The following is a 57,671-nucleotide window of genomic DNA, read 5'->3' on the forward strand; positions in this document are numbered from 1 at the left end:
TTTCTTGAAGAGCATCCTTCTTAGTACGGATTTCATTAAGATCATTTTTCTCAATTGCTTGTTTTAAAGCATCCTTTGCTTCGTTAGCTTTCGCCACTTCAGCAGCATCTACCTTGCCTTCAAGATCTTTTAACGTCTTTTCAGTTGTGAAAACAAGTTGGTCTGCTTCATTGCGAAGCTCTACTTCTTCTTTACGTTGTTTGTCAGCATCTGCGTTTTCTTCTGCTTCTCTGACCATCTTTTGAATTTCTTCATCAGATAGACCAGTTGATGATTTTATAGTAATTTGTTGTTCTTTATTTGTGCCTAGGTCTTTCGCACGAACGTTTACAATACCGTTTTTATCAATATCAAAAGTAACTTCGATTTGTGGAATTCCACGTGGCGCTGGTGGAATATCTGACAACTGGAAGCGTCCTAATGTTTTGTTATTTGCAGCCATTGGACGTTCCCCTTGAAGAACATGGATATCAACAGCAGTTTGATTGTCTGCAGCGGTAGAGAATACTTGCGACTTTGATGTAGGTATAGTTGTATTACGATCAATTAGTTTTGTAAAGACTCCACCCATGGTTTCAATACCAAGTGATAATGGAGTTACGTCTAGTAAAACAACATCCTTCACATCACCAGTGATAACGCCGCCTTGAATGGCAGCACCCATCGCAACCACTTCGTCAGGGTTTACACCGCGGTGTGGTTCTTGACCGGTAGCTTTTTTAATTGCTTCTTGAACAGCAGGAATACGTGTTGAACCACCAACAAGGATTACTTTATCAATCTGTGAAGGAGTTAAACCTGCATCACTTAAAGCTTGACGTGTAGGGCCCATTGTACGCTCCACAAGATGAGCTGATAGTTCTTCAAATTTAGCGCGGGACATGCTGACTTCAAGGTGAAGCGGGCCAGCAGGTCCAGCCGTGATAAATGGCAATGAAATTTGCGTTGAAGTTACACCTGAAAGGTCTTTTTTCGCTTTTTCAGCTGCATCCTTTAAGCGCTGCAACGCCATTTTATCTTGAGAAAGGTCGATACCATTTTCTTTCTTGAATTGCTCTACTAAGTAATCGATAATAACTTGGTCAAAATCATCTCCGCCAAGACGATTATCCCCAGCAGTTGCTTTTACTTCAAAAACACCGTCACCTAGCTCAAGAATTGAAACGTCAAATGTACCGCCGCCAAGGTCATAAACTAGAATTGTTTGGTCTTGGTCGGTTTTATCTAAACCGTATGCCAGTGCAGCAGCAGTTGGCTCGTTGATAATCCGTTCAACTTCAAGACCAGCGATTCTGCCAGCATCCTTTGTTGCTTGACGCTCAGCATCATTGAAATAAGCAGGAACAGTTATAACCGCTTTTGTAACCGGTTCGCCAAGATAGTCTTCTGCATAAGACTTTAAATATTGTAGTATTACAGCAGAAAGTTCTTGAGGAGTATAGTTTTTCCCTTCAACCTCCACTTTGTAATCAGTACCCATATGGCGTTTAATAGAAATAATCGTATTTGGATTTGTAATAGCTTGGCGTTTTGCCACTTCCCCTACCTGACGTTCGCCATTTTTAAAGGCAACAACAGAAGGAGTTGTGCGGTTTCCTTCTGGATTAGGGATAACTTTTGGTTCTCCGCCTTCAAGTACAGAAACACATGAGTTTGTTGTACCAAGGTCAATACCGATAATTTTACTCATTACCTTTTCCTCCTAGATAAAATATGTAAACTTTTATTGATTGACTTTAACCATAGATGGCCGGATGACTCTATCTTTTAATAGATAGCCCTTTTGAAACTCCTCAATGACAATGTTTGAACCATAATTTTCATCTTCCCCCTGCATGACTGCCTGGTGCTGATGTGGATCAAATTCCTTGCCAACCGCTTCAATTGGTTCAAGACCTTCTTTTTTCAAAGCATCTACCAAACTGCGGAATACCATGTTCATTCCTTGCAAAAGAGATTTTGTTTGCTCATTGTCGGCTTCCACTTTCAATGCTCTTTCAAAATTATCTAAAGCAGGAAGTAAATCCATAATTAATTTTTGTGCCCTATATTTTTCACTCGCTTCTAGATCGAGTCTAGTACGGCGACGGAAATTATCAAAATCTGCTTGAAGACGAAGATAACGATTATCTGCTGCATCTAACTTTTCCTGAAGCAATTGAATTTCTTTAAGTTGTTCATCAAGAGGGTTCACCGCTTCTTGTTCAACATTTTCCTCTTCAGCAAAAACTGGCTCAGCCACTTCTTCTTCAGTAAGTTCAACTTTTTCTTTTAATGTTTCTACTTCTTCATTTATGGTATTGTTCTTTTCATTGGTCAACTTACTCACCTCCCTTAAAGAATTACTCGCTAGCTAAATTAAAATACATTTCCATAGTAAAGGGGGTGAAATAAACAGGCATTTCACCCTTACTCAATATTACCAGTGCTAATTATTTTGATACAGCTTAGTTAAGACTTCAGTTAAATCATGGCTTAATAATTGGAGCAGACTAATGACTCGGGAATATTCCATTCTGGTAGGCCCAAGAATCGCTATTGTACCTAAATTTTCTGCTCCAACAGAATAAGAAGCCGTAATTAAGCTGCAATTATCCATGGCACTCACATTATTTTCTTTGCCTATTTTCACATTGATTCCAGAGGAGTTTTTCCTTATTAAATTATAAATCCACTCTTCCTGATCAATCATCGTTAAAAGACTTCGAATTTTTGTAATATCGTGGAATTCCGGCTGACTTAACATATTGGTTTTTCCGCCAAAGAATAACTTTTCATTAATTGGCATTTTAAAGGTTTCACCAATGGTATGCAGCATTAAATCATAATTATGGATATGCTGCCTTAGGAGAACAGCTACCTCTTTATAAATCTTATCGTTCAAATCTTCGAGAGAAACTCCTGATAAACGATCATTTAATATATTCACCGTTTTTTCCAAATCACTTATATCTATAGACGGTGGTAATGAAAAAGAGCGGTTCTCAACATGCCCTGTATCCGTAACAAAAATAGCGACCGCTGTTTCTTTGTTTAACGGAATGATTTGTATCCTTTTTAACTTATTAATACTAACAGCCGGTCCTAGAACGATTGATGTATAATTAGTTAAATCCGATAAGATTTTAGCAGATCTTTGAATGATTTTTTCAAACTCAAAAATTTTCTCAGCAAAAATCGATTGAATTATTGATATATCCTGCTGATTTAAAACCTGAGGCGAAAGCAAATGATCTACATAATATCGATACCCTTTTTCAGAAGGCACACGACCTGATGAGGTATGCGTCTTTTCAATAAACCCCATTTCTTCAAGGTCAGACATTTCATTACGAATAGTCGCTGAACTAAAGGAGATTTCCTCTTTTTTCGACAGACTTCTTGAGCCGACAGGTTGTGCAGATCGAATAAAGTCATCAACAATAACCTGAAGAATTAACAATTGACGATCTGTTAACAACATTCATCACCTCTGTTAGCACTCCTTGTTACCGAGTGCTAATTATATTAATAAATTATCAAAAAAGGGGGGATGGTGTCAATCATTACACATCACATACTCCTAAAAAGGTTTGAAAAACTTCATTTCCCAATAGACGTCCCTTTTTAGTTAAATATATATGGTCGTCAGAGACTTCAATCCAATGTTTCGCGGCAAGCTCATCAAGCTGATGTTTAAATATTTCTAAAGGATTCCGGTCAAATTTTCCGGTGAAATGAGAGATCGAAACTCCGGCTGTTTTACGCAGCCCTAGGAACATCTCCTCTTCCATTTGTTCCGAAATGTTTACTTGATTTTCCTCCAAAACAGGCATTTCACCTTTAGTGATAAGATCCATATATCTTTTCAAAGGACCCACGTTTGAACGCCTTACTCCATTTAGATAACTATGTGCTCCAGCACCAAAACCATAATACTGTTCATTATTCCAATAGGTAAGATTGTGCCTGCTTTCATAGCCAGGCTTTGAAAAATTACTAATTTCATACTGGACAAATCCATGTTTATCCATTTCTTCCATTAATAATTCATACATTGCTGCTTCAGCATCCTCACCGGGGGTTGGGAGACTCCCTTTTTTCAATAAATTATAAAAAACCGTTTTTGGTTCAATAATTAACGAATAGGCGGAATAATGGGTAATATCGAGCGTGAAGGCCTCAGTTAAAGATTCCTTAAAGTCTGCAATTGTTTGAGTTGGCAGGCTGAAAATAAGATCAATGCTGATATTCTCGAAGCCCACGGATTTTGCATTTTCAACCGATTGATATACGTCTTTGGCACGATGAACTCGGCCGATTTTTTTTAGTAATTCTTCATTAAAAGTTTGGACACCGAGACTAATTCGGTTTACACCTGCATCCTTTAAAATTTGCAGTTTTTCCTTTGATAAATCTCCCGGATTCGCTTCAAAAGTAAACTCCAAATCTGTACTTTTGGGTAATCGTTCATTGATGCTTTCACAAAATCGCTGCAGCTGCTGCTCATTTAAGGAAGTGGGAGTGCCGCCGCCAACAAAAATGGTTTGAAGTTCATGTGTTGGATATCTTTGAAGTGTTAACTCCATTTCGCGATCAAGTGCGCGTAAATATTCATCAACCGGCTGTCCTTTCAAAAACACTTTATTAAAATCACAATAATGGCAGATATGCTCACAGAAAGGGATATGAAGATAAGCTGCTTTAATCAAGTTTTTTCACTTCCTAATAAAAAGAGGCAGGTACCACCAAATTCGGCTAGTCCTTACCCCTCTTTCAAGTTTATTTTTTTGTATTATTATCGTCCATTTTTAAGACGGCCATGAAGGCTTCCTGCGGTACTTCAACAGAGCCAACTTGTTTCATCCGCTTTTTACCTTCTTTTTGCTTTTCTAACAGCTTCCGTTTACGAGAGATATCTCCCCCATAACATTTAGCCAATACGTTTTTCCGCATTGCTTTAATCGTTGAACGAGCCACAATTTTTTGGCCAATTGCAGCCTGAACAGGGACCTCAAATTGCTGCCTTGGAATTAATTCCTTTAGTTTTTCAACAATTACTTTTCCTCGTTCATAAGCAAAATCCTTATGCACAATGAAGCTTAAGGCATCTACTTTTTCATTATTTAACAATATATCCATTTTAACCAGACTAGATGGTTTATAACCAATTAATTCATAGTCAAAAGAAGCGTATCCCCTCGTGCCAGATTTCAATTGATCAAAGAAATCATAAACTATTTCTGCCAATGGAATTTCATAAATAATGCTTACGCGATTTTCACCTTGGTATTGCATATCAATAAAGATTCCGCGTTTTAATTGGCAAAGCTCCATAATCGGCCCTACATATTCATTAGGAGCCATCATGGTTGCTTTTACATAAGGCTCTTCTACACGATCTATTTTCTGAGGATCCGGCAAATTAGACGGGTTATCTACCTTTAATTCAGTGCCATCTGTCATGTGTACGTGATAAATAACACTTGGTGCCGTGGTAATTAAGTCTATTTTGAATTCGCGCTCAATTCGCTCTTGAATGATTTCCATATGAAGAAGACCTAAGAAACCACAGCGGAAACCAAATCCAAGTGCTTGGGATGTTTCCGGTTCAAATTGAAGGGCGGAATCATTTAACTGAAGCTTTTCAAGGGCTTCACGAAGGTCATTAAATCTAGCTGTATCAATTGGATAAAGTCCGCAATACACCATTGGATTTAATTTCCGGTAACCTGGAAGGGGATCTGTCGTTCCATTTTTCGCATTCGTAATTGTATCACCAACACGAGTATCCCCGACATTTTTAATCGAAGCTGTTAAAAAACCAACATCACCAACGGTTAATTCATCAAGTAACGTTGCTTTAGGAGTAAATACTCCAACTTCATTTACTTCGAATTCTTTTCCAGTGGCCATCATTTTAATCTTATCGCCGACTTTTACTGATCCTTCAACGACACGGATATAGGCAACAACACCACGATATGCATCGTATAATGAATCGAAAATGAGTGCCTTTAATGGTGCTTCAGGGTCTCCAGTTGGAGCCGGAACGGTCTTTACTACTTGTTCAAGAATCTCTTCAATACCAATTCCTGCTTTAGCAGATGCTAAAACTGCTTCAGAGGCATCTAAGCCAATTACTTCTTCAATTTCATTTCGAACCCTTTCAGGTTCTGCACTTGGCAGGTCTATTTTATTTATAACAGGTAGAATTTCAAGGTTGTTATCGAGGGCAAGGTAAACGTTCGCTAGTGTCTGTGCTTCTATTCCTTGTGCTGCATCTACGACTAAAATCGCCCCTTCGCAGGCAGCAAGGCTCCTTGATACCTCATACGTAAAATCGACGTGTCCCGGTGTATCAATTAAATGAAAAATATATTCTTCTCCATCTTTTGCTTTATATTTAAGCTGGACAGCATTTAACTTAATCGTAATGCCTCGTTCTCGTTCAAGATCCATTGAATCGAGCAGCTGGTCTTTCATTTCACGTGATGAAAGAGCGTTGGTTTTCTCTAAAATCCGATCTGCCAATGTTGATTTACCATGGTCAATATGGGCAATAATCGAAAAATTTCTAATTTTTGATTGTCGTTTGAGTTTTTCTTCTTTGTTCATGTCGTTCACTCCTACTATACTCGCACATGTACACTATTTTTGATTATATCAGCAGGTAAATCAAGATTCAATGAAAAAAAGAAAAGCTGAAGCGCCTTGCCCAGAGGCTTATGACCTCGAGCCCCTAGGCGCTGGAGCTGGACAATTCTAAAAGCGGCCTGTGTAATGGGCCGCTTTCAAAATTTTTCATTCGGTAATTTTCTTTATCAGTTTTCCAGATGCGCCTGAGAGCCCGTCCGATAATTTCTTTCCCATTGAGGAGAAGAAATTAAAGGCACTTATTTCCTCTAGCTTCTTCTTTTTTGCTTCTATATCATGACTGGAAATATCCTTCCCAAGAAAGATTGCATTTAAGTCTTTGTCGGTTTCATTGATGGAAACAGCATTTTGAAAATTCGGATCCTCATAGCCTTTCATTTTATGAATTCCATCATTAGCTAATTGCATTCCTGCTAAAACTGAGATAAACATTAGCGCTGCAACCCCTAAGCTTTTTAGCATGAACATCTTCATAAGCGTACTCCCAACTTCTATTGTTTATTTGTTGATTGTTCAACATCCTGATTAACCTTTTCGGCCTGCCAGAAATATTCACTAAACACGTCAGCCAGTGCATCGGCCGATCGATTTAATTCATCAAAGGTATTATCTACACCGCCAAATTCAATTAAGATCGCATTATCTGAAAGGTTTTGATTATAGACAGCATTTCCACCCATCTTCACGATCACACCCCTGCTCAGACCTTTATATTTTTTTTGCATAAGGTTATGGAGTTCAGTTGCTAATTTTTCATTTTTTTCATGATTCGCGTTTTTGCCGCCAATGATAAAAGCAAGCTTGGCATAGGACTTTCCATTAATGTTAACTGTTGTTTGAGGTTTCCGTTTAGAATCCCTATGAATATCGATAAAATAATGTAAATCACGATCTGACGCCATTGCCGTTTGTACAATAGAGCGGGATTCTTGGTAAGAATTCGCATAATTTAAGCCTTTTTTATTTAAGTTCGCCTGTACATCAGTCTTATCTATAAAGGTTCCAATTCCTCTATCCTCTAAACTTGTTTTTAAATGATCGCCAATTTTTGTCACGTTGATTTGCGAATGATAGGCTAAGTCCGGGTTGGTGACTCCTTTAAGATAAGGTAAATAGGATTCCCGATTATGTGTAAAGTAAAGATATACGACCTTTCTATCGCCTGTTGTCTGCCCAGGTGTTGGACGAGGATTCTCATCATCCGGCTTGTCCAAACCTTCTATATTTTGCAAGGCTGCTTCACGTTCCGCCTTCATTATTTCGATTGGCGGCGAGGATTCTATTGGCATATTGGTATAATTCGTTCCCTCACCTGCCACGACAATTTGTCCATCAAATTGAAAAAATCCGGGCAATTCTCGGCCAAGCAAGCTTCGTGGGTCATTCAAATTAATATTGCTAGACAGTTTAAATACTAAATTGGTCAATTTGGGGGCGGTTGTCCAATTATTATCTACCTTTAAAAAATGATGATTTTCCCATCCCATCAATTGATACAGCAGTTCGCCGTTCACATTCATGGTCGCTTGGTTAACGGAAGTCGACATTAATCGATATTGTGGTTTTAACGAGGTTAACAACCCACTAATAGAGAAAATCAATAGCAAAAACAAAAAAAGTGCTGCACCGGCTTTCAATAGACTTGTCCCTTGCACCATCACAAACGTTCCTGAAGATTTAGATTTCATGGTTCCACCTCGCAAAACGGATTCTAGTAAATCCTATGACATTGCTAGAGTTGGTAGAACCACATTTTTATAAATAAGAGATTTTCTCGAGGGGCCAATAGGGCCCCCAAAAAAATTTGCTATCTCGTATAGTATCCAGCATTCTCCTGATCAACCGCACTGTGGAGCGAGGAATTCAGACCATTGGCAATTAAATTTGCCATATCTTCAATAAAAACATCGACTTCCTTAGGTGTTACCATTAAATTATGGCCAAGCGGGGACAAAACTTCATAAATTAACTTTCTTTTCTCCTCATCAGGGAGTGTCCCAATCATTCCAAGAAAGGTTTTCCGATGCTTTTCTTCAGGCATATCTTCTTCTGTCAATTTGCGTCGTTCACCAAAGCTCATTCCTGCCGGAGCAAGCGCCCGTGATGGACGATTTCCTTCCTTCATCTCTTTACCAAAATGTTTTAGAATGTAGTCAATCGTGTCACTTGTAATGGATACTGCATCCACTACTGTTGGTACACCAATAGCGATTACAGGAATTCCTAATGTTTCCTTACTTAATTCCTTTCGCTTGTTCCCTACACCTGAACCAGGATGAATACCTGTATCGGAAATTTGAATCGTAGAATTAACCCTTTCGATTGAACGCGATGCCAAGGCATCTATCGCAATTACAAAATCGGGTTTTGTTTTTTCTACCACCCCAAAAATAATATCGCTCGTTTCAATTCCTGTTAACCCCATTACACCAGGTGAGAGAGCGCTGACAGAGCGATATCCTTCCTCTACATTTTCCGGCTGGAGTTGAAAAAGGTGACGTGTTACCAAGAGATTTTCACAAACCATTGGTCCCAGCGCATCAGGCGTTACATTCCAGTTCCCTAACCCAACAACAAGACATGAATCTGTCTTTTTAATTCCGGAACCTTCTAAAAAATGAGAGAATTCTTTTGCAAAAATCTCCTCGACCTTTTGCTGCACCTCTGTGTTCTGCTGTCGAATTCCCTGAACTTCCAACGTTAAATACCTGCCAGCTTTTTTTCCAAGCTGATTTTCACCTTGTTTTGTAACTTCTACTAATGAGATTTTTATATCATCAACATCTTTTTCTTTGATGATGACGCCTTCAATTTGTGAAAGATTTTCCTCCTGCTGAACAGATGCACCCTTGCCAGCAAGGACCATTTCCCTTGCTTCAATTGCCAAATCTGTTCGAACAGAATACTGACTTAAGTCGACAGACTCACCCATTTGAAATCACTCCTATCGAAAAATCGCCTTAAAATAGAAACTATTTCCTATTTTTACCCCTTTTCGATAAAAACATGCAGGGTAAACTAAGTAAGAAGGTAATTTCTATATTGCAATATAGGGTACCATTTGATAAAATAGCTCTTGTTGCGAATTATGAATAATGAATGTTAAGTCGAGTTCATATAGTCTCGATTCTTTGTAGGAGGTGAAAGTAATGCCTAACATTAAATCTGCTATTAAGCGTGTAAAAACAAGCGAAGCTCGTAATGCTCAAAATACAACTGCTAAATCTGCAATGCGTACTGCTGTTAAGAAAGCAGAAGCTGCTATTTCAACTAACGATGCAGCTGCTGCAAAAGAAACATTAGTAACTGCTGCTAGTAAATTAGACAAGGCTGCTGCAAAAGGTCTTATCCATAAGAATGCTGCTGCTCGTAAAAAATCTCGTCTAATGAAAAAAGCTAACTCTCTATAATAAAAAAAACGATTCCTTATTAAAGGAATCGTTTTTTTTATTTCTTTAAACGAAACAATAGCATTTCGATTAATAATGATTTATTCATCCCGCCCGTTTTCATCTGATAGTCCGCATCGGCTATGAGACCCATTAAATGAGATAAGTCTTCATCAGTAAAGCTGGCTGCCTGTCCGAGAGCAAGCTTTACACGGAACGGGTGAGTTTTTAAATATCCAGCAATTTGCTGTTGCCCATATCCTCTTCTTGAGAGCTCTTTTACCTGATAAATTAATCTAAATTGCCCTGCCAGGAGAGCCAGTATTTTAATAGGTTCTTCATTTTGTTTTAACAAATCAAAATAAATTCTCAATGCTTCATCAAGTTTCCGCTGAACTACCTTTTCAACTAAGGTAAAAATGTTTTGCTCTAGTGATCTTGCCACTAATTGCTCAACAATCGATACATCAATTCTTTTTTTCTCCGCAGCATATAAAGCCAGTTTTTCTATTTCACTTGAAAGCATAAACATATTGGTTCCGCTAAGTGCCAGCAATTGGTCAATCGCGTCTTGCTCAAATTCAATTCCACAGGATTTCGCCCTTGATTTCACCCAGTTTTTTAATTCAAACTCATTTAATTTTTTTGCTTCGACTATTTCAGCGTTCCTTTTTAATTCCTTTGTGATTTTCTTTCGTTCATCCAATTTCTCATAGGGAGCAGAAATAACCATAATCGTGTATGGTGCTGGCTCCTTTAGATATGCTTCAAATCGTGTTATATTATGGTCCACTTTTTCTTTTGTTTTTTCGGCAGTTAAAAAAGCAGGATTATGTAAAAAAATAACCTTTCTATCACCAAGAAAAGGGAAGGTTTCTGCATCTTCCAAGGCTAATTCGATTGGTGTTTCCTCTAAATCATACGCAGCGAAATTAAATTCCTTCTCCTCTTCCCCTAAAACGGTGTTTAAAAGGAGTTGTTTTGTTTCATTGATTAAAAATGCCTCTGTTCCATATAATAAATAAATAGGGGCAAATTCCCTTTGCTTTATTTTCTTCCAAACATCTAATACCATTTGCCCAGCGCTCCCCTTCATTTCACTCACATATTATCGTAAAGAAGCTTGGACGATTTGACAAGTATTTAAAGGGAATTAGCGCTTTTCTAAAAAGTGCCAATTCCCGATCTATAATGAACGCCAGCATCAAGGCCCTAGGAACTTCTTCATGCTTGCGGAATTTCTTTGTAATCATAGTGTAGCCCGCGCCTAATTAAACTATTTTGACAACACTTGTCAGTTATTGAAAGCAATTTGAGGCAGGCTGGATTTTTTCAGGCGAATGGCTTATACTATATCTTGAAATAGGAGGGGTAAATCGTGAACGAATTTGAAAAAAACATAGTAAGTAAACGTAACGATGCAATTGATTCAGGAGTTGGTTTTGGGGTTTCTTTTGGTTTTTTTGCGATTATGTTTATTATTGCAACAGTTATTAAGCTAATTGGTTCTTAATAAATGGCTACATATGAGTAACTAAAAAGGGCTGCAATAAATGCAGTCTTTTTTAGTTCTGTGATAATTGCTATATCCTATGGCAAATAGGTTGAAAAGGTTCCTTTTCCCTGGTAAAAACGATATGTAATTGCTCCCTGTATATCAGTCCGATAAATCTTAACTTTAGCCGTCCTTAAACGTTCGAGCACTTCCTGATGGGGATGGCCAAATCGATTATGCTCACCTGCAGAAATTAACGCAACACTCGGCTTTATTTGATCTATGAAGGCTTCCGCGCTCGATGTTCTGCTTCCATGATGGCCTGCTTTAAGCACATTTATTTTTAAATGAGGATAGTTTTTGATGATTGCTTCCTCTCCTTCCTGGTCCAAATCTCCGCCCAAAAACCAGCTGACTCCCCCTATTTGAGCAATCATGGCAATCGAACCACGATTCCGTTCACCTACAAAATTTTTTTCCGGCGAAAGAATATAAAATTCATTTTCCCCACTGCCCCAATGACTTCCCTTTGAAATTTTAATTACAGAAATCCCTTTCTTTTTTGCCATTTTAATAATGGCGCGTTCTGTATCCGAAGGATCGTGAACAGACGGCATTAGGATTTGATTTACTTTTATCTCCTTTAGAATGGAAAATGTCCCTCCTATATGATCCATATCACCATGAGTAAGAATAAGTTTATCAATCTTAGTAATTCCTTTTCCCTTTAAGAACGGAACCACCACATCCCGTCCCACTTCATACGGTTTTTCCTTCTCCTTCCAACTTTCCTCCGTAAATTGCATCGTCCCGCCGGTATCAATAAGGTAGGTGCCATTATCGTGAGGGAAATGAAGCAAAATACTGTCACCTTGTCCGACATCAATCAATGTCACTTCGCCAAATGGATTTAGAAAGTTCCAACTCGGCTGGAAAATAAATAACACAAACGTAATTGATATTAGATGCGCATTTCTTTTTAAAGTGGACCTTGATTCCCAAATATAAAAAATCCTGAAAATAATGAGAATATAAATTATAAGGAGAAATTTGTTTGGTCTTCCTGGAACAAACGAAGTAATCGAAAAATCAGCTAGAACGCCAATAAGATGATTAAAAAAATTTATTATCAATAAAAATAGTGAGTTTAGGAAGGACGGTGTATGATGAAAAACGATTTGGATGAAAAACAATAAATATAAACCCGGCATGTAAACAAAAGAGAAAAGCGGTATGTATAACATATTGGCGAATATCCCAATCATGGACATTCCAAAGTAATGATAAAGTATAAAGGGAAGTGCCGCCAATTGGGAAATGATCGAAGTAAACAGCATCTTTTCCCCATTTGAGTGATATCCATTAAGAATTGAACTTGATGACAAAATAATGACAAAGCTTACGGAAAAGGAAAGCTGAAAACCGATATCAAAAAGAACCAGCGGACTAAAAAATATATATAACATACATGCCAAACTAATAGCATCAATGGGCAAAAGTTTGAGAATTCTTTTCCACTTACCCGTAATTAAAAAAAGCATAATCATAAGCGCTGACCGTATTACCGACGGGGACGCTCCAGTTAAGATTACATAAATTGGAATAACTATAAGCAAGAAATTCAACATGAACTGCCGGGTTAAACCCATTCGGATGCCGATAAAAAAAACCATTGCGATAAGCAAGGAGACATGAAGGCCTGAAATAGCTAATAAATGGACAATTCCCGTTTGTTGATAATCCCCAAGGAGTTGACTGTCAAGCATACTTCTATCACCAAAAATTAACGCTGCTGAAAGTGAGGCGATTTCCGGCGGAAAATGATTTTCAAGGTAGCGTACACCCATAAAACGAAGCTGTTTAATTATGACTGTCGCAGACTGATGAACTGGAGCGCAATTCTGAAGGGGGCTTCCTTGGATTTCAACAATCCAGAAGATTTCATTAGAGGATAAATAATTACGGTAATTAAAGCCATTAGGATTTTTGGCAACTTTCGGTTTTTCCAAAGTGCCAGCTGCCCTGCATAAATACCCATAAAAACTTCGACTATGTAACAGGTTTTTTTCATGTCCGGATTGGACGGAATAGCGGATTAATACTTTCTCTTTGTACTTGTGATCGATAGCCTGAACCTGCAACAAATCCCCATCAATTTTGGGATCTTGGATATATTCAAGAAGAAAGCCCGTTTCTGTTCCTGGTATTTTTGTTTTATTTTTAATAACAGCAGAATGTCCAGTTAAGAAAAATACGAATACAATTGCAAAAATAAGCAATAGTTGTTGATTGTTAAATCTCTTGTATTTATATAAAACATAAAGATAGGTCACGGTTAAAAGAAAAAAGGGAAGAAATTTACTAAGTACGCATAACTCCGCTAATAAGGCAGCGATTGCAAAATACACAAATTTTCCGTACATTTTTTCCTCCAATTTTGTAGTAATTTTTGAGGGATAAGAATCGCCGGCGTTTAAACCGGCGATTTTTGAGGATTATTGATTAACCTTTCGAAAATCGATAATTGGTTCAGTTAGCTCTACTTTTTCTATCTTAACATGTGCTTGGTCAAATAATTCGATGGCATGAGGGTGATTTTTATAATCCTCAGCATAATAGACCGTTTTAATGCCCGCCTGGATAATGGCCTTACAGCATTGTAAGCATGGAAAATGGGTAACATATATTTCAGAATCGGCTGTAGGAACACCAAACTTAGCGCACTGCAAGAGTGCATTCATTTCCGCATGTATGGTTCTTACACAATGGTTATCAATTACATAGCAGCCTTTATCAATACAATGGTCACCACCAGCAATCGATCCGTTGTAGCCTCCTGCAATTATTCGCTTATCTCTGACAATTGTCGCTCCCACTGTAAGTCGGGTACATGTGCTTCTTAGTGCGAGCAAATGACTTTGTGCCATAAAATATTGATCCCAGGAAATCCGCTTCATTTTCTCCCACTCCCTATAAAAAATCTTTTTATTTAAAGTGTAAACGGCTTGGACAAATTGGTCAAATGAAGTATTTAATGAACAACGACCAAATCCTTTAACTTTTCGAAGGTTTTATCGCCGATTCCGCTTATGTTCTTTAAATCCTCAACTTCTTTAAAAGGACCGCTCGTGTTCCGGTATTCGATGATTGCAGCTGCCTTTGAAGGTCCGATTCCCGGAAGGTTTTGCAATTCGTTTTCTTCGGCTTTATTAAGATTAATTTTCCCCTCATTTTGAGCCGCACTACCAGATAATACTGTACCTCCAGAAGATCCTAGTACAGCACCTGCCTCCCCCTTCGCTGGAATAAAGATAACCATTTCGTCCTGGACATGCTCAGCAAAATTCACCTGGCCTTGATCAGCTTGGTCCGTTAACCCGCCAGCCCGGCTAATAACATCAATTACCCTTTCATCTGTGTTGGCTTGATAAACCCCTGGCTGCTTAATCTGTCCCTTAACATCCACCATAATTTTATCAGTTACTTTCGTTTGTTTTTCCTGCTGATTATTTACCTCTTCTTTTTCTTTTGTTTGAGGGGTGGTGTTTTCCATACTCACGGTTTGGTTTGATGTGGACGGGGCATCATTACCCATATAGAAATAATAAAGTCCGCCAAAAGCTACCATTGAAGCAAGGATAACATATAACTTGTGCTCAATTAACCATTCTTTCAATTGGATTCATCCTTTCTAAAGGTATATTTCATTAACGGTTTTCATATTGTTATAAGAGAATCTTTCATGTGAAGGAGGGTCGTATCAATGAATATAGGCATCATCGGCACCGGAAATATGGGGACGATTTTAGTCGAGGCTTTGATTGATGGAAAAGCAATCTCCCCTTCTTCAGTAATGATTACAAATAGAACAAAGGCAAAAGCGATACTGCTTAAAGATAAATATAATAATATAAAAATTGCGGCGAATGCAGTGGAAGTTGCGGCTGAGTCCGATTTAATATTTATTTGCGTGAAACCATTACAGATTTTTAAAATACTTGATGAGATAAATCCCTATTTAGGCAAGGAAAAATGCCTCGTTTCCATAACAAGCCCAGTCAGTACAAGCCAAATTGAAAAAAAAGTTTCTTGTTCCGTAGTCCGGGTAATCCCTAGTATCACAAATCGTGCATTAGCTGGAGTTTCATTAACTACCTTTGGAGAAAATTGCAGCGACCATTGGAGAGTAGAAGTTGAAAAATTAATTACGAAGATATCTGTGCCAGTTTCTATCAATGAAAAAATTACGAGAGTTGCCTCTGATATTGTTAGCTGCGGACCTGCATTCTTCAGCTATTTACTTCAGGGTTTTATAAATGCAGCAGTGAAAGAAACGGAAATTGATGAAGAAACTGCAACAATATTTGCCAGTGAGATGGTCGTGGGACTTGGTGAATTGTTAAAACAAGGTCATTATACCTTACCGTCACTTCAGGAAAAGGTTTGTGTAAAGGGCGGGATAACAGGTGAAGGAATTAAAGTATTGGAGAATGAGGTTGGCGATATGTTTGAACACCTATTTCAAGCCACACACGCTAAATTTAAAGAGGACCTTTCTAAGGTAGAGGGACAATTCTCTAATCATTAATTCGCTAAATTAAGACAAATTCCTCCTATATTTTTATAAAAAAGCCATCTTTTTAAAAAAAGATGGCTTTGATTATTTTTTTCTAGCGGCGAAAAAGATTCTTTCGGAATGATCTTTTGGTGCAGTGTTTTCAAAATCCCCACTAATTTCTAACAAGTCAAATCCGGCATCGCTTAACCAATTCGAGTATTGTTGAATAGAATAGGTCTGTTGTAAATGAAGTTCATCATAGCGGTCATATTTTCCCGATTTTTCATCCAATACAAAAAAGCTCAGCTCATGTTCCACACTATTAGGCTTTTCACCAGGGAAGCTATTCCATATATAGGACACATGATCATCACTATGAGCAAAAGTCTGATTGATGAAAACCTCGGTCATTTTGTAGATTGAGTGCACATCAAAAATAAAAATTCCTGTTTGACTTAAATGCTGGTAAACATTAAAAAAGGTATTCTTTACTTCTTCCTCAGATTCAAGATAGTTCAATGAGTCACAAAAAATACCGATAACATCAAATTCTCCATGGCCTTCCAAATCAGCCATGTTTTGTTGAAAAAAAGGAATCTTTAATCCAGCTTTCTCTCCTTTTGTATGAGCTACAGCCAGCATATCGGCAGACAAATCGACGCCCGTTACTTGATAGCCCTCCTCAGCAAAACGGACCGAAAGCTCTCCTGTGCCGCAAGCTAAATCAAGTAATCGTATTGGTCCTTCGCCAATACCAAATCTTACAAGTCTATCTTTGACAAACTGGACCCACTCTTCATACGGTGCATCCTTCATCAGTTCATCGTAAAGATAAGCAAACTGTTCATAACTCATGAATTTAGCTCACTGCGGATATCCTCTAACGGAGCATCTCCCCATAACCGTTCTAAATTATAATAGCTTCGTTCATCACGATGAAAAACATGGGCCACAACATCCCCTAAATCAATCAATACCCATCTAGCTTCATCAAAACCTTCAATCCTTTTTACATCATAGCCATTTTCCTGTGCCTTTTCTTTCATCTCTCTGGCAATAGCCTGGACTTGTTTATCCGAATTACCATGGCAAATAATAAAGTAATCCGCAATTAAGGAAATTCCCTTCATATTTAATGCCATTATATCTTCTGCCCGCTTATCATCAGCTGCTTTTACGGTAATTTTTAGTAACTCATGTTTATCCATTAATCAATCCTCCAAATTTTTTATTAGGTCATTATACGTATGAAAAGTATCCGGGTATACCCTTTGATTCTTTTTCATTAAGAATACAATCGTATTTTGAACCGCTTTAATTAATGCTTTATCCAAGCTTTCCTTTGCCATTTCCCTTACCTCATCGACCCCTGGGAAATGTCTTCCTGGTTCAATATAGTCTGCCAAATAAATAATTTTTTCAAGAAGTGTCATTCCCGGCCTGCCGGATGTATGGTAGCGGATTGCATCCAATACATCACGGTCAGATATTCCAGCTTCCTTCTCAACTAAATATGTACCTACAGGTGCATGCCATAGCTCAGCATTATATTCGAGCAAATCCTGTGGAAAACTCTTTGTAGCAATAATTTCTTTCATTTCATCCTTTGGACGAAATTTTGCATAATCATGAAAAATCGCCGCTAGTTCGGCTTTTTTTTCATCTGCACCATATTGGTTAGCTAAGGTAATGGCGGTTTTCATTACCCCTAAGGTATGCTGGTAGCGATGTTCGGTTAATTGTATCTTTACTAACTGTAAGGCCCTTTCACGTTCCATATAGCTGTTTCTCCTCGATATAAGAAATAACGGAATCTGGCAGTAAATAACGGACCGTCTTCCTGCTTTTTACTCTCTCTCTGATCATACTTGAAGAGATATCCAATGCTGGTACGTCAACATAGTGGACAGGGTAATTGGTTTGATGGCTATAATGCGGCCGATCAACACCAACAAATTGAACGAGCTTTACGAGCTCGTCAATTTTATGCCAGTTTGGTAAATACTCAATCATATCTGCCCCAATAATAAAGAAGAATTGATGGTCAGGAAATTCGTCATTGATTAACTTCATTGTCTCAACTGTATAGGATGGTCCCTCCCTTTCAAGTTCAATGGACTGAATTTGAAAAGCATGATTATCCCCTATCGCTAACTGAAGCATATGAAGCCGATCTTCATTATTTACTTTATCAGTTTTTTTCTTGTGCGGAGGCTCCTGATTTGGCATAAACCAAATCTCATCAAGCTGAAGAGCGAAAAGAACCTCATTTGCAATCAAAAGATGTCCGAAATGCGGCGGATCAAAGGTACCGCCCAAAATTCCAACTTTCTTCATGCTCCACCGCCTCAATTTTATGGAAGAGTAATTTGCTTCTTCTCTACTGATTCTTTATAAAGGACAATTGTATTTCCGATAATTTGTACGATTTCCGCACCTGCACCCTCTGCCAGCTGCTCGGCAACTACGTTTTTGTCTTCTTCACAGTTTTGCAAAACGCTCACTTTAAAAAGCTCTCTCGCTTCAAGAGCATCCGCTACTTGTTTAATCATATTTTCATTCACGCCGCCTTTTCCTACTTGAAAAATAGGGTCGAGGTGGTGTGCCTTTGAACGTAAGAATCTTTTTTGTTTACCTGTTAACATGTTTTTCCTCCTAGTTGATTTAACACATTTTCCCGCATTCTCTCTGCATCAGGAAAAATTCCGGTCCATTTTTCAAAAGCAAGTGCTCCCTGATAAACAAACATATCGATGCCGTTTTGGATGCTTGCTCCTTTTGCTTTCGCTTCCTGCAAAAATAGTGTCTCAATCGGGTTGTATATTATATCACATACTAATGCTTGTTTCTTTATATTTGTTACGTTTAGCGGCAGTTCCGCAATTTTTGGTGACATGCCACTTGTCGTGGTTTGAATGATTAAATCATATTCCTCTAAGTTTCTGCTTGCCTCATCTAATGAATATGCGTTCGATGAAATACGGTATGGGCAAGCTTCAATAAGCCCAGAAGCCTTTTCCACCGTACGATTTGCAATGTCTATTGCCAGCGCCTTTTCCTTAGCTAAAGTAAAATAAATCCCTCTTGCAGCTCCACCTGCTCCAATGAGTAACACTTTCTTTCCTTCTATTGAAAGCATGTGAGACGTTAATCCCCTTAAGAATCCAGGGCCATCGGTATTATAACCGATTAATTTGCCCCCAACATTGACAACAGTATTAACTGCTCCAATATTTAACGCTAACTCCTCTACTTCATCGAGGAAGGGTATAATGGCGCTTTTATGTGGAACCGTTATATTAAATCCACCCACGCCAAGTGCTTTCAATCCTTTAACAGCATCCTCCAAGTCATCATTCTTGACATGAAAAGGCAGATATTGACCATCAATCTGATAATACGAAAATAAATCATTATGCATAATGGGAGACATGGAATGTCCAATTGGATCCCCTAGTACTGCAAATAATTTTTTCATTGGTATCTCCTCATCCCAAATTCTATTCTTTAAATTAAAGATTTTCGAATTAGCGTTTGAACTCCTTTAGGTACGTAAGCAACAACTTTTGCCCCAGGCTCATTCACCGTTATCCAGCCAAGCCCCGAAAATACAATATCTGTCTTTGCTTCTTTAATGATAAATTCCTGTTTAACGAGTTCAGGGAACGAATCTAGTTGTTCCATCCGAGGAGGGGTCAGCATTTCTCCTACATGCTTTTCATAAACCTCAGTAGCATTTTCCGTTTTTGTTCTGTGAATATTAATTTCATTTGAAACATAACAAACAAAGGATCTTCTTCCTCCGCTTACATAATCAAAGCGGGCAAGTCCGCCAAAAAACAAGGTCTGGCCCTCATTTAATTGAAAAACCTTCGGCTTTATTTCCTTTTTCGGTGTAATCACTTTTAAATCTTTTTTATCAACAAAATGAGCCATTTGATGATGGTTGATGATGCCTGGTGTATCAATTATTGCTTTTTCATCATCCAAAGGAATTTCAATAATATCTAAAGTAGTTCCAGGAAAATGAGAAGTGGTAATAACATCTGCCTCCCCTGTTACCTCTTTAATAATTCTATTAATAAACGTCGATTTTCCAACATTTGTACATCCAACAATATAAACGTCCTTACCCATTCGAATTTCATCGATTGCTGCTGCCGTTTCTTTAATATTCAAGCCCTTTGCAGCACTAACAAGGAATACCTCCTCTGCCCTCAGGCCAAGTTCGCGGGCTTCTTGTTTCATCCAATGAATTAATTTATTATGATTAACCGATTTAGGTAATAAATCGACCTTATTTCCTACAAGCAGAACTTTGTTTCTACCTACAAAACGATGCAAACCAGGCAGCCAGCTGCCATTAAAATCAAAAATGTCGACAATCATGACGATTAATGCATCAGATTTACCAATTTCATTTAATATTTTTAAAAAGTCATCGTCGGTTAGGTCCACATCTTGAACTTCATTATAATGCTTTAAACGAAAGCAACGCTGACATATAATTGTTTCCTTTTCCAAGGCGGAAGCAGGTGCAAATCCTATTTTGGCAGGATCTTCTGTTTGAACCTTTACACCGCAGCCCATACATACATATTGTTGGTCAATCACAGCCTATTCCTCCCACTGAAGCATGCCTTTTTTGCGGAACCAATTCAAAATTCTTCGTTCTGCAAAGCGGTTAAATTTTGTAAAAAAGCCGTCTGTCTGCGCTACAGGAACAACAAGTATCGTATGGAACCCGCTTCGGTTTCCTCCCAGTACATCCGTTAATAATTGGTCGCCAATAACAACTGTCTCTTCTTTCTTTAGACCCATTTGTTGCAGGGCTTTGTGAAAAGCAGGTCCCATTGGCTTTTTAGCGCGAAAAATAAACGGGATATTGAGCGGATCGGAAAAAGCCTTTACTCTTTCTTCATTGTTATTAGAAACAATTGTGACAAGGATATTGTGTTTTTTAATTTCATCAAACCATCTTATCAAAGCAGGAGTCGCATTAGGGCGGTCCCATTCGACTAATGTATTATCCAAATCTGTGATAATCCCTTTAACTCCGCGTCCCTTTAATTGTTGCGGTGATATATCAAGAATGCTCTTCACATGTTCATCCGGTAAAAATTGTTTTAACACTAAGCTTACACCTCGTTGATTTTTAAATAGACTTCATAGCACTTCTCATCATAACCAATTTTAACCTTTGATACAAAGAATAAATGTCATGTTCTTATTGTTCATCAAAACATGACAATACATGAGATTCAAAAATATGGCGAATTGATAAATAATAAAAAAATATTTTTCGACAAATTTCAGCAATCTCAGACTCTGTGGATAACGTTATTAACATTATACCCATTGAATCAGTCAGTTTTCCTCCCTTTATAAACAAATTAATCACAAGTTATCCACTGGATTATGTGGATAATTAGAACGATTGTTCTATAGGAATAAATTTGGTAGATTTAGGGTACACCAATTGAACGTACTATTTTATGTTTGCTAATCGGCAAATAGAACCTTTAATATCCAAATCGGAGGTGGATTCTGACGTGCGGAAACTGTCAGATGAATTATTAATCGAATCCTATTTTAAAGCAAGAGAACTAAAATTAAGTCCAGAATTTATTAATCTTATTGAATCCGAAATTCACCGACGTTCCTTATTCAATAAAATCAAAATGACATCATAATTATCAAAACTGCCCTTTGAGGGCTTTTTTTTTATGTAAACAACGGCACAGTATACGTGCCGTTATTTTAAGAACCAAGTTGCTTTAAAGATCCTATTCTTTCCCCCACCTTAATTTCCTTAGGAGTTTGAAGATTAGCTTCAACCTGGAAAATATCCTTTTCAAAAAGCAGAACAACCGTGGATCCAAATGTGAAATAGGCCATTTCAGCACCCTTTTCTAACTCAGAGCCCTTATGTGTGGTTTCGATGGAATTAACAAACATTGCGCCAACCTTTACAATTGCCACATGACCAAATTCTGTTTTCACTTCCGTAATGACGCGGTAGTTTTTTGCAAGCGTTCGGACTCCGTATTTTAACCCCAATTTATTAACTGGATATGATTTTGCACCAAGTGTCCATTGGTTTGTTACCGTTCCATTTACAGGACTATGGATACGGTGATAATGACTTGGACTTAGATAAAGAATCATATATGTACCGTTTAAATATTTTGAAAGCAGTTCACGGTTCCCAAGCATCTCATCAATGGAATAGGTCTTCCCTTTTACGATAATGTCACTTTTATCATTGATGGAACCAACATCTTCAATGACAGCATCCACTGGGCTCGTTACGGAGTCATAATCTTTATTAATAATCCTCGCTTCACTTTTCAAGGTTCTAATAAACAGATCATGAAGGGTTGGATATTCTGACAAGCCTTTCTCCATTTCTTCTTGATTCAATTGATAGATTCTAGCGAAGGATGGTACGATAAACCGACTCGCACGCGAACGGGCAAAGCTCTTTAATATGCTGGATGTCCACCTTCCATTCGTTAATTCAATCAAGAGACGATAAATAGTTTGCAACATTAAATGACCCCCAAATAGTGTAAAAATACTCTTTACGAAAAAGCATAAAACGCTTAGAATTAAATAATATAGAATAAACTCAAGAAATGGAATTCCCTTCTGTCTTTTAAAAAAGGAGTGATGAGGAGAAATGTTTTTGTTGGACTTTTTGGATCAAACCATCAAAAAGCTTAAATCCCAAACAGCAAATGTTATTACGTTAACAAATTTATCATTGGGCGGGTTTGCAATCATTTTCGCACTTCATGCCAATAATCTTAGATTAAGCTTATTGCTTATTTTTATTGCAGCCTTGGCAGATCGTTTTGACGGCTTGATTGCAAGAAAGTTTCATATCGAATCAGAACTCGGTAAACAATTGGATTCCATGAGTGATATTATATCATTTGGAGTGGCTCCTGCACTATTGCTATACCAGGGAGTTTTGCATGAATTCGGCGGACCGGGCACATTTTTCACTGTATTTTACATTGGTTGCGGTGCATTTAGACTTGCACGTTTTAACATTACAGAAAGCAATGGATATTTCACTGGTTTACCGATCACTGCAGCAGGCTGCTTAGCCACCTTAAGCTTTTTGGCCATTAACTACGTACCATCCCAAACGTTCTTATTTATTATTATTATTCTATCCTTCCTAATGGTCAGCTCCTTTAAGCTTAAAAAAGTTTAATAATTCAGAAATTCAAAAATAACTTGCTTGGACAATAGCCAAGCAGGTTATTTTTTTTTAAACAATAAAATTTTCTGGACAGACACAATTTCCCGTTTTCTTCATAGGAATTAGTAATAGGCAGAAGCCCAAAAAAGATACGGGGGTGGAAGTAGATGTCTGGAATCTTGACAGCTCTTGGCTACTTAGTTAAAGAGTTTTTGTTTCTTGTATCCTATGTTAAAAATAATGCCTTTCCTCAACCCCTATCTGCTGCAGAAGAAAGGAAATATCTACGATTAATGGCAGAAGGGGATTCGCATGCACGCAATATGTTAATTGAACATAATTTACGCTTAGTTGCCCACATTGTCAAAAAGTTCGAAAATACCGGCGAAGATTCGGAAGATTTAATCTCCATCGGAACCATCGGATTAATAAAAGCGATTGAAAGCTACTCAGAGGGTAAAGGGACAAAACTCGCTACCTACGCTGCACGATGTATTGAAAATGAAATACTGATGCATTTGCGGGCGTTGAAGAAAACGAAAAAAGACGTTTCCCTGCATGACCCCATTGGTCAAGACAAAGAGGGGAATGAAATTTCCTTAATTGATGTTTTAAAGTCGGAATCAGAAGATGTCATAGATACAATCCAGTTAAATATGGAGCTTGAGAAAATAAAGAAATATATTGAGGTACTTGATGATCGGGAAAAGGAAGTGATTATCGGACGCTTTGGCCTTGATTTGCAGAAAGAAAAAACACAGCGCGAGATAGCCAAAGAACTTGGAATTTCCCGCAGCTATGTCTCCAGAATCGAAAAGCGTGCACTAATGAAAATGTTTCATGAATTCTACCGCGCCGAAAAGGAAAAAAAGAAGAAAAATTAAAGACAAAGTTCAAAAAAGAGCTGGATTACTCCAGCTCTTTTTTACCGTCTTTCAATAGCATATTCCATGTTTTTCCACCGTCTATAGATTGGTATAAATCATTTCTATACGTAGTAAAAGCCATTTGATTTTGATTTTTTGGATTAACCGCTAAATAAGTAATTGGATTGTCATAATCAAGAAAAGGAATCGTGATATTCGTTAGCCCGCCAGAAGCAGCGTTCCAAGTTTTCAAGAAAATTGTATTGTTTTCAACACTTGAAAATAATATTGAATCGCCGTTAAACGTGAGGGCTGTAACCATAAAAGGATCTGTTATTCGCTTCATCGTATTTCCATTGTCAGTAGAATAATAAATTCCTGATCTAGTTGACATCGCCATGATATCCCCGTTTGTTGGGTGAACCGCCATCATTCCCAATGAATCTGCATCAAAATTTGTGAACGCACTTTTTTTCCAAGTTCGGCCGTTGTCTTTCGTATAATTGACACCTTGACTTAACTTATCATGTGGCTGTTCACTTATTACATAGATGGTATCACCTGAAAAGCTTGCCGCTATAAAATAAAAATCCGTATCACCATAGAAGGCTAATTTTTTGAGGGATTTTCCATTGTCATTACTTTGTACCAAACCAAGCGGGTCTTTAAAGCCTGTCCCTTTTTGCGGAATCCCACTTGATACAAACCCTTTTTTAATTGCTTGAAAGCCAATATATTCATGGTTATTTGTGGTTGTTTTGTACCATGCTGAATCTTTTAACATTTTTAAACCATCATTAGAAGCAACATAAAGACTATTATCATTTCCTGGAAAGCCAATTCCTCGTATATTTTCTAATTTGAATGATTTCGCTTCTACAATTTCAAATTTCGTTTTATTTACAGCCTCATCCTTTGGTGCTGCATTTTTTTGCTCGTTCCCGCTGCAGCCGGAAACAATCAATAAAATACCTGTTAAAATAACTTGTAATACTTTCTTTTGAATCTTCACTTTTTTCCTCCTGAATTCTAATCCCTATCCATCCACTTATACCCCAGTCCCCAGACAGTTGTCAAATATTCATCAACAGGAAAACCTGTTTTTCTTAATTTATCTCTTAGATTTCGGACATGGGAATCAACCGTCCGATCTTCTGTCGGTGCCGCATATCCCCAAATGGTTGTTAACAGGTGCTCACGGGTAAATACTTTATTTCGATTCTGCAGGAAAAGCCCCAATATCGAAAATTCTTTAGGGGTAACCGGAACATTCTTATCATGAAAAGAAACTTCATAGGAATCTTCATTTAAGGAAAGACCATTGAAGGCAACGACCCCTTTTTTACCATTCTTTCTTCTTAAAATGGCTTCAATCCTAGCGATTAGCTCCTCTTCATCAAATGGTTTAGAAATATAATCATCCGCACCCATTTTTAGGCCTTTTACAACATCTATTTTATCACTGCGAGCGGTTAACATGATAATGGGGATATCCCAATTTTTTCGTATCTCCAGGCATGCCTCCCAGCCATCCATTTCGGGCATCATTACATCCAATAAGATGAGATCTGCCTTTTCCTCCTCTAAATAATGAATTGCCTTAATTGCAGATGTCATTTTTATACACGTATATCCCTTTGGTGACAAATAGAGGGAAAGTAAATCTAACATCCTCGCTTCATCATCTATCACTAGAATTTTTTTCAAGTGCTACCTCTCCCCGATTAAATCTAGAATAAATTATACTACAATTGGTTAAAACAGATGTGAATTTCGTTTGGACAAAAACGGACATACACGTCCGCCTATACAAGCAAGGGCTAGGGCACATACCCTATTGTAAAAGGATAAAGGGGGGAATTTTATGCCATATGGTTATCCATACCCGCCAGCCTTTTACCCCGTACCATATCCTGTGCCATATCCTAGCGGCGCTGGAGGATGGTATGCACTCTTTATCGTCATCTTTATTCTATTTTTAATTCTCGGCGGCTGGTGGTATTTTTCTCGGTTTTGTTAAAATTATTGGGCTTATGCAATTTTTGTATAAGCCATTTTTATTTCGGGAGCCTCCAAATATAGAATCTTTCGAAAAATATATATTATAATGAAGTAGTACATATTTAAAGGGGGACAAATAATGACAGCTGCTACATATTTAGATGTTTGGGATCTTGATGTATTTTTTAAAGGGGGTAGTGGGTCTCCTGAATTCGCAGACCACTTAAACCAAACTGCTGAATTAATTGAAATTTTCCAATCTAAAGTAAATAACTGGACACCGCTTAATACTACGGAAGATCAAAAATATTTGCAGGAACTGTTGGAGGACTTCGAAAAGGCTGCTAAAAAACTCCGCCAGGCTGGCGCGTTTGTTGGATGCCTTCAAGCACAAAATACCGAAGATAAAAAAGCCTATAACCTTGAATCAAAAGTAACCAGTTTAAGCGCTGCCTTTCAAACAGCGCTAAGTGCTTTTGATAGTCTGCTTACATCCATAAAGGATGAAGTTTGGTCACAGCTGCTTTCAGAGGAGACATTAAACGAACTTTCCTTTGTATTAACGGAAAGACGCGAACGTGCCAAAGATAGACTTTCTAAGGAAGAGGAAGCGTTAATCAGCACTCTTGGTGTTGACGGATATCACAGCTGGGGACAATTGTATGATTTAATCGTAGGAAAAATAAAAATTCCGGTTCAGGAGAATGGTCATGAGGAGCTTCTGTCTGTCGGCCAGGCGTTTAACAAATTTGCAAGCCCCAACCGCGGTCTCCGAACATCTGTCTTTAAAAATTGGGAAAAAGCATGGGGAGATCAGGCAGACTTTTTAGCGAAAACCCTCAATCACCTCTCTGGTTTCCGTTTAAATGTTTATCAAAAAAGAGGCTGGGAAGAAGTCTTAAAAGAACCGCTTAGCATTAACCGAATGGAAAAGGAAACTCTTGAGGCGATGTGGTCGGTCATTTCTGAAAATAAACAAAAGCTTGTAACCTATTTAGAAAGAAAGGCAAAGCTTTTAGGTCTTAATAAATTAAGCTGGTATGATTTAGATGCTCCTTTCGGGAAAACTGCCTCAAAGCTTTCTTATCAAGATGGAGCTGAATTTATTGAACAGAATTTCGCACTTTTTGGCGAGAAAATGGCCGCATTTGCGAAAAAGGCATTCGAGGATCAGTGGATTGAAGCAGAAGATCGACCTGGAAAGGCACCTGGAGGATTCTGTACCTTCTTCCCCGAAAGCGGTCAATCAAGAATATTCATGACGTATTCGGGAACGCCTTCCAATGTTTCCACACTCGCACACGAGCTGGGACACGGCTTCCATACTTTTGCTATGAAAGGTGTTCAGCATCTTAACCGCAACTATGCCATGAACGTCGCAGAAACAGCGTCAACCTTTGCCGAGATGATTGTGGCCGATGCTGCGGTGAAGAACGCAAAGGATCCAGAGGAGAAACTCGTCCTGTTAGATGATAAAATTCAAAGAACGGTTGCGCTATTAATGAATATCCATGCCCGCTTCCTGTTTGAAACACGTTTTTATGAAGAAAGAAAACAAGGTCCAGTTGCGGTCGAAAGATTAAATGAATTAATGCTTGAAGCTCAAAAGGAAGCCTATTGTGAAGCGCTGGAAGAATATCATCCATTATTCTGGGCTTCGAAACTTCATTTCTTCATTACGGGTGTCCCGTTCTACAACTTCCCGTATACCTTTGGTTACCTATTCTCACTCGGTATTTATGCACAGGCAATTGAGGAAGGAAAAGGTTATGAAGAAAAGTATATTGCATTATTAAGAGATACAGCTTCGATGTCAGTAGAAGATCTGGCAAAGAAACATTTACAGGTCGACTTAACAGAAAAGGACTTCTGGGAAAAGGCAGTCCGAATTTGTATGGATGATGTGGATGAGTTTTTAGAGCTAACCAAATAAATTTGCCTAAAAAAGCATCGGCCGTGAATAAATGCGGCCGATGCTTTTACTATTATTCAACACTTAATTCTGCTGAGATTACGCAACCAATCGCCCCAGTAATGACCAAAGCCATCACAACCATGAACATTTTCTCCACCCCTTAAAATAGCTCTGCTCTTCCTAACTTGAATTTATCATATTTTCACAGTAACTATCGTAATGAGATGTGAACATTCTGTTAATTAACATATCCTGCTTTTAGCATAATGAAGGAACTATGATATCATTTTTTCTTTGATTTAAAAATTAGCGATATGAATAAAATATGCAGCGGCATTATTGTTACCTCCTATTGTAATCACTAAGCTAGGTGGTATCTTTCATACCCCATAAGCTTGCTCCTCTTCCCTGCATTAGAAAAAACATCTTTAAAACCACCTTTCTTTTCATGGATTTTTTAGTTCTTACATAAGACGGTGCATAGAGATTTGACGATCTTTATTTTGTTCATACAGTTTTTCAACTAGTTCCTGTTGAACTGCTTCTTCAAGAGTCACGTTTCGTTTCTTTATCGTTATCGAGAAAAATAAGATATTTAAGGTCATTTCATATCACTTCCTTTCATTTTTAATTAGGTATTTCATTCAATTACATTTCATGGTACATAGATATTTGACGATCTTTATTTTGTTCATAAAGCTTTTCAACCATTTCCTGGTGGACAGCTTCTTTTAGATTTACTACACGTTTTTTGATTGTTAATGAAAAAAATACTAAGTTAAGGGTCATCGCAGGAACACCTCCTTTAAAAAAATTTTGATTCAACAACATTCTTAATTTATGCAGCACATATCCAAACGGCGAGTAAAAAGGGCACAAAAAGGCCGCAAGAAGTCATCTCCCCTGCGGCCGGTCTTTTTAGGCACAAAAATACCGCAAGGCATCATTCTCCCTGCGGCATGGATATGTATTGTAACAAAATGCTAAGCAATCCATTCCAATCTGGTCGAATGTGTGTTATTCAAATATTTAGTTGCTTTTGAGCCAATATACGTTAACATCATTTTATTCGACCTCCTTTGGAATTTTTTACTTACTACGGTAATTATATCCACACACCTATACTTTGTAAACCATTTTGAACAAATTTTTCTAAAAATAATGAAATGGCCCTTATAACGCAAAAAAAATAGTGCCCCCAATTTGGGAACACTTACTTTTTCCTAAAATCATCCTGCCCGTCTTCCACTTCTAGAAGTTTTATTTGATATCTCTTCACTTGAATAAAGAATAAAATAGACGCTGCTAAGAATGAAATAGCAGAATTGATCATAATATTTAAATCCGTCACAGTTTTTTCTGTATATGGAATAATCGCACCTAAATAGAAAAATACTCCGAAAGCAAATAAAGTCAGCGCAAACCGTTTGAAATCAGCTATCTTCTCAAAAAGTCTTTTCGTTTGCTGTTCCACTACCATCACCTGCTTCTCTTAAATTCTACTAACCTACTTTAACACAGAAAACAGCGTTAATCAGTATGTAAATATTAGAAAAGGTGTCAGGCACCATGTGAAAATTTCACATGGTGCCTGACACCCATTGTAACATTAACACTATTCTAATGCTTGTGACAGGTCCTCGATTAGGTCTTCTACGTCTTCGAGGCCGACTGAGATGCGGACTAGGCCATCGGTGATTCCTAATTCTGCTCTCCGTTCTGCCGGAATGGATGCATGTGTCATTCTTGCTGGAACGGAAATTAAACTTTCAACAGCACCTAGACTTTCAGCTAGTGTAAAGTATTTTATTTTGCTTAACAGTTGATCCGCATTTTCCGCACTTCCGACATCAAATGAAACCATACCGCCAAAACCTCTGGATTGTTTTTTCGCTATGTCATGATTCGGATGTGTTTCAATGCCTGGATAGAATACCTTTTTCACTTTAGAATGCCCTTGTAAAAACTCCACAATTGCATTTGTATTGGATTCAGTTTCTTCCATGCGGATACCTAATGTTTTAATCCCTCTGATTAGCAGCCATGAATCCTGAGGCCCCAATACACCGCCAGTTGAGTTTTGAACAAAATGAAGGTCTTCAGCCAGCTTATCACTATTGACAACCACTAACCCTGCAACAACATCACTGTGTCCGCCAATATATTTCGTGGCACTATGCAGGACAATGTCCGCTCCAAGCTCAAGTGGATTTTGCCAGTAAGGTGTAGAAAATGTATTATCGACAATAGTTAAAAGGTTATGTTCTTTAGCAAGCTTGGCTGCTGCTTCAATATCCGTGACTTTTAGTAGTGGGTTTGTCGGTGTTTCTAAATATACTGCTTTTGTGTTTGGACGAATTTCTCTCTTAATATTTTCTAAACTACTTGTATCAACAAAAGTGGAATCGATTCCGAAGCGGTTCAAAACCTTAGTCATAACTCGGAAGGTTCCACCGTACACATCATCTGTAAGAATGACATGGTCACCGCTGTTAAACAGCATGATTACGGCAGTAATTGCTGCCATACCAGAGCCAAAAGCAAATCCTGCTTTTCCACCTTCAATATCTTTAATCAATTCTTCAAGAGCATTTCTCGTTGGATTGCCGGTTCTTGAGTACTCAAAGCCTTTGTGTCCGCCGACACCTTCTTGCTTATACGTACTTACTTGGTAGATTGGAAAAGATACAGCACCTGTTGCCGGGTCTTCGCTAATACCGCCATGAATTAACTTCGTTTTTCTTTTCAAACTAAATGCCTCCCTCAAAAATCTTTTTACTTAAATATCGTTCGCTGCCATCAGGGAATATCACAACAATATTTGTTCCTTGCTTTGCTGATTCCGCTTCTTTAAGTGCTGCATATAAAGCCGCACCGGAAGAACTGCCGACCAGCAGGCCCTCTTTTGCAGCCAGTTCTTTTACAAGCTCAAAGGAATTGACATCCATTACTGTATAAATGGCATCAAAATATTCTGTGTCCATGAACGGAGGCAAAAATTCCATTCCAATGCCCTCCGCTTTATGGGGTCCGGGTTTTCCGCCGTTTAAAATTGAGCCTTCTGGTTCAACGATGACGGTCTTGATTTCTTTCTTCTTTTCTTTTAAATAACGTGACGTCCCCATGAAGGTACCGCCAGAGCCCGCTCCAGAAACAAAGATATTAATCTGTCCGTTCAATTGCTCCCACAATTCCGGGCCAAGTGTTTTATAGTAAGTATCAGGATTCGCTGGATTAGCAAATTGCTGCGGACAAAAGGATCCTGGAATTTCCTCTAGAAGTTCCTGTGCCTTGGCTATGGCACCTTTTATCCCAAGTTCTGTTGGAGTATTTATAATCTTGGCACCAAGCGCCTTCATGATTTCCTGCTTTTCCATACTGAACTTTTCCGGAACACAAAAAATAACCTGTACACCTTTATTTATCGCCGCAAGTGCCACGCCAATACCTGTATTGCCGGCAGTTGGCTCGATAACTGTTCCGCCTTCCTCCAGCTTACCGGATTCGAAAGCATCTCTTAAAAGCTCTAGACCAAGTCTATCTTTAACACTCCCGCCGGGGTTCATGAATTCCAGCTTCGCAAAAATGCGAACGCCTTCAGGCAATGGAAATTGAGTAATCTCGACAACTGGTGTGTGCCCAATTAATTCATGTACGTTCTTATAAACCTTCATTTTTACACCCCTGATTTCTATCTTAAAGCGGCCACCATCTTCATAACCAGCGTAGCAGAATTGGTTGCTGCTTTATCAATAAATTGATCAAATGAGATTTCCGACTCTTTACCAGCGATATCGGAAAGGGAACGAATGATCACAAAAGGAACACCAAAGCGATGAGCTACTTGAGCTATCGCCGCTGCTTCCATTTCAACGGCTTGAAGATCAGTAAACTTCTCTCGTATAAAATCTACACGTGCCGGATTCTCCATGAAAGAGTCACCCGTAGCAATTAAACCTCTCACGATTTGAAATCTGTCTAGTTCCTTTGCGGCAGTTTCTGCTACCCCGATTAATTTATCATCAGCTTTAAAGGCAGCTGGAAGCTGAGGAACCTGGCCATACTCATATCCAAACGCTGTTACATCGACGTCATGATGGCGCACCTCCGTAGAGATGACGGCATCACCTACATTTAAAGAAGGATTAAGTCCTCCTGCTGAACCTGTATTGATGATATAATCAGGCTTATATTTATCAAGCAGGATAGTTGCCGACATCGCTGCGTTCACCTTACCAATCCCTGAACGCAAAAGAATTACGTCTGCACCATGCATTTTTCCAAACGTAAATTCACAGCCGGCAACAGTTTCCTGAGTTTGATCCTCAATATTGTCTCTTAACAGAGTCACTTCTTCTTCCATTGCACCGATGATGGCAATTTTCATTTTTTTACCTCTTTCTTATTGTTTTACGCCTTCCATTACCCAGACAAAATCGTTGAAGCGCGTAAAAGTAACGCTAAAACCGTTTTTCTGTAAAATATGTTTTAAAAAGGGAATTGTTGTATAATACTCCGTTTCCAAATCTTTTGCTAGGTTATGAAAGCCATTATTTTTAGCTTCTACGATTGCATTATTATAATCTTCCTCAGTTTCATACAACGTATCCGCGAACACTATTTTACCACCAATAGAAAGAAGTCTGCCATATTTAGCTATTGCTTCCGCTTTTTCATCATCAGTTAGATGATGGAAGGCATACGAACTGACAAAGGTATCAATGATGATTTGCTCCGGAAATTGAAGAAAATCACCATCAAGGAGCAATGCTTCCCCATTAAGTTTATCTTCTGCAATTTTTCTCATCGACTGGGAAGGTTCGATACCTGTAACCTTTAAACCTTTTGCCAGCAGCTTTTTGGTCAGATTTCCTGTCCCGACGCCGAATTCAACTACATGACCGTAGGAACGATTAGCGACTCCCTCTAATATTTCCTCATATTTTGAAAATACTTCTTTATATTGAATATCATTGCCAACGACTGTCTCATCATATGTGTCAGCCCACTGTTCGAATACTTCAAGAAATTCTCTACCCATTAAAGTCACTCCTAAGATGTCGATAATTCCTATAGGTATACTATGAATTTTTGAAAAAGCTGTTCTCAATTTACCATATTCCGAACTATTATTCAACAAATTCGTTGTTTCTTAGAAAAGAAATGTCTAAAATATATTCTGACAGAAAGGAGGATTTGAATTGATGAATTTTCAGTTTGACCTGATTGAGGATAAAGTTGAATTTTATGAGGCCAATAACCTTAAAACATTACAAAAAAAGATTGAAGCGCAAATAGAGGAAAATAAAGCAATTATGCTGGGAGTTCATTCCGTTTCCCATCAAATGCATGTAAATGAAAATGGACAAACCTATTTTACTGCTGTCGTTCATTTTAAAAAGAAATAGGATGGTGCCAATAATTGGCCCATCCTTTCGTTGTCTCTTACTTATTCTGACAGTTGTTCTACCTTTGTTGGCATCCAGCCTTGGCCATCCACCCATTTAATATAAACTCTATACTTCTGCTTTGTGTCTTTGGATTCAATCGTACCTATTGAGGCATTTTGCGTTGATTTATCTCTGCCTAGCCAATATACCGTCATATTACTTTGATCAATTCCAGTTGCATAAGACATTGCTGCTAGCATTTCCTGCCAATCTGCAGAATTCTGATCATATACCGGGGTATGTTCACCTGATTGGGTTGTGCCGACAGGCTTCCATGAAGGATTTTCAACTGATTGTGAGACATCCGATGAACTTCCGCCTTCAGAAACGACTGCTTGGGAATCGTCTGCCTGTTCAGGTGCTACACTATCCTCACTATTTCCATCATCATTATTGGCAACATCCTCGGATGATTTCTCTTCCTCTTTAGATACGTTCTTATCTTTTTTCTCTTGAACTGCCTTTTGTTTCTGTTCTGTTTTTGGAGTGTCCTTTTTCGGCGCCGCTGCATTATCATCGCCTGATGAAAAAATATTGTAGGCCACGAAAATGATTAAAAGTAACACAATGATAATTAAACTATTTAAGACGAGGTTCGTCTTTTTTCTTTTTGCTCGGTGGCCAAAACGTGAACTTTGATTAAGATCGTTACTCAACTGATATCACTCTCCCCAAAAATAAGGCTCTCAATATTCTAACATGAATTGATTAGATATTTAAAGGAAAAACCTGCCTCTACTCAGAACCATTATCATTTTCATACAACACCTTTACCATATCAGCAAATAACAAATTAACCCCGCCCGCATTGTCTGGCACATCTAAATTAACCGCAACTAACGCATATTTGGGAGTTTGATATGGAAAATAGCCGGCAAACCATTTATTATGCAATTGCTGACCGTTTACAAACTTTCCAGTTTCCGCAGTCCCAGATTTCCCAGCAACCTCGTATGGAAGCTCTTTAAACCATCTACCTGTCCCATTTTGGTTTAAGACGACCTCGCGCAGCAATTTTTGCAGCTTCATCGCTGTATAGGGTGAAATGGTATCTCCCTTTAAGTCTTTTTGATCAAAATTCACCATGGTTGTACCATTTTTATATTCAATTTTTGATGCTGCACGGACCATTTCCTTTTGGCCGCCTCTAGCAATCGTAGCCATCATATTAGCAACAGCTAAAGGGGTGGCGCGAACCTCATGCTGGCCAATTCCTGACATTGCCGCGAAGTTAGCATCTTTTCTTGCCTCATCTGACATAAACACTCTGCCCTTGTCCTCAGCGGGAAGCTGTTTGAAATCACTGGTATGATAAATATCCCCCTGCCAGCCGACAGAACCAATCAAAGATAATTTTGCCGCATAGTCTTCCAGTAAGTTGGGATTCTTTTTTTGTAATTCTCTCGCTAACTCACCAAATGTCCGATTACAACTTCTGGCAAAGCTATCAGTAAAATTCAGCATTCCATAATTATATTTCAGCTCAGGCTTGCCATTAATCTTTTTACTGCAATCAAACATTCGCGTCGGGTCATCAAGATTATGGTCGATGGATGCTGCTGCCACAACGGTTTTAAAGACAGAGCCCATGATTTGCTGCTTTAACATTACATTCGTAATTCCCGCTCCATTGTATGGGTCTTTTTTATTAATCGTCGGGCGTGATACCATCGCCAGCACACTATTGTCCTGTATGTCTAGTAGAACTATTCCGCCTTTTTTTATTTGATACTTATCAACCAGTTCCTCTGCTTTTTGCTGCAGATTTTTATCAATGGTCGTTCGAACATTGACAGGATAAAAGGGATTAGCTGGGTCGACATACTTCACATTGATACCAAATAAAGGGGCACCGCCTCCGTCAACATGGTAAACGAGCTTTGATTTTCCTTCAGGCAGAAGAAATTCATCAAAGCTTTCCTCAAGACCTGATACACCAATTAAGGTTTTCTCCGATAAGTCTTTGTTTGGATAACGTTTCTGTAATTCTTTCGCATTTTCTCCTGTTAACCCAATTAATTGTTCAGCTGGCACATCTCTCCGCTCAAACTTTTTTTCAATCGCAAATACACCAGGAATCTTTAATGAATTAATTTTTTCCATTTGCGAACTCGACAGTTCTACTGGTTCAGGGTCGCCATACGCAAATGGCTTCTTTGCGCCTTCTACTGCACTTTTTAACAAATTAACAGGAATCGCTGTTATATCCGCAACTTTATCCACCTCCCAGTCCATCTTTTTTAAAAATGGAAATAGGACAAGCACCGACACCTTTTTATATGTCAGCATTGTTCCATTCCGATCAAGAAAATTACCCCTGCCGTTATCTATCACTAATTCTTGTGTTCGTTGCTTTACGCTTTCCTCTAATAAATTAACGTTATGTTTTGAAAAAGTTTCTGTTTCAACTAATTGTATTTGCATTAAACGTGCTAAAAGAAGCACTAATCCGGTTAAACTTATAAAAAGCCAGCCAACTGCGCGTTTTCTCCACATAAAAAACACCTCGTCAAAAGTTTTGACGAGGTTTACTTTTTTCAAACATTATTTAATTGAAACAATACGGACGCTCATTTCGCCGCCAGGTGTTTGAACAGATACTTGATCGCCAACCTTTTTACCTAAAAGGCTTTTAGCAATCGGTGAATCGTTAGAAATTTTACCTTCAAACGGATCAGCTTCTGCACTACCAACAATAGTATAGGTTTCTTCTTCACCATCTGGAAGTTCCACAAAGGTAACGGAGCTGCCAAGAGTTACAGAGTCGCTCGCTAGTTCCCCTTCTTCGATGATCTTAGCATTGCGCACCATATTTTCTAAAGTGGTAATTCTGCCTTCAACAAAAGCTTGCTCTTCCTTCGCGGAATCGTACTCAGAGTTTTCAGATAAATCCCCAAAGCTGCGCGCGATTTTAATTCTTTCTACCACTTCTTTACGTTTAACGGATTTTAAGTATTCAAGTTCTTGTACAAGTTTGTCCTTACCTGCCTGTGTCATTGGAAATACTTTCTCAGTAGCCAAAACCCTCACTCCTTCTAGTCTTCACAATACCCCATTAGAATTGTGTTTGTAATGTATGTAGATATTATGCCAATCGGCATAATACATTCAGCGCGTCCTTGTAAAATAAAGGGCGCGCATTTATCCATTTTGGATTTTATAGATAGTTCTTTTGCTATTGTTTCATAAAAATGACTTTTGTTCAAGAATTGTTTGAATTTTTGTTACCATTAAATCAATCGCCACGTGATTATGTCCGCCTTCAGGGATGATAACATCCGCATAACGCTTGGTCGGCTCAATAAATTGATTATGCATTGGACGAACCACATTCACATATTGATCGATAACAGAATCAAGTGTTCTCCCTCGTTCTTGAATATCACGCTGCAGTCTGCGGATAATCCGTAAATCTGCATCGGTATCCACGTACAGTTTAATGTCCATCAAATTGCGTAGACGTTCATCTTCAAGAACCAAGATTCCCTCTAAAATAATGACATCCTTTGGTTCTACAGGAATGACTTTTTCTGAACGTGTATGCTGTGAATAATCATACACAGGCTTTTCGATCAGTTCAAAGCGTAATAGCTTTTCTATGTGAGCTATTAATAAATCGTTATCGAAAGCGAGCGGATGGTCATAGTTTGTTTTTAACCGTTCTTCAAATGGCAAATCACTCTGATCCTTATAATAATAATCTTGTTCAAGCATCAAAATAGAATGCCCCTTAAAGCTTTCATAAATCGCTTTGGTAACACTGGTTTTTCCGGAGCCGGAGCCGCCGGTTACACCAATAACAACGGGCTTGCGCATTATACTAGTTCTCCTTTCGCATCATGTTGTTAGGGTACACCGGTTTGTCCAATTTGAATTGTACAATCTGAAGTGGATGTCTAGCTGCATCCAGTTCATTACCTTTTTCATCCCAAATTTTATCAATTACATGAGTAAAGTTATTAATTTCCGGTCCGAAGAACTCTACCTCATCACCCGGTCTAAAATGGTTTCTCTGTTGAAGAGTTACCACTTGTGTCTCTTCATTATAATCTAACACAAGACCAACAAATTCAAACTTTGTCTTCTTGCTATGATTACCAAACATTTGCTCTTTATACCCCGGAACCCCTTCAAAAAACGCTGGAGCCGTTTCACGATTGGCACATTTGTCGAGTTCCTCTAACCATTCTCGCTTAATCACAAAATTCTCTGGGTCTGCACAGTAAGCGTCAATAACCTTGCGATAAACACTGACAACTGTGGCCACGTAATGAATGGATTTCATCCGGCCTTCAATTTTCAAACTATCGATCCCCATCTCAATCATTTGCGGAATCGACTGAATTAAATTAAGATCCTTCGGGCTCATCGCAAACGGAGCATCACCTTCGGCATAAAGTGGTGCTTCGTTACCTTCACCTTCAAGCTGATAAAGATCATAATCCCAGCGGCAGGATTGGCAGCAGCCACCGCGGTTGGAATCTCTAGCGGTCATGTGGTTACTTAACGTACAACGGCCTGAATAAGCAATACACATCGCACCATGAATAAAGGTTTCAATTTCGATATCCACCTTTTCTTTCATTTCTCGAATCTCTTCTGCGCTTGTTTCACGAGCTAAAACAACACGCTCCAAGCCTTCTTCCTTCCAGAATTGGACAGCCTTCCAGTTTGAAAGGGATTGCTGAGTACTTAAATGCACTTCAATCTCCGGTGCAATACGGCGGCATGTTTCAATGATTAACGGGTCGGCCACAATGATTCCTGCGACGCCAGCTTCTTTTAAACCCTGTAAATACTCTTCTAACCCATCGATATTTTCATTGTGGGCATAGATATTGGTGGTAACATAAATTTTCGCACCATACTTTTTAGCGAACTCCACGCCTTCTTTCATTTCTTCAAAGGTAAAGTTATCCGCATTGGAACGCAGACCATATTCCTGACCTCCAATAAATACGGCATCCGCACCATATTGAACGGCAATTTTCAACTTTTCAAGATTTCCTGCTGGTGCAAGGAGTTCCGGCTTCTTCACAATGACACGCTTTCCATCGATAATTTCAGAAATCTTGTCTTTAACTGTATTCACGATTGAAACTCCTCCTAATTTGTCTAGCTGCAGCGCCCCTGACCAAGGCGCTTTCGCTTTTCTGTTTAGTAAACTGTCTCTTTAAAATAGAATCCTGTATCTAACGGACGATTGGATGGCTGAATTTCTTCGATTGCTGCTAATAACTCGTCCTTTTTATCCTCGTATGCATCTGGATCTTCAAAATATAAATTAATCGCCTCACGGTAAGCTTTTGTTACAGCAAGAATATATTCCGGGCTCTTTAGGATTCCGTCGATTTTGAAAGAATCTACTCCTGCTTCTAACATTTCTCCAAGCTCATCGATGATACAAATATCATTCGGGCTCATAATATGGGTTCCATTTTCATCCTCAAAAATCGGATATTTATTACCTCGTTCCTTATCGTGCAAGAACATATCTTTTTGCATTTTACGATTTTCAATTTCCATTGCTTTGCCCTGGTATTCATAATAATTACCCAGCAATGAACGCTTGGATTGGAACATACAGCTCATGCCGTGTACCTGTACTTCAATTTCCACTTCGGCATTTTCCTTGATTTCAACAATGGCATCCATATTGATTTCACGGGCAAGAACGGCTCTTTTCGCGCCCTTTCTTCCCCAGTAGTTGCATGTATACCAATTCGTGCCTGTCGTTTCTGTGCTCCAATGAAGCTTCATTTCAGGTGCGGCTTCTTTAGCTGCCATTAATACAGCTGGGTCTCCAAAAATGACGGCATCTGCTCGATTCTCGGCCGCAAATTGGATATACTCGCCAAGCTCGTCAATTTTATCGTTATGAAAAATAGCATTCATTGCCACATAAACTTTTTTTCCTTTAGAATGTGCCAATTCTATCGCTTTTTTAACATCTTCTCTATTAAATTCACCTGCAAGACGCAGCCCATATCGTTGTTCTCCAACAACAAAAGCATCTGCTCCCGCCTCAGCTAAAGGCAAAATATCATTTACAGATGTTGGTGTTACAAGTAATTCAGGCTTTTTCATACCTCTCACCTCTTCTTTTGCTAATTGCGACTCCATCCCCTACTGGAAGAATAACCGAATCATAATCTGGATGGCGCATTAACCAATGGTTAAACTCATCAATTTTCTTAACTAAATTTCGAATTCTTTTAGATTCTATCTCGGGCTCCGCTACTAATCCTTTGAACAAAACATTATCAGTAATAATCATTCCGTCATCAGAAAGATATTTTGAATAGATTTCAAAAAACTTTTTATATTGTCCTTTAGCGGCATCAATAAAAATGGTATCGTAAGGAGCAAACTTGCTGACGGCCTCCTCCACTTCTAATGCATCACCTTCAACCAGGATAATTTGCTTAGCATGCTCTGATCGGTTAATGAACTCTTTAGCTGCTTGAATTCGTTCCTCATCCCGTTCAATCGTAACAATTTGAGCTTTAGGAAGGGCATTTGCCATTCTTAAGGCAGAGTAGCCAATTGCCGTCCCTACTTCAAGAATCTTTTTTGAATTTTGGATGCGCAATAATTGGAGCAGCGCTTCGATTCCAGAAATTTCCATAATCGGGACTTTATGAACCTGAGCGTAGTTCTCCATTTCCGAAAACAACGGATTTCGTCCAAAAATCAATTCTTCTATATAAAAATGCAGCTTTTCATTTAACAAGCTGCCGTCACCTCAATCCTTTAAAATGCCTTAAATGCATTTTTGCCAATTTAATGGTCTTTAGACATGAAAAAATAGCGTTCACAGAAAATGACATCACGAGTTCGACCCGATCCGTTTTTTTCGGACAAAATCGTCCCAAATTCCCTTACTGTGAGTTACGCTATGGATTACCTATTCAACACTGAACTATTCTACCATAAAAAAAAGGGGAATGCGAACATTTCCCCAAATGTGTTCATTATTTTTTACTGGAAATATACTTTGCTTTTAATTTATTATGTTCTTCAAGCGTTTTGCTAAAATAGATTTCGCCATTTGCTGCAATGAAATAATAATAATCGGTTTTCTCGGGATTCAAGGCAGCCTCGATGGAAGTTCTTCCAGCATTGGCAATTGGACCCGGTGGCAGACCTTTATTTTGATAGGTATTGTATGGAGAACTCACTTCTAAATCCTTATAAAAAACCTTTTCTTTGTGTTTCCCTTGGGCATATAGGACAGTTGGGTCCGTTTGCAGCGGCATCCCTTTTTTCATTCGATTATAGAAAACACTTGCAATCGTTTTACGATCCGCTTTTTCAGTTGCTTCTTCTTCTACTAAAGACGCCATCGTTAACAGCTGATGTACGGATACCTTTTTATCCTTACTTTCACCCGTATAATCGGATAATACGGTACGCGTCTTATCAAGCATAGCTGTGACCATTTCCTCAACGGTAGGGTTAGGCTTGTAAAATGGATAAGTGGCCGGATATAAATAACCCTCAAGTGGATATTTTATAGATGCATTCATGATTTCATCGGTTAAAATATCAGGATATTTAGCCATAAGTGATTTAATAAACTCTTTATCATTTAATTTATTGAAAACATCCGCTTCATTTTGCTTAGTAGCGGCAGCCATTATTCCCGCAATTTCCTTCAGCTGCTTACCTTCTGGAATGGCGATTTTAAAGCTTGCCTGTGCCAGCACTTTCCCCGTTTTTAAGCGTCCTACGATTTCTTGGACATCCATTGAAGGACTTAATTGATATTCTCCAGCCATAAAGCCGCCTTCGTTTTTAAGTTTTACATAATACTTAAATACCTTAGCGTCCTTAATAATTCCGTTTGATTCCAATGTTTCAGCAATCCCTGTCACAGAAGAGCCAATTGGAATGTCGACTTTTTTCTGAACCTTACTTTTTGGATCCACCGGTTTCATGGCTGATTTTATGTAGAGATAGCCTCCGCCACCTACTAACAAAATTAATAATATTAATAAAATTGAAATAATCAAAACAATTTTTCGAACAACCTTTGCTTCGCTTTGGTGTTCAAGCATTTTTTGACGAATAACATCTTTTTTTGTGTCTTTATTGTCAGTCGTCATCTTCTTCCCCCTTTCCACGGTGTCTTACTTTTGTAAAATAACTATAGTTAACGAATTTTTACAGATAATGCTCCTATTTTATTTCAGCATATAGCAAGAAAAATGTCAATTTAACAATTAATTTGTCGGATAGGAAGTGAAAATTCCAAAGAAAAAACCAGCTATTAAATAGCTGGTTCCTTCAATCTTATTCTTCGTCTTCTTGTTCTTCATAGAAGGTATTTAACATTTCTTCAACCATATCCCATTCCTCTTCGGTTTCAATCGGGATTAATTCGCCATCGCCGCCCTCATCTGTAGGATTAAAGGCATAGGCATGAATTTCGGGACCTTCTTCATCCTCTTCGTCCATTGCACCAACTGGAGTAAATAAGACATAGGACTTTCTGAATTCTTCTGATTCAAATGTAAAGAGCACTTCAAATAATTGCTCATTTCCTTCTTCATCAACGATTGTAATTTGGTTTTCTCCGTGTTCCATTTCTTCACCTCATTAATTTTTGCTATCAAGATAGCCTTGCAGAATCATTACGGCTGCCATTTTATCAATGACTTTTTTGCGCTTTTTCCGGCTAAGATCCGCTTCAAGCAATACGCGTTCAGCCGCCATCGTTGTCAGGCGTTCGTCCCATAAAATAGTCGGAACAGAAAATTGTTTTTCTATTTCCTCAGCATATTGTTTGCTTGCCTCACCGCGCGGTCCAATTGTACCGTTCATATTTTTTGGCAAACCAATGACCACTTTATCTACTTGATACTCTTTTATTAATTGACCAATTTCCTCAAAACCAAACGCCTGTCTTTCTTCATTGATTTTGAGGGTTTTAAGGCCCTGCGCTGTCCACCCCAGTTCATCACTCAGAGCAATTCCAACAGTTTTTGAGCCGACATCTAAACCCATTACTCGCATTCATTAACCCTCTCGTTGCTGTTTTAGATAGGATTTGACTAATTCCTCAATAATTTCGTCCCGTTCTAGCTTCCGAATGATATTACGGGCATCGCGATGACGTGGAATGTAGGCAGGGTCTCCAGATAAAAGGTAACCGACTATTTGATTGATAGGGTTATACCCTTTTTCCTTTAGAGCCTCATAGACTTGAAAAAGTACATCGTTTACATCATGTTCAAAAGGCTCTTCCGGAAAATTAAATCTCATCGTTTTGTCAAATGAGCTCATATCATGCACCTCGTTCCTATAAAGGAGAGAATTGTAATAGTTACCTACATTTTACACTACTTTGTCCCAATATCAAATGGATTTTACCCATTCATCAACGAAATGTAAAGCGGATTCAAGTTTTTCAGGGTCTTTCCCGCCTGCTTGGGCCATGTCAGGACGACCACCGCCTCCGCCTCCGCATCTCGTTGCTACTTCTTTGATCAGCTTGCCGGCATGGTAACCTTTTTCAATTAAATCCTTCGTGACTGCTGCAATTAAATTAACTTTTCCTTCATGAGCACTGCCTAATAGGATAACCGCTGAGCCTAATTTTTGCTTTAAATCATCTGCCATATTTCTTAAGTTGTTCATATCAGCAGCCTGAACTTTAGCCGCTAACACTTTAACTCCATCTATTTCTTTCACATTGGAAACGAGATTGCCTGCTTCAATATTTCCGAGCTTTGCAGCAAGTGATTCGTTTTCACGTTGAAGCTGTTTGATTTCTGTCAATAAACCTTCAATTCTTACAGCAATATCTTTTGGATTGGTTTTAAGCTTTTCTGCTGCTTCCTTTAATAATCCAACTTGTTCATTTAAGGCTTTATAAGCTGATTCACCTGTAACAGCTTCAATCCGTCTAGTTCCAGCCCCAATTCCGCCTTCTGAAACAATTTTAAATAAGCCAATCACAGAAGTATTAGGAACATGACAGCCTCCGCAAAGCTCTAGGCTGTAATCGCCAACTTTTACAACACGGACAATATCGCCATATTTTTCGCCGAATAGGGCCATTGCACCCATTGCTTTCGCTTCAGCAATTGGCTTTAAGCTGATATCGACTTCAATATTACTCCAGACTTTTTCATTCACGATTTTTTCAATTTGCTCCAGTTCCTCCGGTTTAATTTGACCAAAATGCGAAAAGTCAAAGCGAAGGCGGTCCGGTTCAACAAGGGAACCTGCCTGGTTCACATGCTCGCCAAGGACATCTTTTAATGCTTGATGCAGCAAATGAGTAGCTGTATGGTTTTTAATAATTTTTACGCGGTTATCCGCATCAACAGCAGCCATAACTTGATGATTTGTTTTTAATGTACCTGATTTAATGACAACTTGATGAAGGTTTTGACCGTTTGGTGCTTTTTGAACATCTTTAACAAAAACACTTACACCATCACCCTCAATCTGGCCGCGGTCAGCGATTTGTCCGCCGCTTTCTGCATAAAAAGGTGTCACATCTAAAATAATCTGGACTTCCTCGTCTTTAGATGCTTCATTTGCAAGTTCACCATTTTTAATAATGGCTAATACAGAAGAGGTTGTTTGCAGTTGGTCATAGCCAACAAACTTGCTTTCAACTGTCACATCGCGCAGTACTCCGCCTTGAACCTGCATCGAATCAACATCCGCACGGGCTTTTCTTGCACGTTCACGCTGCTGCTCCATTTCCACTTCGAAGCCTGCATGATCAACCTTCATACCTTCTTCTTCTGCATATTCCTCTGTTAATTCAACAGGGAAGCCGTAAGTATCATAAAGACGGAAAATGTCTTCACCTGGAATCGTATCGCTTCCTTTTGCTTTTTCCTTTTTAATAACACTTGATAAAATAGCTAAACCTTCATGAAGTGTTTCATGGAAGCGCTCTTCTTCGTTCTTAATGACTTTCTGAATAAATTCTTCCTTGTCTTTTACTTCCGGATAAAAATCCTGCATGATTTCTCCGACGACTGGAACCAATTCAAACATAAATGGACGATTAATATTAATTTGCTTTGCGTAACGGACAGCACGGCGGAGCAAACGTCTTAATACATAGCCTCGGCCTTCATTTGATGGCAAGGCCCCGTCCCCAATTGCGAAAGCAACGGTACGAATATGGTCTGCGATAACTTTGAAAGCGACGTCACGCTCTTTGTCTACTCCGTATTTATCACCAGAAATTTCCTCTGTAGCACGGATAATTGGGATAAATAAATCAGTATCAAAATTGGTTGGAACATTCTGAACAACAGACGCCATCCGTTCTAATCCCATTCCAGTATCGATGTTTTTCTTTGGTAGCGGAGTATAACGGCCATCAGGATTATGGTTAAATTGAGAAAATACTAGATTCCAAACCTCAAGGTAGCGTTCATTTTCCCCGCCTGGATATAACTCAGGGTCGCTCGGATCATTCCCATACTCAGGACCGCGATCATAGAAAATTTCCGTGTTCGGACCGCTTGGGCCCTCCCCAATATCCCAGAAGTTTCCTTCAAGTCGAATAATGCGCTCCTCCGGTATTCCGATAGTTTTATTCCAAATCTCATATGCTTCATTGTCTTCTGGATGAATAGTTACAGATAAAAGCTCTGGGTCAAAGGCAATCCATTTTTCAGAGGTTAAAAACTCCCATGCCCACTCTATGGCTTCCTTTTTAAAATACTCACCGATAGAAAAATTGCCAAGCATTTCAAAGAAGGTATGGTGACGGGCTGTTTTTCCGACATTTTCAATGTCGTTTGTACGAATTGATTTTTGCGCATTTGTAATTCTTGGATTATCCGGCACAACACGGCCATCGAAATATTTCTTTAAGGTTGCCACACCGCTGTTAATCCACAATAGTGATGGATCGTCATGCGGGACAAGTGAAGCACTTGGTTCAACTTGATGTCCTTTTTCTTTGCTAAAAAAATCAAGAAACATTTGGCGGATCTGTGATCCTGTTAAGTTTTTCATAATATAGACCTCCTTATATATGTAAAAAAGAATACAAAAAAGCCCTCATCCCTATAGCAGGGACGAGAGCTATGTCTCGCGGTACCACCCTGATTATGAATACAAAAACACGTATCCATCTCTCAATAAAGCCTTAACGCGGCTAAAACGGCAGTGGTTAGCTGCACTCAGGACTAGCGTTCTGTCATCCTTCATCTAGAGCTCCTTTCAGCCGGGGAAGCTCCTCTCTTCTGCACAATTTGCGCTACAGATGGTCTACAACATACTAAGGTCCTTCAACATTTTCATCCAAATATTCTATAACGAATTATATCCACCCAGAAAACGTTTGTCAATTTCTTATGTCTGCGAATCAGGCGTTTCCCGCTGCATAAAATGATTTTTAGCATGAATGATCGCTACTTTTAGAACAACTAGGATTGGAACTGCTAATATCAACCCTAATATCCCGCCAATTTCACCTCCTGCTGTTAACGCCACCATTATTAATAAAGGATGCATATGCAGACTTTTCCCAACGATATACGGGGATAAAATATTTCCCTCAAGAAATTGCAATCCAAACACAATGACTAATGTGATAATCACTAGCTTTACAGATGTAGTGGCTGCAATAATGACAGCAGGCACCGCCCCGATAATCGGTCCAAAGTAAGGGATCACATTTGTGGCTCCAACAATTAACCCTAATAGCAATGGATATTTTAAATGGAAAATCCAAAATAATAGGGCCGAAATGCTCCCGATAATTATGCAAACTAACAGCTGACCCCTGATATAGCTGCCAAGCGACTCATCGACATCCTTTAGAAAAAGCGTCCCTTTCTTGCGCCAGTTTTTCGGAGTCAAATACCAAGCTGCCCGTTTTATCAAAGGAAAATCCTTTAACATATAAAAAGCAATGAACGGAATAATCATAAAGATTAATGCCGAATTCAAAAATTTCATTAAAATATTTACAATTACCGTCAAAAGGGAATCCATCTTTTTTTCAAATGCGTCAATACCATCATTTAATTTAGTTTGCAGACCATCCGGCCATGCCCTCGTGTGAGATTGTAAATGATTGACCCAGCCTCGGTATTGCTCGGCAAATACGGGGGCACTTTCTGACAGGTCCTTTATTTGGTTAATGATGACGGGAATTCCTTTATAGAGGGCAAAACCGATTCCTCCAAAAAATAGCACATATATTAAAATAATAGCAAGACCGCGGTGCAGCCCTTTTTCATGCAATTTTTCTACAATAGGATGAAGTAAATAAGTAATGAATCCCGCTATAACAAAGGGGAGAACAATAATCGCAGCCATTCTTACAATCGGCATCCAGACAAAGCTGATTTTTAGAAAAACAAAAATGGCAATTAATAAAAGAAGCAAAAATCCAATTCTGTAATACCATTTCATTCGAATGTCCACGTCCGCGCCTCCTTTCTTTTAGTTTTGGAGACATTTCAATGGAATATTCAAAATCCCCCTCAAATTTGAGGGGGATTAATTTTTAAAATATCGCTCGTTTTACTATCTTTTGCATTCTTTTCATATTGCGGGCAGACAACATATCATTTCTTTGGGCGATATTATATGCCGCCATTCCAGCACCAAAAGCAACCACCGTCGTCATCATTTTATTCATACGCCTCACCTCTTTGCAATATTTAAAGGGTGTAACGACGTTCTTCTTCTTCAAACAAATCATCCAGCGAACTTAGTGATCCGTCTTCTTCGACTTGATGGGTGTTGATAATACCTTTGTTAAGGGAAAGTTCAATAAAACAATTCCAGCAATAATATTGGTTAATACCAATTTTGCCGATATCCTTGCTTTGACAATTGGGACACTTAAACATGAAAAGACACCTCACGTATGATCTACATCAACGATAATGGCATCCTTTCCGATCGCTAAGGGCTTCCCGGATTGAACCACTTGTTTCCCTTCCGTAATTTCCGAAAAGAAGCCATCCGTGATTTCGTACCCTACGATTGTGCCCACTTCCTCCTGAAAATATACATCTTTTAACATTCCGAGCGATTCACCGCTCTTAGTAAGCATCATCATTCCGTCTAGTGAATGTTGATGGGTCAAGGTATATTCAGGACTTTCTTTCAACTTTTCCAAATGCTCGGCATCCTCAATCATTACCCCATCCCAGCCAAAGGAGGCGACCTTTTGAATATCTAGAAAATAGGATTGTTTAAAGAAAACGCCTTTTTTAACTAAAAGACCTTTTACGTTTCCATTGCTGGAAATACAAAGGTCGTGAATTTCACCAATTTTTGTTCCTTTTTTTGTGTCAAAAACCGGCTGTCCTTTTAATAATGAAAATGTCCGCAAGAGTGTCCACCCCCTCTCGAACATTTATAGTTTCAGTCTTTCACCATAAAATCATAAGGGGTAACGTTTTCCATGCCCACCATTGGATTGACCAGCATTAATTCCTCTTCTAACGACATTTCACTGTCAGCTGCTTTTGGAGCTAATTTGGAATCATTTGCCGGAATGGTTTCACGAAGCTTTTCGCATAGAGTGGTTTGCCTTTTCGATTCATCTGCTCGTTCGACGCCCATTCTTAGTGCATCCTCTTCGCCGCATAATATCAGGGATTGCTTGCTTCTAGTAATCGCTGTATAGATTAAATTGCGCTGCAGCATCCGGTAATAACTTCTTGTTATTGGAAGGATGACAATTGGAAATTCGCTTCCCTGCGATTTATGTACAGAACAACAATAAGCATGGGTGATTTGGTTTAAGTCCTGCCGTGTATATTCGACTTCATTGCCTTCAAAGGAAATGTAAATCATATCTTGTTTTTCGGTATTTTCCTTAGCATAGATAATCGAGATTATTTCACCAATATCTCCATTAAATACGTTGCTTTCCGGCTGATTAACAAGCTGAAGCACCTTATCGCCAATTCGGTACTTCACCTCGCCAAAGGTAATTTCCTTTCTTGTGCCCTCCGGGTTCGGATTAAATATTTCCTGCAACAATAGATTTAACCGATCGATTCCTGCCGGTCCCCGATACATAGGGGCCAACACTTGAATATCTTTGGCGGTATAGCCTTTATTTTTTGCATTAATTGCGACCTTTTCGACTACCTGTGAAATCTGGGCTGTTGAACATCTAATAAACGAACGGTCTGGTTTTCGTTCTGCGACATTAGCCGGCAAGTGACCCCTTTTAATTTCATGGGCTAGTTCGATAATAGAGGAGCCTTCTGCTTGGCGGTATATATCGGTTAATCGTACTGTTGGGATTCGTGCCGATTGCAGCAGGTCTTTTAATACCTGACCAGGACCAACGGAAGGAAGCTGGTCTTCATCCCCTACGAGAATTACTTGAATATTTTCAGGGAGTGCTTTAAACAATTGATTGGCAAGCCAAATATCGAGCATGGAAGTCTCATCGACAATCAGGATTTTCCCTTCAAGAGGACTGTCTTCAGCACGGTCAAATCCTTCTGAACCGTTAAATCCCAGCAGCCGGTGAATCGTCACCGCTGGAAGCCCTGTTGATTCACTCATCCTTTTCGCTGCTCTACCAGTTGGTGCGGCCAGCAAAAATGGAAACGGCTCATCTTTTTTATGGTAATCCTTCAGCTCTAATGAACAGCCATGCAGCTCGGCATATAACTCGACAATTCCTTTGATTACTGTCGTTTTTCCTGTACCAGGCCCACCCGTTAAGATTAGCATCGGTGACATTAACGCCGTTTGAATCGCTTCTTTTTGTGTTGGGGCATACTGAACCCCAATCCGTTCCTCTAAGCTTCCCAATTCCAGCAGAAACTCCGATTCAGGAAATTGTTCTTTGTATTCTGTTTGTTTTAAGATGCGATTAATGCTTGTCACAAGGCCCTTTTCCGCAAAAAATAAGGAAGGTAAATAAATGCGTTTTTCTTCTCCAATTATTTTTCCTTCTTCTTCAAGCTTGATAATCTCGCTTGAAATATTCTGGTAGTCGATTTGATCCCGTTTATTTTCTTCTAAAAGTGCTTTTACCCGCTCTAGCAAATCCTCTGCTTGCATAAAAACATGACCTGTTTGCATGCTTTCGTTTTCCAGGATATAAAGGCAGGCTGCTTTAATTCGATCAGGATGGCTGCCGGAGATGCCAAGCTGGTAGCCTAGCTCGTCTGCACGGCCAAAACCGATCCCTTCAATGTCCTCGACAAGTTGATAAGGATTTTTTTGAATGGTATTTAAAGTTTCTTCTTTATAAACCTGATAAATCCGCATCGATAACTGCGGCCCAAAGCCATATTGATTTAAGGAGACCATAACCTGCTCAAGCCCTTGATGCTCCATCAAAGTGTCGTAAAGCAGCTTGGCCTTATCAGGAGGGAGCTTAGGAACCGAATCTAACAGTGAAGGCTGATTTAGAATTTTGGAAATGGCGTTTTCCCCTAAGGTTTCCACAATGTTTTCGGCCGTCTTTTTTCCAATCCCTTTAAACATTTCGCCAGATAAATAAGCAATCACCCCTTGTTTTGATTGGGGCATATCCTTCCTGAAATGATTAGTTTGAAATTGCATACCGAACTTCGGATGATCTTTAAACTCACCGTAGAAAATATAGGTTTCCTGTTCGTGGATTTTTGGAAAATAGCCTGTGATAACCGCTTCTTTGTCATCATATTGATGATTGGTTTCATCGACCCGGATTCTTAAAACCGTATAAAGATTCTGTTCATTATGAAAAATCGTAACAATTGGTCTGCCCTTCACAAATTTCCCTTGTTCGGCAAATAAATCAAGCGAGTCCTGTTTTTCCATTTTGCTCCCTCCCTCCACCTGAAAATTTAAAACATTATTGATTATTTTCAATTAATTTTTTGGCATGACCGGCAAGCATATGGTCTGGTTGAATGTCTAATGCTTTTTGGAACATTTCTAAAGCTTTATCACCATTTTCTTTAAATGCAAATGATACTCCTAAATTATAGTAAGCATCTGAATGATGAGGATCTAACTCCACACATTTTTCAAATTGAACCATTGATTCATCAATAAACTCTAACTGCGCTAAACATAAGCCATATTGAAAACGTGCTTCGGGATCATTTTCATTTAGCTCAACACTTCTTTGCAAGTATGGTAGAGCATACCTTCCTTGCTCTAAACTAACTAGAGTTAATCCAAGCATAAAGAAATTGTCAGCCGACTGAAGTCCTTTTTTCATCGCGGTTTCAAACATATTTTTCGCTTCGTTGAACAAGTCTTTGCTGAAAAGTAAATTACCGATACTATAGTACGCCGCCGCTGCGTTTTCATCTATTTGGATTGCTTTTTGATAGAAGTTTAGAGCTCTTTCATCGTCCCCAACTGCTGAGAGGACGTTGCCAAAATTTATATAAGCAATAGGGTCTTTTGGGTTTTCTTCAATGGCTTCGTTAAAGGCCTTTGCTGCCTCTTCCCAGTTCCCTTCTTGCATGTACTTTACACCCAATTCGTTTTTATCCATTCCAATCAACTCCATTCTAAAGGAAAGTATATCATATTCCGTATAAAAAACCCTGACTCCGGAAGCGGAATCAGGGTCATTTTAGCCGACATAAGTTAAACGTTCACCATTTTTATATACTTCGTCAATTGTTCCCCCGCCAAGGCATTCATCACCATTGTAAAAAACAACAGCCTGTCCTGGTGTGACGGCACGAATTGGTTCATGGAAAATAACTTCTGCCCGACCGCCCTCCAAAAGACGAACGGTTACCTTATTATCTTCCTGACGATAACGGAACTTGGCCGTACATTCGAATTCCGCCGGCTTTTCTCGATTAGACACCCAGCTGACATTGGCCGCGATAATCGAATCAGAATATAGCTTTTCGTTATGAAAACCTTGTCCAACATACAGGACATTTCTTTTTAAATCCTTACCGATGGCAAACCAAGGGTCACCCGAACCGCCAATGCCAAGTCCATGGCGCTGGCCAATCGTATGATACATCAGACCTTCATGCTTGCCCTTCACTTCGCCTTCGAATGTTTCCATATTTCCAGGCTGTGCAGGTAAATATTGTCCTAAAAACTCCTTAAAATTGCGTTCCCCAATGAAACAAATCCCTGTGCTGTCCTTTTTCGCCGCTGTTGCCAGGTTCGCTTCCTTGGCAATTTCCCGAACTCTTGCTTTTTCTAAATTACCGATCGGAAACATAACTTTACTAAGCTGCTCCTGCGACAATTGGTTTAAGAAATACGTTTGGTCTTTGTTTTCATCCAGACCGCGGAGCATTTTGTATTCTCCATCACGATATTCTACTTGAGCATAATGGCCAGTCGCAAGAAAGTCAGCTCCCAACTTCATCGCATGCTCAAGGAAAGCCTTAAATTTGATTTCTTTATTGCACATCACGTCGGGATTAGGTGTTCTTCCAGCCTTATATTCTTCAAGGAAATAGGTAAATACCTTGTCCCAATATTGCTTTTCAAAATTAACGGCATAATACGGAATACCGATTTGATTGCAGACACGAATTACATCTTCATAATCTTCTGTCGCTGTGCAAACACCGTTTTCATCGGTGTCATCCCAGTTTTTCATGAAAATGCCAATCACATCATAGCCATGCTGCTTTAATAAAAGCGCTGCTACTGAGGAATCCACACCTCCAGACATTCCAACAACAACCCGTGTGTCTTTAGGATCTTTTCTTTCCAATTTTCATTCACCTCTCTTTATGCGGAAACATTGCTGTACATTTATTTTTTCAGACGAGAAACCACTTTAGCCGTTTCTTCCGCTGCCTTTATCACTTCTTCTTCTGTTGTGGTAAAGCCAAAACTGAAACGGATGGAATTGATTAATCGCTCTGATTGTTTGCCAAACATGGCCACAAGGACATGAGAAGGTTCGATTGAGCCAGCCGTACAAGCTGATCCGCTCGAAACAGCGATACCTGCTAAATCAAGATTCACCAGCATCGCTTCCACACTTGTCCCCGGGAAGCTTAAGTTTAATACATGCGGCAAAGAATTTTCAAGAAATCCGTTTACCTCAAACTCGACATTTAAATCCCGAAGCTTTCGCATAAGCGTTTCTTTTAACCCAAAATACTTATCTCGTTTTGGAGTGCGGTCTTCATTGGCAATGATGACCGCTTCATGAAAGCCAGCAATCGAAGCAACATTTTCTGTTCCGGCCCGTCGTTTTCTCTCCTGCTCCCCGCCAAAAATACGAGGAGAAATTTTTACGTCAGCACTTGCAAAAAGAAAGCCCATTCCTTTTGGGCCATTGATTTTATGAGCGGAAACGGATAATAAGTCAATCATGCATTCACTGACATCAATGTCCTCTACTCCATATGCCTGAACCGCATCGGTGTGAAATTTTGCTTTATGGTCTTTTAATAGTTGTCCGATTTCCTTGATTGGCTGAATGGTACCTACCTCGTTATTGCCATACATAACAGAAACCAAGATTGTGTCGTCCCTCAAGGCGTTTCGGAGTTCATCAATCGAGATTCGCCCTGTTTCATCGACAGGTAAATAAGTAACCTCAAAGCCCATTTTTTCTAGTTTTTTGCAAGCATGAAGGACAGCATGATGTTCAATTTGTGTGGTAATAATATGTTTCCCATTATTCTGGTAGCTCTCAGCTACACTGAATAGTGCCAAATTATCAGCCTCGGTACCTCCGCTTGTAAAAATAATCTCGTTTTCCTTTGCTCCGATACTTTTAGCTAACGCTGCCCGTGCAAGGTCAATATGATGGCGGGCCTCCCTGCCAAAGGAATGTATGCTAGAAGGATTTCCAAAAGTTGAGTTCATGACTTCGAGCATTCTTTCCACTACTCTAGGATGCATGGGAGATGTCGCGGCATGGTCGAGATAGATTCGTTCCATAAATACACCTTCAATCAAAATAATTCTCTATTATTACCATTTACCTTAAATGTAAAACATATAACCTTCTTCTGGTTCTTGATCTTCACTGTGGCTGGCTAAGTCTTCTAATGTCGTATTATCTAAAACATCCTTAATCGCATCGCGGATACGAATCCACAGCTCACGCTTAGCAGGCTCTTCATCTTCAATACCCTCTACAGGGGTAATCGGACCTTCAAGGACACGGATAACATCCCCTGCAGTAATTTTTGAAGGAACATCTGAAAGAATATAGCCTCCATAAGCCCCCCTAATACTTCTAACTAATCCAGCGTTTCGCAATGGAGCAATTAATTGTTCTAAATAATGTTCTGAAAGTTCATTGGCCTGGGCAATCGTTTTTAAAGAAGTGGGACCTTCACCGTGTTTTTTAGCAAGCTCAATCATAATCGTCAAGCCATAACGTCCCTTTGTTGAAATCTTCATTATTAGCACCCCTATGTCCTATTATCTATATTTAAGAAAATCCTAAGTAAATTGATTGGCATTAAAATTATATCATATTCTTCTTTAATATGCTTTTAGGATAGAAAATGGTATCGTAAGGGTAAGTGATTTCTTATGTGGAGAGATGAACATGCAGCAAAAACCTTTAGCATTTCGGATGCGTCCCAGAACAATTGAAGAGGTGGTCGGCCAGCAGCATCTGGTTGGCGACGGTAAAATTATTGCGCGAATGGTGAAAGCAAAACAGCTGACATCAATGATTTTATATGGACCGCCCGGGATCGGCAAAACCTCAATCGCCAGCGCTATCGCTGGCAGCACAAAATATGCTTTTCGAACTTTGAATGCTGTAACCAATAATAAAAAGGACATGGAAATTGTCGCAGCGGAGGCGAAAATGTCCGGGAAAGTAATCCTTCTCCTCGACGAAGTCCATCGTTTAGATAAAGCAAAACAGGATTTCTTATTACCCTACTTAGAAAACGGAATGATAACCTTAATTGGTGCGACAACCAGTAATCCCTATTTTGCGATTAATCCAGCGATTCGAAGCCGATGTCAGATTTTCGAACTCAAGCCGTTAACTCCGGATGAAATTAGACATGCTTTGAAACGGGCACTTGAGGATAAAGAGCGAGGTTTTGGACGATTAAAGGTGGCGGTTTCAGATGAAGCACTGCAGCATTTTGCTCAAGGTTCGGCCGGTGACGTAAGAAGTTCGTTAAACGCACTGGAATTAGCGGTTCTTTCAACAGATAAAGATGAAGAGGATATAATTCATATCGATATTGCCACAGCCGAAGAGTGCTTGCAAAAGAAAAGCTTGGTTGCCGATAAGGATGGGGATGAACATTATGATGTCCTCTCGGCTTTTCAAAAATCGATTCGCGGCAGCGACGTCAATGCAGCCCTTCATTATCTTGGGAGATTAATTGAAGCTGGCGATTTGGTCAGTATAAGCCGGCGTTTGGTTGTTATTGCTTATGAGGATGTCGGGCTCGCCAATCCTCAAGCGGGAGCTAGGACCTTAGCTGCCATTGAAACCGCTGAAAGAATCGGCTTCCCTGAGGCACGGATCCCCTTAGCAAATGCCATAATTGAGCTGTGCTTGTCGCCTAAGTCCAACTCTGCTGTTTTAGCGATTGAAGCAGCCCTTGAAGATATTAGAAAAGGAATCGTCGGCGAAGTGCCGGACCATCTGCGTGATGCCCACTACAAAGGCGCAAAAGAACTTGGCAGAGGGATCGGCTACAAATATCCTCACGACTTTGAAAACGGCTGGGTGCCTCAGCAATACTTACCAGACAGGTTAAAAAATAAACAATACTATCAGCCTAAGAAAACTGGAAAGTTTGAGCAGGCATTAGCGACTGTTTATGACAAATTAATGCGAAAATAGAAAAAAAGTGTCAGGCACCATTGGATTGTGCCTGACACCTTTTTTGTTAAGCTGCGACGTCACGTTTTTTGAACACGAAGAATGCAAAGAATTGGAAGACGACAAAATATAGCAGCAGCATGATGATGGAGAAGGTCAACGTCATTCCTTCCACCATTGGCGTGCCTTCGAAATATTGCATTAAATCGGTATTGGCAAATAGGATGTATTTCGCCCAGGAAAATTTCAATGACAATAAAGCTGTGAATTGATCCCCTGTAAACAATAAGAACAGTGATAGACCGATAGCAAGCGAACTATTGCGGAACACAGATGAAATCATAAATGCCATCGTAACCAACATCATCATTTTGATCGAGTTTAGGCCGTAATAGATTAATAAGTGAACGACAATATTTTGTTCAGTTACCTGCCCATTGTTATAATTCAAATATGGAACAGCATGCTCTGGCATCCCAAATAAAACGGCTCCCAGCGCCATCGAAAAAACAAACAGAATCCCAAGCATAAACAGGGCAAACATTAAAACGGTTAGATATTTTGAGGTAAGGATTTTCGTCCGATTAATCGGCCTTATTAGCAGCAGTTTTATTGTCCCCCAATTAAATTCACTGGCAACAATTCCAGCAGAGACGATAATGGTAAATAAACCAGCTAAGATAATGAGCGCTGATGCATCTTTGACGAAGGACCAAACATTATATTTTTCATGTGGATTTAAATGATGCTTGATTCGATAATCATTAATGGCGATTTCTTTTTGATAAAATTTCTTTTCTAATTTGGTTTGACTTTGATCCATCTGCTTTTTTAACGCATCATTTTCCTGCTGTATGGTTTGCTCCCAATTTTTATCGACTGCTGCTTTGTTGTTATTATCCTGATATTTAAAAAAGATCCCGACAATAATGGTAACTGCAATCAAGATGGCCATCATTACATACGTTCCCGGCCGCTTGAAAATTTTCATCCATTCATTTTTGATTAAATTAAGCATGTGTTGCTGCCTCCTTTTCTTGAGTAACTTCCAGGAAGCGATCCTCTAATGTTTTTGCAATTTCTTTTAACCCAAAAACCTGGATATCTTCATTCACCAATATTTTCACTAATTGTGGAACTTCTTCTTTCGAAACCTCAACGGAAATACCATTTCGTGAACGGGTCGCTCTCACATTTGGATAGTTTGTCTGGATAAGGGTTAATGCCTTATCGCTAGGAACTACTTCTAGTTCATATGTGATTTCGGTACCCTGGACAAATTCCTGTACTAGTTGTACATCAATCAGTTTACCGTTTTGAATAATTCCGATTCGGTCGCACATCATTTCCATTTCAGACAGAAGATGACTAGATACGATGACAGCCATATTTTTTTCACGGGCCAGCAGGCGGACATAGTCGCGGATTTCTCTTATGCCTGCTGGGTCTAATCCGTTAGTCGGCTCATCAAGGATTAAGACTTGGGGGTCATGTAATAGACACTGAGCTAGCCCTAATCTCTGCCGCATTCCAAGTGAATAGGTTTTTACTTTGTCGTTAATCCGGTCGGTTAACCCAACAAGTTCGACTGTTTCGGCTATTTTTTCCTTAGTAATTCCTTTTACCATTCTGGCATAATGCACCAAATTTTGATAACCGGTTAAAAATTTATACATTTCCGGATTTTCAACAATTGCCCCTACATGTCTAACAGCATCTTCAAATTGGGTTTTAATGCTTGCTCCATCAATTGTGATATCCCCTGAAGTGATTCCCATCAGACCGACAATCATCCGAATGGTTGTCGTTTTCCCCGCCCCATTTGGGCCTAAAAAGCCGAAAACCTCGCCTTTATTTACTTGGAAGCTAATATTATCAATAATGGTTCTTCCCTTAATTACTTTGGTAACGTCTTTTAACTCGACAATTTTTTCCATATTTTCTCTCCTCTCTATTTGCCAGTTTACATTATCTTAGAAAAATTTTCCATTAAAATATATTTCTACTTTATTATATCTTAGTTAAGTTAATCGAAAAAAACGGCTCGAGGATGAATAGGTTCTAGGACTGGAGACTGAGAATGTTAACAAAACGTTCATGCATTATTAACAAAATTATTTTTTATAATGAAATTATGAACTTGAGAGGAAGTGTAATATGTTTTGAAAGTCCCGGTCACCCTCAATTGAATTGAGGATACTTCGGTCATTAAATCCAAGGATGTTGTTGTCACCCAAGGAAAGGAAGCATTATTGGAAACTTGAGAAAGGCTTTCAGGGAGAGGTGATGTTTGACCAATTAACGGCAACCCTTCAAAGTGATAAGTTTGTTCTAAACGATTTGTGCCTTGAGTATAACAATTCTTTATTCCAAATCGATACCTTAATAATTTCTCAAGAAACGCTTTATCCTTTTGAAGTAAAAAACTTT

At 39.0% G+C, this 57,671-nt stretch carries 63 protein-coding genes and 1 pseudogene (2 of these 64 cut by a window edge); 11 read left to right on the forward strand and 53 right to left on the reverse strand.

Features of this window, described 5'->3' with window-relative positions:
* The 8 genes from dnaK to gpr form a co-directional block, all read right to left on the reverse strand.
* A protein-coding gene (gene dnaK / locus ACIFOT_RS17180; RefSeq protein WP_430066568.1) for a molecular chaperone DnaK crosses the window boundary here: on the reverse strand, positions 1-1,690 show its 5' portion. Its footprint begins 146 nt before the window's first position; the window shows 1,690 of its 1,836 coding nt (coding positions 1-1,690); the start codon lies at positions 1,688-1,690; the stop codon falls past the left edge of the window.
* Positions 1,691-1,723: 33 nt separating this feature from the next.
* Positions 1,724-2,296, reverse strand: coding sequence for a nucleotide exchange factor GrpE (gene grpE / locus ACIFOT_RS17185; RefSeq protein WP_430066656.1), 573 nt, complete (start codon positions 2,294-2,296; stop codon positions 1,724-1,726).
* A gap of 132 nt (positions 2,297-2,428) precedes the next feature.
* Entirely contained in the window at positions 2,429-3,460 is a 1,032-nt protein-coding gene (hrcA, locus tag ACIFOT_RS17190; RefSeq protein WP_430066657.1) for a heat-inducible transcriptional repressor HrcA, read from the reverse strand.
* Between the two features lie 85 nt (positions 3,461-3,545).
* The gene (gene hemW / locus ACIFOT_RS17195) at positions 3,546-4,691 is read right to left on the reverse strand and encodes a radical SAM family heme chaperone HemW (RefSeq protein WP_430066569.1); all 1,146 of its coding nucleotides are present in this window, start codon (positions 4,689-4,691) and stop codon (positions 3,546-3,548) included.
* Positions 4,692-4,761: 70 nt separating this feature from the next.
* Positions 4,762-6,597 (reverse strand): translation elongation factor 4, encoded by a 1,836-nt coding sequence (lepA, locus tag ACIFOT_RS17200; RefSeq protein WP_430066571.1) that lies wholly within the window; start codon positions 6,595-6,597, stop codon positions 4,762-4,764.
* 186 nt (positions 6,598-6,783) lie between these two features.
* Positions 6,784-7,110: a DUF3679 domain-containing protein gene (locus ACIFOT_RS17205; protein ID WP_430066572.1), complete on the reverse strand. Its 327-nt coding sequence runs from the start codon at positions 7,108-7,110 to the stop codon at positions 6,784-6,786.
* 17 nt (positions 7,111-7,127) lie between these two features.
* The gene (spoIIP, locus tag ACIFOT_RS17210) at positions 7,128-8,324 is read right to left on the reverse strand and encodes a stage II sporulation protein P (protein WP_430066574.1); all 1,197 of its coding nucleotides are present in this window, start codon (positions 8,322-8,324) and stop codon (positions 7,128-7,130) included.
* 119 nt (positions 8,325-8,443) lie between these two features.
* Positions 8,444-9,568 (reverse strand): GPR endopeptidase, encoded by a 1,125-nt coding sequence (gene gpr / locus ACIFOT_RS17215; protein WP_430066575.1) that lies wholly within the window; start codon positions 9,566-9,568, stop codon positions 8,444-8,446.
* Positions 9,569-9,785: 217 nt separating this feature from the next.
* Here gpr and rpsT point away from each other — a divergent pair, with 217 nt between their 5' ends.
* Entirely contained in the window at positions 9,786-10,046 is a 261-nt protein-coding gene (gene rpsT, locus ACIFOT_RS17220) for a 30S ribosomal protein S20 (protein ID WP_223591294.1), read from the forward strand.
* Positions 10,047-10,083: 37 nt separating this feature from the next.
* On the opposite strand, the gene holA is transcribed toward rpsT, so the two are convergent.
* A complete protein-coding gene (gene holA, locus ACIFOT_RS17225; protein WP_430066576.1) occupies positions 10,084-11,100 on the reverse strand; it encodes a DNA polymerase III subunit delta in 1,017 nt (338 codons plus the stop codon).
* A gap of 303 nt (positions 11,101-11,403) precedes the next feature.
* On the opposite strand from holA, the gene ACIFOT_RS17230 reads away from it, so the two are divergent.
* On the forward strand, positions 11,404-11,538 hold the full coding sequence (locus ACIFOT_RS17230; RefSeq protein WP_430066577.1) for a YqzM family protein: 135 nt from the start codon (positions 11,404-11,406) through the stop codon (positions 11,536-11,538).
* Between the two features lie 77 nt (positions 11,539-11,615).
* On the opposite strand, the gene ACIFOT_RS17235 is transcribed toward ACIFOT_RS17230, so the two are convergent.
* The 3 genes and pseudogenes from ACIFOT_RS17235 to ACIFOT_RS17245 all read right to left on the reverse strand — a co-directional run bounded on the left by ACIFOT_RS17235 (position 11,616) and on the right by ACIFOT_RS17245 (position 15,196).
* Complete coding sequence (locus ACIFOT_RS17235; protein WP_430066579.1) at positions 11,616-13,943, reverse strand: DNA internalization-related competence protein ComEC/Rec2; 2,328 nt, start codon at positions 13,941-13,943, stop codon at positions 11,616-11,618.
* 87 nt (positions 13,944-14,030) lie between these two features.
* Positions 14,031-14,477 (reverse strand): annotated as a pseudogene (locus tag ACIFOT_RS17240) (ComE operon protein 2); the annotation flags it as partial.
* A gap of 74 nt (positions 14,478-14,551) precedes the next feature.
* Positions 14,552-15,196 carry a helix-hairpin-helix domain-containing protein gene (locus ACIFOT_RS17245; RefSeq protein WP_430066580.1) on the reverse strand — a complete coding sequence of 215 codons (645 nt, stop codon included), beginning with the start codon at positions 15,194-15,196 and terminating at the stop codon, positions 14,552-14,554.
* Positions 15,197-15,283: 87 nt separating this feature from the next.
* Here ACIFOT_RS17245 and comER point away from each other — a divergent pair, with 87 nt between their 5' ends.
* Positions 15,284-16,108 carry a late competence protein ComER gene (gene comER, locus ACIFOT_RS17250; RefSeq protein ID WP_430066581.1) on the forward strand — a complete coding sequence of 275 codons (825 nt, stop codon included), beginning with the start codon at positions 15,284-15,286 and terminating at the stop codon, positions 16,106-16,108.
* A 72-nt stretch (positions 16,109-16,180) separates the two neighbouring features.
* On the opposite strand, the gene ACIFOT_RS17255 is transcribed toward comER, so the two are convergent.
* From ACIFOT_RS17255 to ACIFOT_RS17290, 8 genes are read right to left on the reverse strand one after another with little or no spacing between them, the layout of a single operon-like run.
* Entirely contained in the window at positions 16,181-16,933 is a 753-nt protein-coding gene (locus tag ACIFOT_RS17255) for a class I SAM-dependent DNA methyltransferase (RefSeq protein WP_430066582.1), read from the reverse strand.
* Positions 16,930-17,286, reverse strand: coding sequence for a ribosome silencing factor (gene rsfS, locus ACIFOT_RS17260; protein WP_223591280.1), 357 nt, complete (start codon positions 17,284-17,286; stop codon positions 16,930-16,932). Before rsfS ends, ACIFOT_RS17255 begins: the two co-directional genes overlap by 4 nt.
* Positions 17,287-17,289: 3 nt before the next feature.
* Positions 17,290-17,856 (reverse strand): bis(5'-nucleosyl)-tetraphosphatase (symmetrical) YqeK, encoded by a 567-nt coding sequence (gene yqeK / locus ACIFOT_RS17265; protein ID WP_430066583.1) that lies wholly within the window; start codon positions 17,854-17,856, stop codon positions 17,290-17,292.
* Complete coding sequence (locus ACIFOT_RS17270) at positions 17,846-18,415, reverse strand: nicotinate-nucleotide adenylyltransferase (protein WP_430066584.1); 570 nt, start codon at positions 18,413-18,415, stop codon at positions 17,846-17,848. The genes yqeK and ACIFOT_RS17270 overlap by 11 nt, the downstream gene beginning before the upstream one ends.
* A gap of 17 nt (positions 18,416-18,432) precedes the next feature.
* Positions 18,433-18,723: a ribosome assembly RNA-binding protein YhbY gene (yhbY, locus tag ACIFOT_RS17275; protein WP_289988074.1), complete on the reverse strand. Its 291-nt coding sequence runs from the start codon at positions 18,721-18,723 to the stop codon at positions 18,433-18,435.
* Entirely contained in the window at positions 18,717-19,556 is an 840-nt protein-coding gene (gene aroE, locus ACIFOT_RS17280) for a shikimate dehydrogenase (RefSeq protein WP_430066585.1), read from the reverse strand. Before aroE ends, yhbY begins: the two co-directional genes overlap by 7 nt.
* Before the next feature lie 29 nt (positions 19,557-19,585).
* Positions 19,586-20,689, reverse strand: coding sequence for a ribosome biogenesis GTPase YqeH (gene yqeH, locus ACIFOT_RS17285; RefSeq protein ID WP_430066658.1), 1,104 nt, complete (start codon positions 20,687-20,689; stop codon positions 19,586-19,588).
* A 6-nt stretch (positions 20,690-20,695) separates the two neighbouring features.
* Positions 20,696-21,211 (reverse strand): YqeG family HAD IIIA-type phosphatase, encoded by a 516-nt coding sequence (locus ACIFOT_RS17290; protein WP_430066586.1) that lies wholly within the window; start codon positions 21,209-21,211, stop codon positions 20,696-20,698.
* Between the two features lie 419 nt (positions 21,212-21,630).
* On the opposite strand from ACIFOT_RS17290, the gene ACIFOT_RS17295 reads away from it, so the two are divergent.
* Positions 21,631-21,771: a sporulation histidine kinase inhibitor Sda gene (locus ACIFOT_RS17295; RefSeq protein WP_430066587.1), complete on the forward strand. Its 141-nt coding sequence runs from the start codon at positions 21,631-21,633 to the stop codon at positions 21,769-21,771.
* Positions 21,772-21,838: 67 nt separating this feature from the next.
* Here ACIFOT_RS17295 and ACIFOT_RS17300 read toward each other — a convergent pair whose 3' ends face one another.
* Positions 21,839-22,630 carry a phosphatidylserine decarboxylase gene (locus ACIFOT_RS17300; protein ID WP_430066588.1) on the reverse strand — a complete coding sequence of 264 codons (792 nt, stop codon included), beginning with the start codon at positions 22,628-22,630 and terminating at the stop codon, positions 21,839-21,841.
* A 130-nt stretch (positions 22,631-22,760) separates the two neighbouring features.
* Between ACIFOT_RS17300 and pssA the strand changes: the two genes are divergently transcribed.
* Together pssA and sigK are read left to right on the forward strand one after the other, a co-directional pair.
* Entirely contained in the window at positions 22,761-23,303 is a 543-nt protein-coding gene (gene pssA / locus ACIFOT_RS17305) for a CDP-diacylglycerol--serine O-phosphatidyltransferase (protein ID WP_430066589.1), read from the forward strand.
* 155 nt (positions 23,304-23,458) lie between these two features.
* Complete coding sequence (gene sigK / locus ACIFOT_RS17310) at positions 23,459-24,175, forward strand: RNA polymerase sporulation sigma factor SigK (protein WP_430066590.1); 717 nt, start codon at positions 23,459-23,461, stop codon at positions 24,173-24,175.
* Between the two features lie 25 nt (positions 24,176-24,200).
* Here sigK and ACIFOT_RS17315 read toward each other — a convergent pair whose 3' ends face one another.
* Positions 24,201-25,169, reverse strand: a complete 969-nt coding sequence (locus ACIFOT_RS17315) for a F510_1955 family glycosylhydrolase (RefSeq protein WP_430066591.1) — start codon at positions 25,167-25,169, stop codon at positions 24,201-24,203.
* A 17-nt stretch (positions 25,170-25,186) separates the two neighbouring features.
* Positions 25,187-25,864, reverse strand: a complete 678-nt coding sequence (locus tag ACIFOT_RS17320; RefSeq protein ID WP_430066592.1) for a response regulator transcription factor — start codon at positions 25,862-25,864, stop codon at positions 25,187-25,189.
* 157 nt (positions 25,865-26,021) lie between these two features.
* Between ACIFOT_RS17320 and ACIFOT_RS17325 the strand changes: the two genes are divergently transcribed.
* The gene (locus ACIFOT_RS17325) at positions 26,022-26,177 is read left to right on the forward strand and encodes a hypothetical protein (RefSeq protein WP_430066593.1); all 156 of its coding nucleotides are present in this window, start codon (positions 26,022-26,024) and stop codon (positions 26,175-26,177) included.
* 120 nt (positions 26,178-26,297) lie between these two features.
* Positions 26,298-28,091: a M3 family oligoendopeptidase gene (locus tag ACIFOT_RS17330; protein WP_430066594.1), complete on the forward strand. Its 1,794-nt coding sequence runs from the start codon at positions 26,298-26,300 to the stop codon at positions 28,089-28,091.
* A 446-nt stretch (positions 28,092-28,537) separates the two neighbouring features.
* On the opposite strand, the gene ACIFOT_RS17335 is transcribed toward ACIFOT_RS17330, so the two are convergent.
* The 7 genes from ACIFOT_RS17335 to ACIFOT_RS17365 all read right to left on the reverse strand — a co-directional run bounded on the left by ACIFOT_RS17335 (position 28,538) and on the right by ACIFOT_RS17365 (position 33,114).
* Entirely contained in the window at positions 28,538-28,678 is a 141-nt protein-coding gene (locus tag ACIFOT_RS17335; RefSeq protein ID WP_430066595.1) for a YrzI family small protein, read from the reverse strand.
* 43 nt (positions 28,679-28,721) lie between these two features.
* Entirely contained in the window at positions 28,722-28,862 is a 141-nt protein-coding gene (locus tag ACIFOT_RS17340) for a YrzI family small protein (RefSeq protein WP_430066596.1), read from the reverse strand.
* A 424-nt stretch (positions 28,863-29,286) separates the two neighbouring features.
* Positions 29,287-29,547, reverse strand: a complete 261-nt coding sequence (locus ACIFOT_RS17345) for a YrhC family protein (RefSeq protein ID WP_430066597.1) — start codon at positions 29,545-29,547, stop codon at positions 29,287-29,289.
* Positions 29,548-29,688: 141 nt separating this feature from the next.
* The gene (locus ACIFOT_RS17350; RefSeq protein WP_430066598.1) at positions 29,689-30,822 is read right to left on the reverse strand and encodes a bifunctional cystathionine gamma-lyase/homocysteine desulfhydrase; all 1,134 of its coding nucleotides are present in this window, start codon (positions 30,820-30,822) and stop codon (positions 29,689-29,691) included.
* Between the two features lies 1 nt (position 30,823).
* On the reverse strand, positions 30,824-31,747 hold the full coding sequence (locus tag ACIFOT_RS17355; RefSeq protein ID WP_430066599.1) for a PLP-dependent cysteine synthase family protein: 924 nt from the start codon (positions 31,745-31,747) through the stop codon (positions 30,824-30,826).
* 17 nt (positions 31,748-31,764) lie between these two features.
* Positions 31,765-32,460, reverse strand: coding sequence for a 5'-methylthioadenosine/S-adenosylhomocysteine nucleosidase (gene mtnN / locus ACIFOT_RS17360; protein ID WP_430066600.1), 696 nt, complete (start codon positions 32,458-32,460; stop codon positions 31,765-31,767).
* A gap of 15 nt (positions 32,461-32,475) precedes the next feature.
* Entirely contained in the window at positions 32,476-33,114 is a 639-nt protein-coding gene (locus ACIFOT_RS17365) for a class I SAM-dependent DNA methyltransferase (RefSeq protein WP_430066601.1), read from the reverse strand.
* Between the two features lie 163 nt (positions 33,115-33,277).
* On the opposite strand from ACIFOT_RS17365, the gene ACIFOT_RS17370 reads away from it, so the two are divergent.
* Positions 33,278-33,481: a DUF2536 family protein gene (locus ACIFOT_RS17370; RefSeq protein WP_335713871.1), complete on the forward strand. Its 204-nt coding sequence runs from the start codon at positions 33,278-33,280 to the stop codon at positions 33,479-33,481.
* A 41-nt stretch (positions 33,482-33,522) separates the two neighbouring features.
* Here ACIFOT_RS17370 and ACIFOT_RS17375 read toward each other — a convergent pair whose 3' ends face one another.
* The 21 genes from ACIFOT_RS17375 to cymR form a co-directional block, all read right to left on the reverse strand.
* Positions 33,523-34,179, reverse strand: coding sequence for a YrrS family protein (locus ACIFOT_RS17375; RefSeq protein ID WP_430066602.1), 657 nt, complete (start codon positions 34,177-34,179; stop codon positions 33,523-33,525).
* Positions 34,180-34,258: 79 nt separating this feature from the next.
* Positions 34,259-36,019 carry a peptidoglycan D,D-transpeptidase FtsI family protein gene (locus ACIFOT_RS17380; protein WP_430066603.1) on the reverse strand — a complete coding sequence of 587 codons (1,761 nt, stop codon included), beginning with the start codon at positions 36,017-36,019 and terminating at the stop codon, positions 34,259-34,261.
* A 48-nt stretch (positions 36,020-36,067) separates the two neighbouring features.
* Positions 36,068-36,544 carry a transcription elongation factor GreA gene (gene greA / locus ACIFOT_RS17385; RefSeq protein WP_223591250.1) on the reverse strand — a complete coding sequence of 159 codons (477 nt, stop codon included), beginning with the start codon at positions 36,542-36,544 and terminating at the stop codon, positions 36,068-36,070.
* Positions 36,545-36,706: 162 nt separating this feature from the next.
* Positions 36,707-37,342, reverse strand: coding sequence for a uridine kinase (gene udk, locus ACIFOT_RS17390; RefSeq protein WP_430066659.1), 636 nt, complete (start codon positions 37,340-37,342; stop codon positions 36,707-36,709).
* Between the two features lies 1 nt (position 37,343).
* Positions 37,344-38,615: a peptidase U32 family protein gene (locus ACIFOT_RS17395; RefSeq protein ID WP_430066604.1), complete on the reverse strand. Its 1,272-nt coding sequence runs from the start codon at positions 38,613-38,615 to the stop codon at positions 37,344-37,346.
* A gap of 65 nt (positions 38,616-38,680) precedes the next feature.
* The gene (locus tag ACIFOT_RS17400) at positions 38,681-39,610 is read right to left on the reverse strand and encodes a peptidase U32 family protein (RefSeq protein ID WP_430066605.1); all 930 of its coding nucleotides are present in this window, start codon (positions 39,608-39,610) and stop codon (positions 38,681-38,683) included.
* A complete protein-coding gene (locus ACIFOT_RS17405; RefSeq protein WP_430066606.1) occupies positions 39,597-40,256 on the reverse strand; it encodes an O-methyltransferase in 660 nt (219 codons plus the stop codon). The genes ACIFOT_RS17400 and ACIFOT_RS17405 overlap by 14 nt, the downstream gene beginning before the upstream one ends.
* A 241-nt stretch (positions 40,257-40,497) precedes the next feature.
* Positions 40,498-41,631, reverse strand: coding sequence for an endolytic transglycosylase MltG (mltG, locus tag ACIFOT_RS17410; RefSeq protein WP_430066607.1), 1,134 nt, complete (start codon positions 41,629-41,631; stop codon positions 40,498-40,500).
* Between the two features lie 187 nt (positions 41,632-41,818).
* Positions 41,819-42,112 carry a DUF1292 domain-containing protein gene (locus ACIFOT_RS17415; RefSeq protein ID WP_430066608.1) on the reverse strand — a complete coding sequence of 98 codons (294 nt, stop codon included), beginning with the start codon at positions 42,110-42,112 and terminating at the stop codon, positions 41,819-41,821.
* Positions 42,113-42,124: 12 nt separating this feature from the next.
* Complete coding sequence (gene ruvX, locus ACIFOT_RS17420; protein WP_430066609.1) at positions 42,125-42,541, reverse strand: Holliday junction resolvase RuvX; 417 nt, start codon at positions 42,539-42,541, stop codon at positions 42,125-42,127.
* A gap of 3 nt (positions 42,542-42,544) precedes the next feature.
* Positions 42,545-42,811: an IreB family regulatory phosphoprotein gene (locus ACIFOT_RS17425; RefSeq protein ID WP_066311816.1), complete on the reverse strand. Its 267-nt coding sequence runs from the start codon at positions 42,809-42,811 to the stop codon at positions 42,545-42,547.
* A 72-nt stretch (positions 42,812-42,883) separates the two neighbouring features.
* Entirely contained in the window at positions 42,884-45,520 is a 2,637-nt protein-coding gene (alaS, locus tag ACIFOT_RS17430; RefSeq protein ID WP_430066610.1) for an alanine--tRNA ligase, read from the reverse strand.
* A 339-nt stretch (positions 45,521-45,859) separates the two neighbouring features.
* Positions 45,860-46,939: an AI-2E family transporter gene (locus ACIFOT_RS17435; protein ID WP_430066611.1), complete on the reverse strand. Its 1,080-nt coding sequence runs from the start codon at positions 46,937-46,939 to the stop codon at positions 45,860-45,862.
* Positions 46,940-47,021: 82 nt separating this feature from the next.
* Positions 47,022-47,156 carry a YrzQ family protein gene (locus tag ACIFOT_RS17440; RefSeq protein ID WP_430066612.1) on the reverse strand — a complete coding sequence of 45 codons (135 nt, stop codon included), beginning with the start codon at positions 47,154-47,156 and terminating at the stop codon, positions 47,022-47,024.
* Positions 47,157-47,178: 22 nt separating this feature from the next.
* The gene (locus tag ACIFOT_RS17445) at positions 47,179-47,370 is read right to left on the reverse strand and encodes a hypothetical protein (RefSeq protein WP_223591237.1); all 192 of its coding nucleotides are present in this window, start codon (positions 47,368-47,370) and stop codon (positions 47,179-47,181) included.
* Positions 47,371-47,381: 11 nt separating this feature from the next.
* The gene (locus tag ACIFOT_RS17450; protein ID WP_430066613.1) at positions 47,382-47,858 is read right to left on the reverse strand and encodes a PRC-barrel domain-containing protein; all 477 of its coding nucleotides are present in this window, start codon (positions 47,856-47,858) and stop codon (positions 47,382-47,384) included.
* A 32-nt stretch (positions 47,859-47,890) separates the two neighbouring features.
* Positions 47,891-50,302 (reverse strand): SF1B family DNA helicase RecD2, encoded by a 2,412-nt coding sequence (recD2, locus tag ACIFOT_RS17455; protein ID WP_430066614.1) that lies wholly within the window; start codon positions 50,300-50,302, stop codon positions 47,891-47,893.
* A gap of 34 nt (positions 50,303-50,336) precedes the next feature.
* Entirely contained in the window at positions 50,337-50,990 is a 654-nt protein-coding gene (locus ACIFOT_RS17460) for a tetratricopeptide repeat protein (protein ID WP_430066615.1), read from the reverse strand.
* An 81-nt stretch (positions 50,991-51,071) separates the two neighbouring features.
* On the reverse strand, positions 51,072-52,190 hold the full coding sequence (mnmA, locus tag ACIFOT_RS17465; protein WP_430066616.1) for a tRNA 2-thiouridine(34) synthase MnmA: 1,119 nt from the start codon (positions 52,188-52,190) through the stop codon (positions 51,072-51,074).
* 41 nt (positions 52,191-52,231) lie between these two features.
* Entirely contained in the window at positions 52,232-53,374 is a 1,143-nt protein-coding gene (locus ACIFOT_RS17470; protein ID WP_430066617.1) for a cysteine desulfurase family protein, read from the reverse strand.
* A 45-nt stretch (positions 53,375-53,419) separates the two neighbouring features.
* On the reverse strand, positions 53,420-53,842 hold the full coding sequence (gene cymR, locus ACIFOT_RS17475; protein ID WP_430066618.1) for a cysteine metabolism transcriptional regulator CymR: 423 nt from the start codon (positions 53,840-53,842) through the stop codon (positions 53,420-53,422).
* Positions 53,843-53,993: 151 nt separating this feature from the next.
* Between cymR and ACIFOT_RS17480 the strand changes: the two genes are divergently transcribed.
* Positions 53,994-55,262 (forward strand): replication-associated recombination protein A, encoded by a 1,269-nt coding sequence (locus ACIFOT_RS17480; protein WP_430066619.1) that lies wholly within the window; start codon positions 53,994-53,996, stop codon positions 55,260-55,262.
* A gap of 46 nt (positions 55,263-55,308) precedes the next feature.
* Here ACIFOT_RS17480 and ACIFOT_RS17485 read toward each other — a convergent pair whose 3' ends face one another.
* On the reverse strand, positions 55,309-56,259 hold the full coding sequence (locus ACIFOT_RS17485; RefSeq protein WP_430066620.1) for an ABC transporter permease: 951 nt from the start codon (positions 56,257-56,259) through the stop codon (positions 55,309-55,311).
* Positions 56,252-57,178, reverse strand: coding sequence for an ABC transporter ATP-binding protein (locus ACIFOT_RS17490; protein ID WP_430066621.1), 927 nt, complete (start codon positions 57,176-57,178; stop codon positions 56,252-56,254). The genes ACIFOT_RS17485 and ACIFOT_RS17490 overlap by 8 nt, the downstream gene beginning before the upstream one ends.
* Before the next feature lie 253 nt (positions 57,179-57,431).
* Here ACIFOT_RS17490 and ACIFOT_RS17495 point away from each other — a divergent pair, with 253 nt between their 5' ends.
* Positions 57,432-57,671, forward strand: the 5' portion of a protein-coding gene (locus ACIFOT_RS17495) for a nuclease-related domain-containing protein (protein WP_430066622.1). Its footprint extends 633 nt past the window's final position; 240 of the gene's 873 nt are visible here — the first part of the coding sequence; the start codon lies at positions 57,432-57,434; its stop codon lies beyond the right edge, outside the window.

This window comes from Neobacillus sp. NRS-1170 (assembly GCF_050468025.1).

Coding starts and splice junctions, on each gene's coding strand:
- ACIFOT_RS17370 (WP_335713871.1), top strand. CDS start 33,278: ATGAATTTTCAGTTTGACCTGATTGAGGATAAAGTTGAATTTTATGAG.
- ACIFOT_RS17480 (WP_430066619.1), top strand. CDS start 53,994: ATGCAGCAAAAACCTTTAGCATTTCGGATGCGTCCCAGAACAATTGAA.
- ACIFOT_RS17325 (WP_430066593.1), top strand. CDS start 26,022: ATGCCATATGGTTATCCATACCCGCCAGCCTTTTACCCCGTACCATAT.
- mltG (WP_430066607.1), bottom strand. CDS start 41,631: ATGACGACTGACAATAAAGACACAAAAAAAGATGTTATTCGTCAAAAA.
- ACIFOT_RS17415 (WP_430066608.1), bottom strand. CDS start 42,112: ATGGAACACGGAGAAAACCAAATTACAATCGTTGATGAAGAAGGAAAT.
- ACIFOT_RS17235 (WP_430066579.1), bottom strand. CDS start 13,943: ATGTACGGAAAATTTGTGTATTTTGCAATCGCTGCCTTATTAGCGGAG.
- ACIFOT_RS17460 (WP_430066615.1), bottom strand. CDS start 50,990: ATGGATAAAAACGAATTGGGTGTAAAGTACATGCAAGAAGGGAACTGG.
- ACIFOT_RS17355 (WP_430066599.1), bottom strand. CDS start 31,747: ATGAAGGTTTATAAGAACGTACATGAATTAATTGGGCACACACCAGTT.
- mtnN (WP_430066600.1), bottom strand. CDS start 32,460: ATGAAAATTGCCATCATCGGTGCAATGGAAGAAGAAGTGACTCTGTTA.
- yhbY (WP_289988074.1), bottom strand. CDS start 18,723: ATGTTAACAGGTAAACAAAAAAGATTCTTACGTTCAAAGGCACACCAC.
- spoIIP (WP_430066574.1), bottom strand. CDS start 8,324: ATGAAATCTAAATCTTCAGGAACGTTTGTGATGGTGCAAGGGACAAGT.
- ACIFOT_RS17380 (WP_430066603.1), bottom strand. CDS start 36,019: ATGTGGAGAAAACGCGCAGTTGGCTGGCTTTTTATAAGTTTAACCGGA.
- comER (WP_430066581.1), top strand. CDS start 15,284: ATGAATATAGGCATCATCGGCACCGGAAATATGGGGACGATTTTAGTC.
- ACIFOT_RS17470 (WP_430066617.1), bottom strand. CDS start 53,374: ATGGAACGAATCTATCTCGACCATGCCGCGACATCTCCCATGCATCCT.
- yqeK (WP_430066583.1), bottom strand. CDS start 17,856: ATGGAACGTGAAAGGGCCTTACAGTTAGTAAAGATACAATTAACCGAA.
- recD2 (WP_430066614.1), bottom strand. CDS start 50,302: ATGGAAAAACAGGACTCGCTTGATTTATTTGCCGAACAAGGGAAATTT.
- ruvX (WP_430066609.1), bottom strand. CDS start 42,541: ATGCGAGTAATGGGTTTAGATGTCGGCTCAAAAACTGTTGGAATTGCT.
- cymR (WP_430066618.1), bottom strand. CDS start 53,842: ATGAAGATTTCAACAAAGGGACGTTATGGCTTGACGATTATGATTGAG.
- ACIFOT_RS17255 (WP_430066582.1), bottom strand. CDS start 16,933: ATGAGTTATGAACAGTTTGCTTATCTTTACGATGAACTGATGAAGGAT.
- ACIFOT_RS17400 (WP_430066605.1), bottom strand. CDS start 39,610: ATGAAAAAGCCTGAATTACTTGTAACACCAACATCTGTAAATGATATT.
- ACIFOT_RS17440 (WP_430066612.1), bottom strand. CDS start 47,156: ATGAATAAAATGATGACGACGGTGGTTGCTTTTGGTGCTGGAATGGCG.
- ACIFOT_RS17445 (WP_223591237.1), bottom strand. CDS start 47,370: ATGTTTAAGTGTCCCAATTGTCAAAGCAAGGATATCGGCAAAATTGGT.
- gpr (WP_430066575.1), bottom strand. CDS start 9,568: ATGGGTGAGTCTGTCGACTTAAGTCAGTATTCTGTTCGAACAGATTTG.
- sigK (WP_430066590.1), top strand. CDS start 23,459: ATGTCTGGAATCTTGACAGCTCTTGGCTACTTAGTTAAAGAGTTTTTG.
- rsfS (WP_223591280.1), bottom strand. CDS start 17,286: ATGGATAAACATGAGTTACTAAAAATTACCGTAAAAGCAGCTGATGAT.
- ACIFOT_RS17340 (WP_430066596.1), bottom strand. CDS start 28,862: ATGACCCTTAACTTAGTATTTTTTTCATTAACAATCAAAAAACGTGTA.
- ACIFOT_RS17490 (WP_430066621.1), bottom strand. CDS start 57,178: ATGGAAAAAATTGTCGAGTTAAAAGACGTTACCAAAGTAATTAAGGGA.
- ACIFOT_RS17300 (WP_430066588.1), bottom strand. CDS start 22,630: ATGTTGCAAACTATTTATCGTCTCTTGATTGAATTAACGAATGGAAGG.
- pssA (WP_430066589.1), top strand. CDS start 22,761: ATGTTTTTGTTGGACTTTTTGGATCAAACCATCAAAAAGCTTAAATCC.
- ACIFOT_RS17365 (WP_430066601.1), bottom strand. CDS start 33,114: ATGGGTAGAGAATTTCTTGAAGTATTCGAACAGTGGGCTGACACATAT.
- ACIFOT_RS17205 (WP_430066572.1), bottom strand. CDS start 7,110: ATGAAGATGTTCATGCTAAAAAGCTTAGGGGTTGCAGCGCTAATGTTT.
- rpsT (WP_223591294.1), top strand. CDS start 9,786: ATGCCTAACATTAAATCTGCTATTAAGCGTGTAAAAACAAGCGAAGCT.
- lepA (WP_430066571.1), bottom strand. CDS start 6,597: ATGAACAAAGAAGAAAAACTCAAACGACAATCAAAAATTAGAAATTTT.
- aroE (WP_430066585.1), bottom strand. CDS start 19,556: ATGAAAAAATTATTTGCAGTACTAGGGGATCCAATTGGACATTCCATG.
- ACIFOT_RS17330 (WP_430066594.1), top strand. CDS start 26,298: ATGACAGCTGCTACATATTTAGATGTTTGGGATCTTGATGTATTTTTT.
- ACIFOT_RS17270 (WP_430066584.1), bottom strand. CDS start 18,415: ATGAAGAAAGTTGGAATTTTGGGCGGTACCTTTGATCCGCCGCATTTC.
- ACIFOT_RS17425 (WP_066311816.1), bottom strand. CDS start 42,811: ATGAGCTCATTTGACAAAACGATGAGATTTAATTTTCCGGAAGAGCCT.
- alaS (WP_430066610.1), bottom strand. CDS start 45,520: ATGAAAAACTTAACAGGATCACAGATCCGCCAAATGTTTCTTGATTTT.
- ACIFOT_RS17485 (WP_430066620.1), bottom strand. CDS start 56,259: ATGCTTAATTTAATCAAAAATGAATGGATGAAAATTTTCAAGCGGCCG.
- ACIFOT_RS17335 (WP_430066595.1), bottom strand. CDS start 28,678: ATGACCTTAAATATCTTATTTTTCTCGATAACGATAAAGAAACGAAAC.
- holA (WP_430066576.1), bottom strand. CDS start 11,100: ATGGTATTAGATGTTTGGAAGAAAATAAAGCAAAGGGAATTTGCCCCT.